This is a genomic window from Methylobacterium sp. B4, from assembly GCF_003201865.1.
In the GTDB taxonomy this organism is placed as follows: Bacteria; Pseudomonadota; Alphaproteobacteria; order Rhizobiales; family Beijerinckiaceae; genus Methylobacterium.
Map to the genome: position 1 here is coordinate 1 of NZ_QJJJ01000001.1, position 55,638 is coordinate 55,638.

Annotated in this window: 53 protein-coding genes (1 of these 53 only partly in view); 31 read left to right on the forward strand and 22 right to left on the reverse strand. The window is 70.3% G+C overall.

Annotated features, from left to right (window positions below; genetic code table 11):
• Positions 1-337, forward strand: a 337-nt coding sequence (locus BY998_RS00005; RefSeq protein WP_146221736.1) for an integrase core domain-containing protein, incomplete at its 5' end; no start/stop codon positions are given.
• Between the two features lie 4 nt (positions 338-341).
• On the opposite strand, the gene BY998_RS00010 is transcribed toward BY998_RS00005, so the two are convergent.
• The 4 genes from BY998_RS00010 to BY998_RS00025 form a co-directional block, all read right to left on the reverse strand.
• A complete protein-coding gene (locus BY998_RS00010) occupies positions 342-809 on the reverse strand; it encodes a DUF1178 family protein (protein ID WP_110349578.1) in 468 nt (155 codons plus the stop codon).
• A gap of 20 nt (positions 810-829) precedes the next feature.
• Positions 830-1,690: a carbon-nitrogen hydrolase family protein gene (locus BY998_RS00015; RefSeq protein WP_110349579.1), complete on the reverse strand. Its 861-nt coding sequence runs from the start codon at positions 1,688-1,690 to the stop codon at positions 830-832.
• Complete coding sequence (gene grxC / locus BY998_RS00020; protein ID WP_110349580.1) at positions 1,687-1,944, reverse strand: glutaredoxin 3; 258 nt, start codon at positions 1,942-1,944, stop codon at positions 1,687-1,689. Before grxC ends, BY998_RS00015 begins: the two co-directional genes overlap by 4 nt.
• Positions 1,945-2,065: 121 nt before the next feature.
• Positions 2,066-2,422 carry a response regulator gene (locus tag BY998_RS00025; RefSeq protein WP_003603128.1) on the reverse strand — a complete coding sequence of 119 codons (357 nt, stop codon included), beginning with the start codon at positions 2,420-2,422 and terminating at the stop codon, positions 2,066-2,068.
• 214 nt (positions 2,423-2,636) lie between these two features.
• On the opposite strand from BY998_RS00025, the gene BY998_RS00030 reads away from it, so the two are divergent.
• Positions 2,637-3,533, forward strand: coding sequence for an N-formylglutamate amidohydrolase (locus tag BY998_RS00030; RefSeq protein ID WP_110349581.1), 897 nt, complete (start codon positions 2,637-2,639; stop codon positions 3,531-3,533).
• A gap of 230 nt (positions 3,534-3,763) precedes the next feature.
• On the opposite strand, the gene galU is transcribed toward BY998_RS00030, so the two are convergent.
• Entirely contained in the window at positions 3,764-4,630 is an 867-nt protein-coding gene (gene galU / locus BY998_RS00035; protein ID WP_110349582.1) for a UTP--glucose-1-phosphate uridylyltransferase GalU, read from the reverse strand.
• 187 nt (positions 4,631-4,817) lie between these two features.
• Here galU and galE point away from each other — a divergent pair, with 187 nt between their 5' ends.
• The 3 genes from galE (at position 4,818) to BY998_RS00050 (ending at position 8,518) form a co-directional block, all read left to right on the forward strand.
• Complete coding sequence (gene galE, locus BY998_RS00040; RefSeq protein ID WP_110349583.1) at positions 4,818-5,810, forward strand: UDP-glucose 4-epimerase GalE; 993 nt, start codon at positions 4,818-4,820, stop codon at positions 5,808-5,810.
• Complete coding sequence (locus tag BY998_RS00045; RefSeq protein ID WP_110349584.1) at positions 5,807-7,000, forward strand: lytic murein transglycosylase; 1,194 nt, start codon at positions 5,807-5,809, stop codon at positions 6,998-7,000. The genes galE and BY998_RS00045 overlap by 4 nt, the downstream gene beginning before the upstream one ends.
• Before the next feature lie 84 nt (positions 7,001-7,084).
• Positions 7,085-8,518 carry an SGNH family hydrolase gene (locus BY998_RS00050; protein WP_110349585.1) on the forward strand — a complete coding sequence of 478 codons (1,434 nt, stop codon included), beginning with the start codon at positions 7,085-7,087 and terminating at the stop codon, positions 8,516-8,518.
• Positions 8,519-8,541: 23 nt separating this feature from the next.
• Here the strand turns inward: BY998_RS00050 and BY998_RS00055 are convergent, their stop codons facing one another.
• Complete coding sequence (locus BY998_RS00055) at positions 8,542-9,201, reverse strand: response regulator transcription factor (RefSeq protein WP_110349586.1); 660 nt, start codon at positions 9,199-9,201, stop codon at positions 8,542-8,544.
• An 8-nt stretch (positions 9,202-9,209) separates the two neighbouring features.
• A complete protein-coding gene (locus tag BY998_RS00060) occupies positions 9,210-10,562 on the reverse strand; it encodes a histidine kinase (RefSeq protein WP_110349587.1) in 1,353 nt (450 codons plus the stop codon).
• A gap of 177 nt (positions 10,563-10,739) precedes the next feature.
• On the opposite strand from BY998_RS00060, the gene BY998_RS00065 reads away from it, so the two are divergent.
• Positions 10,740-11,684 (forward strand): MBL fold metallo-hydrolase, encoded by a 945-nt coding sequence (locus BY998_RS00065; RefSeq protein ID WP_110349588.1) that lies wholly within the window; start codon positions 10,740-10,742, stop codon positions 11,682-11,684.
• A gap of 72 nt (positions 11,685-11,756) precedes the next feature.
• Here BY998_RS00065 and BY998_RS00070 read toward each other — a convergent pair whose 3' ends face one another.
• The 4 genes from BY998_RS00070 to gltB all read right to left on the reverse strand — a co-directional run bounded on the left by BY998_RS00070 (position 11,757) and on the right by gltB (position 18,623).
• On the reverse strand, positions 11,757-13,190 hold the full coding sequence (locus BY998_RS00070) for a glutamate synthase subunit beta (protein ID WP_110349589.1): 1,434 nt from the start codon (positions 13,188-13,190) through the stop codon (positions 11,757-11,759).
• Positions 13,191-13,258: 68 nt separating this feature from the next.
• Positions 13,259-13,660, reverse strand: a complete 402-nt coding sequence (locus BY998_RS00075) for a type II toxin-antitoxin system VapC family toxin (RefSeq protein ID WP_110349590.1) — start codon at positions 13,658-13,660, stop codon at positions 13,259-13,261.
• On the reverse strand, positions 13,661-13,897 hold the full coding sequence (locus BY998_RS00080) for an AbrB/MazE/SpoVT family DNA-binding domain-containing protein (RefSeq protein ID WP_110349591.1): 237 nt from the start codon (positions 13,895-13,897) through the stop codon (positions 13,661-13,663).
• Positions 13,898-13,904: 7 nt separating this feature from the next.
• Positions 13,905-18,623: a glutamate synthase large subunit gene (gene gltB, locus BY998_RS00085; protein WP_110349592.1), complete on the reverse strand. Its 4,719-nt coding sequence runs from the start codon at positions 18,621-18,623 to the stop codon at positions 13,905-13,907.
• 598 nt (positions 18,624-19,221) lie between these two features.
• On the opposite strand from gltB, the gene BY998_RS00090 reads away from it, so the two are divergent.
• Entirely contained in the window at positions 19,222-20,280 is a 1,059-nt protein-coding gene (locus BY998_RS00090) for a hypothetical protein (RefSeq protein ID WP_110349593.1), read from the forward strand.
• Positions 20,281-20,314: 34 nt separating this feature from the next.
• Here the strand turns inward: BY998_RS00090 and fdhD are convergent, their stop codons facing one another.
• Positions 20,315-21,148 carry a formate dehydrogenase accessory sulfurtransferase FdhD gene (gene fdhD, locus BY998_RS00095; protein ID WP_245421426.1) on the reverse strand — a complete coding sequence of 278 codons (834 nt, stop codon included), beginning with the start codon at positions 21,146-21,148 and terminating at the stop codon, positions 20,315-20,317.
• Between the two features lie 303 nt (positions 21,149-21,451).
• Here fdhD and coxB point away from each other — a divergent pair, with 303 nt between their 5' ends.
• The 12 genes from coxB (at position 21,452) to BY998_RS24180 (ending at position 31,859) form a co-directional block, all read left to right on the forward strand.
• Positions 21,452-22,291, forward strand: a complete 840-nt coding sequence (coxB, locus tag BY998_RS00100) for a cytochrome c oxidase subunit II (RefSeq protein ID WP_110349595.1) — start codon at positions 21,452-21,454, stop codon at positions 22,289-22,291.
• Between the two features lie 83 nt (positions 22,292-22,374).
• On the forward strand, positions 22,375-24,003 hold the full coding sequence (gene ctaD / locus BY998_RS00105; RefSeq protein ID WP_110349596.1) for a cytochrome c oxidase subunit I: 1,629 nt from the start codon (positions 22,375-22,377) through the stop codon (positions 24,001-24,003).
• 156 nt (positions 24,004-24,159) lie between these two features.
• Positions 24,160-25,113 carry a heme o synthase gene (locus BY998_RS00110; RefSeq protein ID WP_110349597.1) on the forward strand — a complete coding sequence of 318 codons (954 nt, stop codon included), beginning with the start codon at positions 24,160-24,162 and terminating at the stop codon, positions 25,111-25,113.
• 8 nt (positions 25,114-25,121) lie between these two features.
• Entirely contained in the window at positions 25,122-25,286 is a 165-nt protein-coding gene (locus BY998_RS24175; RefSeq protein ID WP_181425394.1) for a hypothetical protein, read from the forward strand.
• Positions 25,287-25,298: 12 nt separating this feature from the next.
• Complete coding sequence (locus BY998_RS00115; protein WP_110349598.1) at positions 25,299-25,907, forward strand: cytochrome c oxidase assembly protein; 609 nt, start codon at positions 25,299-25,301, stop codon at positions 25,905-25,907.
• A gap of 144 nt (positions 25,908-26,051) precedes the next feature.
• Entirely contained in the window at positions 26,052-26,909 is an 858-nt protein-coding gene (locus BY998_RS00120) for a cytochrome c oxidase subunit 3 (RefSeq protein WP_110349599.1), read from the forward strand.
• Between the two features lie 130 nt (positions 26,910-27,039).
• Positions 27,040-27,417: a DUF983 domain-containing protein gene (locus BY998_RS00125; protein ID WP_110349600.1), complete on the forward strand. Its 378-nt coding sequence runs from the start codon at positions 27,040-27,042 to the stop codon at positions 27,415-27,417.
• Entirely contained in the window at positions 27,417-28,181 is a 765-nt protein-coding gene (locus BY998_RS00130) for an SURF1 family protein (protein WP_110349601.1), read from the forward strand. The genes BY998_RS00125 and BY998_RS00130 overlap by 1 nt, the downstream gene beginning before the upstream one ends.
• Before the next feature lie 83 nt (positions 28,182-28,264).
• On the forward strand, positions 28,265-28,678 hold the full coding sequence (locus BY998_RS00135; protein WP_110349602.1) for a DUF4864 domain-containing protein: 414 nt from the start codon (positions 28,265-28,267) through the stop codon (positions 28,676-28,678).
• A gap of 85 nt (positions 28,679-28,763) precedes the next feature.
• Positions 28,764-30,176, forward strand: coding sequence for a threonine synthase (thrC, locus tag BY998_RS00140; RefSeq protein WP_110349603.1), 1,413 nt, complete (start codon positions 28,764-28,766; stop codon positions 30,174-30,176).
• Positions 30,177-30,333: 157 nt separating this feature from the next.
• Positions 30,334-31,629: a pitrilysin family protein gene (locus BY998_RS00145; protein WP_110349604.1), complete on the forward strand. Its 1,296-nt coding sequence runs from the start codon at positions 30,334-30,336 to the stop codon at positions 31,627-31,629.
• An 83-nt stretch (positions 31,630-31,712) separates the two neighbouring features.
• Positions 31,713-31,859 carry a hypothetical protein gene (locus BY998_RS24180; protein ID WP_181425395.1) on the forward strand — a complete coding sequence of 49 codons (147 nt, stop codon included), beginning with the start codon at positions 31,713-31,715 and terminating at the stop codon, positions 31,857-31,859.
• Positions 31,860-31,869: 10 nt separating this feature from the next.
• On the opposite strand, the gene BY998_RS00150 is transcribed toward BY998_RS24180, so the two are convergent.
• From BY998_RS00150 to BY998_RS00160, 3 genes are read right to left on the reverse strand one after another with little or no spacing between them, the layout of a single operon-like run.
• The gene (locus tag BY998_RS00150; RefSeq protein WP_110349605.1) at positions 31,870-33,183 is read right to left on the reverse strand and encodes a Gfo/Idh/MocA family oxidoreductase; all 1,314 of its coding nucleotides are present in this window, start codon (positions 33,181-33,183) and stop codon (positions 31,870-31,872) included.
• Positions 33,184-33,223: 40 nt separating this feature from the next.
• Positions 33,224-34,024, reverse strand: coding sequence for a phosphatase PAP2 family protein (locus BY998_RS00155; RefSeq protein WP_110349606.1), 801 nt, complete (start codon positions 34,022-34,024; stop codon positions 33,224-33,226).
• Complete coding sequence (locus tag BY998_RS00160; protein ID WP_110349607.1) at positions 34,021-34,539, reverse strand: 2'-5' RNA ligase family protein; 519 nt, start codon at positions 34,537-34,539, stop codon at positions 34,021-34,023. The genes BY998_RS00155 and BY998_RS00160 overlap by 4 nt, the downstream gene beginning before the upstream one ends.
• Positions 34,540-34,669: 130 nt before the next feature.
• On the opposite strand from BY998_RS00160, the gene BY998_RS00165 reads away from it, so the two are divergent.
• Positions 34,670-35,611 (forward strand): hypothetical protein, encoded by a 942-nt coding sequence (locus tag BY998_RS00165; RefSeq protein ID WP_110349608.1) that lies wholly within the window; start codon positions 34,670-34,672, stop codon positions 35,609-35,611.
• Between the two features lie 151 nt (positions 35,612-35,762).
• Here BY998_RS00165 and BY998_RS00170 read toward each other — a convergent pair whose 3' ends face one another.
• Both BY998_RS00170 and BY998_RS00175 read right to left on the reverse strand, forming a co-directional pair.
• Entirely contained in the window at positions 35,763-36,092 is a 330-nt protein-coding gene (locus BY998_RS00170) for a hypothetical protein (RefSeq protein ID WP_110349609.1), read from the reverse strand.
• Between the two features lie 340 nt (positions 36,093-36,432).
• Positions 36,433-39,798: a tetratricopeptide repeat protein gene (locus BY998_RS00175; protein ID WP_110349610.1), complete on the reverse strand. Its 3,366-nt coding sequence runs from the start codon at positions 39,796-39,798 to the stop codon at positions 36,433-36,435.
• A gap of 359 nt (positions 39,799-40,157) precedes the next feature.
• Between BY998_RS00175 and BY998_RS00180 the strand changes: the two genes are divergently transcribed.
• The 6 genes from BY998_RS00180 (at position 40,158) to BY998_RS00205 (ending at position 47,097) form a co-directional block, all read left to right on the forward strand.
• Positions 40,158-41,948, forward strand: a complete 1,791-nt coding sequence (locus tag BY998_RS00180; RefSeq protein ID WP_110349611.1) for an acyl-CoA dehydrogenase C-terminal domain-containing protein — start codon at positions 40,158-40,160, stop codon at positions 41,946-41,948.
• Between the two features lie 79 nt (positions 41,949-42,027).
• Positions 42,028-43,236 carry an acetyl-CoA C-acetyltransferase gene (locus BY998_RS00185; protein WP_110349612.1) on the forward strand — a complete coding sequence of 403 codons (1,209 nt, stop codon included), beginning with the start codon at positions 42,028-42,030 and terminating at the stop codon, positions 43,234-43,236.
• Positions 43,237-43,349: 113 nt separating this feature from the next.
• The gene (locus BY998_RS00190) at positions 43,350-43,847 is read left to right on the forward strand and encodes a hypothetical protein (RefSeq protein ID WP_110349613.1); all 498 of its coding nucleotides are present in this window, start codon (positions 43,350-43,352) and stop codon (positions 43,845-43,847) included.
• Positions 43,848-43,939: 92 nt separating this feature from the next.
• Positions 43,940-46,144, forward strand: coding sequence for an FAD-dependent oxidoreductase (locus BY998_RS00195; protein WP_110349614.1), 2,205 nt, complete (start codon positions 43,940-43,942; stop codon positions 46,142-46,144).
• A 108-nt stretch (positions 46,145-46,252) separates the two neighbouring features.
• Entirely contained in the window at positions 46,253-46,417 is a 165-nt protein-coding gene (locus BY998_RS00200; RefSeq protein WP_110349615.1) for a YqaE/Pmp3 family membrane protein, read from the forward strand.
• Positions 46,418-46,650: 233 nt separating this feature from the next.
• Positions 46,651-47,097 (forward strand): DMT family transporter, encoded by a 447-nt coding sequence (locus BY998_RS00205; RefSeq protein WP_110349616.1) that lies wholly within the window; start codon positions 46,651-46,653, stop codon positions 47,095-47,097.
• A gap of 7 nt (positions 47,098-47,104) precedes the next feature.
• Here BY998_RS00205 and BY998_RS00210 read toward each other — a convergent pair whose 3' ends face one another.
• Genes BY998_RS00210 through BY998_RS00220 form a run of 3 tightly spaced genes read right to left on the reverse strand, consistent with a single transcriptional unit; the run spans position 47,105 to position 50,525 of the window.
• Complete coding sequence (locus tag BY998_RS00210) at positions 47,105-47,587, reverse strand: secondary thiamine-phosphate synthase enzyme YjbQ (protein WP_110349617.1); 483 nt, start codon at positions 47,585-47,587, stop codon at positions 47,105-47,107.
• The gene (locus BY998_RS00215; protein ID WP_110349618.1) at positions 47,584-49,470 is read right to left on the reverse strand and encodes a cisplatin damage response ATP-dependent DNA ligase; all 1,887 of its coding nucleotides are present in this window, start codon (positions 49,468-49,470) and stop codon (positions 47,584-47,586) included. The genes BY998_RS00210 and BY998_RS00215 overlap by 4 nt, the downstream gene beginning before the upstream one ends.
• Positions 49,467-50,525, reverse strand: a complete 1,059-nt coding sequence (locus BY998_RS00220; protein WP_110349619.1) for a ligase-associated DNA damage response exonuclease — start codon at positions 50,523-50,525, stop codon at positions 49,467-49,469. The genes BY998_RS00215 and BY998_RS00220 overlap by 4 nt, the downstream gene beginning before the upstream one ends.
• A 58-nt stretch (positions 50,526-50,583) precedes the next feature.
• On the opposite strand from BY998_RS00220, the gene BY998_RS00225 reads away from it, so the two are divergent.
• Positions 50,584-51,534, forward strand: coding sequence for a methyltransferase domain-containing protein (locus BY998_RS00225; protein ID WP_110349620.1), 951 nt, complete (start codon positions 50,584-50,586; stop codon positions 51,532-51,534).
• 65 nt (positions 51,535-51,599) lie between these two features.
• Positions 51,600-52,361, forward strand: a complete 762-nt coding sequence (locus BY998_RS00230) for a YoaK family protein (RefSeq protein WP_110349621.1) — start codon at positions 51,600-51,602, stop codon at positions 52,359-52,361.
• 41 nt (positions 52,362-52,402) lie between these two features.
• Here BY998_RS00230 and arfB read toward each other — a convergent pair whose 3' ends face one another.
• Together arfB and BY998_RS00240 are read right to left on the reverse strand one after the other, a co-directional pair.
• The gene (gene arfB / locus BY998_RS00235; protein WP_110349622.1) at positions 52,403-52,828 is read right to left on the reverse strand and encodes an alternative ribosome rescue aminoacyl-tRNA hydrolase ArfB; all 426 of its coding nucleotides are present in this window, start codon (positions 52,826-52,828) and stop codon (positions 52,403-52,405) included.
• Positions 52,829-52,870: 42 nt separating this feature from the next.
• The gene (locus BY998_RS00240) at positions 52,871-53,149 is read right to left on the reverse strand and encodes a BolA family protein (RefSeq protein ID WP_110349623.1); all 279 of its coding nucleotides are present in this window, start codon (positions 53,147-53,149) and stop codon (positions 52,871-52,873) included.
• Positions 53,150-53,376: 227 nt separating this feature from the next.
• Here BY998_RS00240 and BY998_RS00245 point away from each other — a divergent pair, with 227 nt between their 5' ends.
• The 3 genes from BY998_RS00245 to cobT all read left to right on the forward strand — a co-directional run.
• The gene (locus BY998_RS00245; RefSeq protein WP_110349624.1) at positions 53,377-54,087 is read left to right on the forward strand and encodes a DnaJ domain-containing protein; all 711 of its coding nucleotides are present in this window, start codon (positions 53,377-53,379) and stop codon (positions 54,085-54,087) included.
• 345 nt (positions 54,088-54,432) lie between these two features.
• The gene (gene cobS, locus BY998_RS00250; protein WP_110349625.1) at positions 54,433-55,416 is read left to right on the forward strand and encodes a cobaltochelatase subunit CobS; all 984 of its coding nucleotides are present in this window, start codon (positions 54,433-54,435) and stop codon (positions 55,414-55,416) included.
• 112 nt (positions 55,417-55,528) lie between these two features.
• On the forward strand, positions 55,529-55,638 hold the 5' end (the start) of the coding sequence (gene cobT / locus BY998_RS00255; protein ID WP_110349626.1) for a cobaltochelatase subunit CobT. The gene runs 1,801 nt beyond the window's last position; the window shows 110 of its 1,911 coding nt (coding positions 1-110); it begins with the start codon at positions 55,529-55,531; its stop codon lies beyond the right edge, outside the window.

The following is a 55,638-nucleotide window of genomic DNA, read 5'->3' on the forward strand; positions in this document are numbered from 1 at the left end:
ACAGGACATCTACGACAGCCAGCACATCTTCGACCGCGTCTGCGACGAGCATGACATCGAGCATCGGCTGACCAAGGTGAACCATCCTTGGACCAACGGACAAGTCGAGCGGATGAACCGCACGATCAAGGACGCGACGGTCAAGCGCTACCACTACGACAGTCACGACCAGCTTCGAACGCATCTGCACCTGTTCGTCGATGCCTACAATCACGCTCGTAGGCTCAAGACCCTGCGGGGCCTGACACCCACCGAGTTCATCCTGAATGCCTGGACGAAAGAGCCCAATCGCTTCAGGATCAACCCGTCACACCTCATCCCGGGACCATACACCTAGGCCCTCAGTGCCGGTCGTCGGGGGCCGGCGGCAGGGGCATGACCTCGATGCCCTCTTCCACGAGCGCCCGCGCCTCCTGCGGGCTCGCCTCGCCATAGATCGGCCGGCCCTCGGCCTCGCCGTAATGGATCGCCCGCGCCTCGTCCGCGAAGCGCTCCCCGACATGCTCCGAGGTCGCGACGACCTGCTCGCGCACGGCCCGCAGCAGGGCCCGCAGGCGCCGCTCCGGCTCGGCGATCATCGGCACGGTCTCGGCCGGCGCCTCCGTGGCGGGGGCCGGCGGCGGACTTTTGGAATGGGCACGGTCGCTGCGCGCCACGGCCGGAGCCATCGGCGCCTTGGCGATCCGGCGCGAGTCGCAGATCGGGCAGGACACGAGGCCGCGAGCGGCTTGCTCGTCGTAGGCCGCGCCGGAGGGAAACCAACTCTCGAAGCTGTGGCCCGACTCGCAGGCGAGGGTGAAGCGGATCATGAGGCTGAGATGGGGAGCGTTCAGGCGCGGCGCACGCCGAAGCTGCGCGCGTGGGACAGGGTGGGGATGCGCGCCCGCGCCTCCGCGACCCGCGCGAGGTCGATCTCGGCGAGGATGACGCCCGGCGCATCGCCCGCGGCTTCGGCCAGGATGCGGCCCCAGGGATCGACGATGAGCGAGTGGCCGAAGGTTTCGCGCCCGTCCTCGTGCCGGCCCCCTTGCGCGGCCGAGATCATGAACGAGCCGGTCTCGATGGCCCGCGCCCGCTGCAGGATGTGCCAATGCGCCTCGCCGGTCTGCCGGGTGAAGCAGGCGGGCGCGGTCATCACCGTGGCCCCGGCCTCGGCCAGCGCCCGGTAGAGGGCGGGAAAGCGGATGTCGTAGCAGATCGTCAGCCCGAAATCGGCGAGCGGCGTCTGCGCGACCACGGCGCAATCGCCGCCCGAATAGGTCGCCGATTCCCGCCAGCTCTCGCCGTTGGGCAGATCGACGTCGTAGAGGTGCAGCTTGTCGTACGAGACCTGGATCTCGCCCTGCGCGTCGATCAGGAAGGCGCGGTTGGCGATCTTCTCGCCGTCGCGGATGGCGAGCGAGCCGATCTGCAGGACGATCTTTTCCGCCCGCGCGACCTCGCGGAGCGCAGCGAGCGTCGCGTCGCTCGTCTGCGGGCCGACCTTGCCGAACAAGGCGGCGCGGTCGCGCTCGATCAGCGAGGTCGTCTCCGGCGTCTGCACGTAGGCCGCACCCGCGGCCGCGGCCTCGCGCACCGCCTTGACGGCCGCCTCGCGGTTGGCGGCCGGGTCGCGCCTGCCGCGCATCTGCACGCAGGCGGCCAGGAACGGCTTGGCGTCGTTGGGCTTGGTGTCGGGGGTCGCCGTCATGCGGCGAGCAGCGGGTCGAGACCGCCGGCCCGCTCCAGGGCGTAGAGGTCGTCGCATCCGCCGACATGCTTGTCGCCGACGAAGATCTGCGGGACCGAGGTGCGTCCCCCCGCCCGCTGGACCATGGTCGCGCGCGCGCCCGCCGTCTTCTCGACGTCGATCTCGTTGAAGGACACACCCTTGTCGCGCAGCAGGCTCTTGGCCGCCGAGCAATAGGGGCACCAGGCCGTGGTGTAGATCGTGACCGGCTGCATGGGTCCGTCGCGCGCCCGTTCGGGAGAGAAGCGACGGGTATAGGCGCGCCGCGCAAATCTTCCTACTGCGGCGAGGACACAGGTTGACCGTTCCGTGAGCGCGCCCGGCGTCCGGTCGCCGTCAGGCGGCCAGCAGTTTCTCGACCTCGTTGACCAGATCGCGCAGGTGGAAGGGCTTGGAGAGCACCTTCGCGTCCTTCGGGGCCTTCGAATCCGGGTTGAGCGCCACCGCGGCGAAGCCCGTGATGAACATCACCTTGATGTCGGGATCGAGTTCCGTGGCGCGCCGCGCCAGCTCGATGCCGTCCATCTCCGGCATGACGATATCGGTCAGGAGAAGCTCGAATGGCTCCTCGCGCAGTCGGTTGTAGGCGGAGAGACCGTTGTCGAACGACAGCACGTCGTAGCCGGCGTTCTGCAACGCCTTGGCCAGGAACCGACGCATGTCGTTGTCGTCTTCCGCGAGCAGGATCTTCATCGAACGGCGTCCCGGTGCCCATGCGCCTTTGAGGTGTTCATTTCATAAAGCGGTCGCTTGGTAAACAGAGCGTTAAACCCGTCCGGTGCCGCGCCGCACCCGCGGGCGCAGGGGTCGCGGTCCCTCCTGTGCGGCGCATGGTGGACAGGGCGGTCCGGGCGCCGCAAAGTGGGGTGATGTCTCCCCCGCGCCACGCTTCGGCTTCCGTCACGCGATGAGCTTTCTTCCCCCCGACGATTCCGAAGCCTTCGATCCGCCCTTCGTCGTGGACGAGCCGGCGCAGCACGTCGTTCCCTTCGTGTTCAACACGCCCCATTCCGGGGCGCACTATCCCGAGGCCTTCCTCGCCGCCTCCCGGCTCGACGCCCTGACCCTGCGCCGCTCGGAGGATGCCCATGTCGACCGGCTGTTCGCCGCCGTGGTCGGCCTCGGCGCGCCGCTGATGCGGGCGAACTTCCCCCGCGCCTATCTCGACGTGAACCGCGAGCCCTACGAACTCGACCCGCGCATGTTCCAGGGGCGCCTGCCCTCCTACGCCAACACGCGCTCCATGCGGGTCGCCGGAGGTCTCGGCACGGTGCCGCGCATCGTCGCCGACGGGCAGGAGATCTACCGAGAGCGCCTGCCGGTCGAGGCGGCGGTCCGGCGCATCGAGACGCTCTACAAGCCCTATCACCGCACCCTGCGCGGCCTGATCCAGCGCACGGCGCGGACCTTCGGCCGGGCCTTCCTGATCGACTGTCACTCGATGCCCTCGTCGAGCCTCGGACGAGAGGAGAGCGCGCAGGCCGATTTCGTTCTCGGCGACCGCTTCGGCACCGCCTGCCTGCCGGCCCTCGTGGAGGGGGTCGAGGCCCGCCTGCGCGCGCTGGGCTACAAGGTGGTGCGCAACAAGCCCTATGCCGGCGGCTTCATCACCGAGCATTACGGCGAGCCCGGGCTCGGACGGCACGCGCTGCAGATCGAGATCAACCGGGCACTCTACATGAACGAGCAGTCGCTGGCCCTGACCGCGGGCTTTTCGGCTCTGGCCGACAACCTTGCCGCGGTGTTCGCCGAGATCGCCGCCGAGACCGGGGACGCCGTGCCGCACCGCATCGCCGCGGAATAGCGGCCGGGCGCGTCCGGAACCGCGGGCATGGGCCGGCCAAGAAAAAAGGCCGCCCCGAAGGACGGCCCGAAGTCTAGGGAGGAAACGCCCAAGAAGGGCTGCAGGACCGCGACGCCATCGCGATCTCGCAATGCACAAATCGCATCGCGGCGCACAATCCGCAAGGGCACAAGCCGCTTTCGCGCCTGCGGGCAGCGCATGGCTACGCTGCGCCGATGCATGGAACCGGATCAGCCCTCGCCGAGGAGGGCGCGGATCTCCGCTTTCAGGGCATCGGCCAGTTCCGGGCGCTGCAGCCCGTAGGCGATGTTGGCCGTCAGGAAGCCGATCTTGGAGCCGGTGTCGTAGGTGCGCCCGTCGAAGCGCATGCCGTAGAACTTCTGCTCCTCGGCGAGCCGGATCATCGCGTCGGTGAGCTGGATCTCGCCGCCGGCCCCCTTCTCGCCCCGCTCCAGGATCGAGAAGATTTCGGGCTGGAGGATGTAGCGGCCGGAAATGATGAAGTTCGACGGCGCGGTGCCCTGCTTGGGCTTTTCCACCATGCCGGTGATCTCGAAGGTCTGGCCGAAGGTCTCGCCGACCGCGACGATCCCGTACTGGTGGGTCTCCTCGGGCTTGACCTCCTCCACGGCGATGACGTTGCCGCCGTGCCGGTCGTAGGCCTCCAGCATCTGGCCCATGCAGCCACGGCTCAGCATGTCGGGCAGCAGCACGGCGAAGGGCTCGTCGCCGACGATCTCGCGGGCGCACCAGACGGCGTGGCCGAGGCCGAGCGGCGCCTGCTGCCGGGTGAAGCTGGTCTGGCCGGCCTGGGGCAGATCCTTCTTCAACTCTTCGTAGGCCGCCTGCTTGCCGCGCTCCTGCAGCATGTGGTCGAGTTCGAAGGCAATGTCGAAATGATCCTCGATCACCGCCTTGCCGCGGCCCGTCACGAAGATGAAGTGCTCGATGCCCGCCTCCCGGGCCTCGTCGACGACGTGCTGCACGACGGGACGGTCGACGACGGTGAGCATCTCCTTGGGCACGGCCTTCGTCGCCGGCAGGAAGCGCGTGCCGAGGCCGGCGACGGGAAGGACGGCCTTGCGAATTCGTTTCATGTGGCGGGACCCGTTGATGGTTCTGTGTCGGGGCGAGCCCTGATCGACGCAGTACAATAGCGCAAAGGCGCCGCGTAACAGCCCCGCTCGGGTATGATTGGACGTATTTCGTCATGTATGAACGTCTTGGCGGATCGGTGCGCGGCCTCCGCGCCCGGTCGGGCCGTGTAGGCAAAGGGAACGGACGATGGCAGTTCTGGTCACCGGCGGCGCGGGGTATATCGGCAGCCACATGGTGCTGGCCCTGATCGATGCCGGACACGAGGAGGTCGTCGTCCTCGACGACCTCTCGACCGGGTTCGATTGGGCCCTGCCGCCGGAGGTGCGCCTCGTCGTCGGCGACGTGGCCGACCAAGCGCTCGTCACCGAGACAATCCTGCGCCACCAGATCGACGCGGTCGCCCATTTCGCCGCGCGCATCGTCGTGCCGGACTCGGTCGCCGACCCGCTGGGCTACTACCTCGCCAATACGGTCAAGACCCGCGCACTGATCGAGACCGCGGCGCGCACGGGCGTCCGGCACTTCATCTTCTCCTCCACCGCCGCCGTCTACGGCGAGCCGGAGATCGTGCCGGTGCCCGAGACGCTGGCCACCAACCCGATCAACCCCTACGGCCGCTCCAAGCTGATGAGCGAGTGGATGCTGGCCGACGCGGCCGCGGCCCACGGCTTCAGCTACGGGGTGCTGCGTTACTTCAACGTGGCCGGGGCCGACCCGCTCGGGCGCTCGGGCCAATCGACGCCCAATGCCACCCATTTGATCAAGGTCGCGACCCAGGCCGCCCTCGGCCAGCGCACGCATCTGGAAGTGTTCGGCACCGACTACCCGACCCGCGACGGCTCCTGCCTGCGCGACTACATCCAGGTCTCGGATCTGGCGGACGCGCACATGGTCGTGCTCGACCACCTGCGCGGCGGGGGCGCGAGCCTGACGCTCAATTGCGGCTACGGCCGGGGCTACTCGGTTCTGGAGGTGATCGAAGTCGTCAAGCGCATCTCGGGCCGCGACTTCGAGGTGCGCCTGTCGCCGCGCCGCCCGGGTGATCCGGCCCAGATCATCGCGGGCGCCGACCGCATCCGCAACGAACTCGGCTGGCGCCCGCGCCAGGACGATCTCGACGCCATCGTCGCCCAGGCGCTGGCCTGGGAGGAGTCCCTGTCGAAGCGGAACCGCCGGTGAGGGCCGGCCTCGCAGGCCTGGTCCTCGCGCTCGCCGCCGCCTTCCCCGCGGCCCTCGGGCCGGCGAGGGCGCAGGACGCCGACTTCTCCGGCTTCGTCGACGGCCTGCGTTCCGACGCGAAGAGCCGCGGCATCTCGCAGGCGACCTTCGAGGCGGCCTTCGCCGGAATGGGCGGACCGGACCCGGAGGTGATCGCCCGCACCCGCCGCCAGGGCGAGTTCAGCCGGCCGGTCTGGGACTACCTCGTCGGCGCGGTCTCGAACGCGCGCATCGCGCGGGGGCAGGCGCAGGGCAAGCGGCTCGCGGCCACGCTGGCCGCCATTGAGGCAAAGACGGGCGTGCCGCGCGCAATCGTGCTGGCCTTCTGGGGCGTCGAGTCGGATTTCGGCGCCAGCGCCGGCTCCCTGCCGACGATCCGGTCTCTGGTGAGCCTGGCTTACGCCCGGCACCGGGGCACGCTGTTCCGCGACGAGCTTTGGGCCGCCCTGCAGATCCTGGAGAACGGCGACATCGAGCCGGCGCGCATGGTCGGCTCCTGGGCGGGCGCCATGGGGCAGGTGCAGTTCCTGCCCTCGGTCTACCTGCGCGAGGCGGTCGATTTCGACGGCGACGGGCGGCGGGACGTCTGGCGCTCGGAGGCGGATTCGCTGGCCTCCATCGCGCATTACCTGCGCTCGCTCGGCTGGAGGCCCGGTCTGTCCTGGGGCTACGAGGTCAGCCTTCCGAAGGATTTCGACCTGACCCGTTACCGCGGGCCGATTTCCGATTTCGCGGCCCGCGGCCTGCGCCGCACGGACGGCAAGCCCCTGCCGGCAAACGGCGAGGCGAGCCTGTTCCTGCCGGGCGGGCTCGGGAGCCCGGTCTTCCTCATCACCGACAATTTCGAAGTGATCCGCGGCTACAACACCAGCGATTCCTACGCCCTGGCGGTGGGACACCTCGCCGACCGGCTGGCGGGTGGCCCTGCCCTCGCCGCCCCCTGGCCGAGCGGCGCCGCCCGCCTCGACGGGCCGGGCCTCAAGCGCCTTCAGGCGGGGCTCGCGGCCAAGGGCCTCTATGCCGGCGAGCAGGACGGCCGGGCCGGGCCGAAGCTGCGTGAGGCGGTGCGGCAGTACCAGATCCGCGAGGGGCTACCCGCCGACGGCTATGCCCGGCCGGCGCTCTTGGAGAGGGTCGAGGGCCGCCCTTAGACGCGTCGGCCTCGTCGCGCTATCCTGCGGGGATGTGAGGCCGGGTCCGCCCGGCCGCTTCCCTTCGATCGAGGCTCTCCCCGCATGGAACGCCGCCCGACCGATCGCCTCGCGTTTCCGAACGCCGCCGCGATCCTCGGACTTCTCGTCCTCGCCGCCCTCTGGCTGACCGCCGCGCCGGTGCCGGCCGCCGCGCAATGGGGCGACAGCTACGACGCGCCCGCGGCCGATCCCTACGCCGCGCCGCCGCGCCGCCGGGCTCGGCAGGGCTATGCCGACGAGTACGGCTACGGCCGCGCGCCGGTCCGCCGCGCCCCGCCGCCCGTGCAGCAGGAGGCGCCGCGCCAGTTCTTCTGGCCCTGGGAGGATCAGCCCCGAGCCCAGCCCGCGCCTCAGCCGCAGGCGCCCTCGGGCTACAGCCGGCCGCAGCGTCCGCGCGCGCCGGCGGCCGCGAGCCGCTCGGACGAGGAGCGCGCCGCGCGCAGGCGCCGTCCGAGCCCGCCCCCCGCGGTCGCGCAGCAGCCCAAGGCGAAGGTGCCCAAGACGGCGCCGACGACCCAGGTCGCCGTGTTCGGCGATTCCCTGGCGAGCTACCTCGTGAAGGGCGTGGACGAAGCCTTCTCCGACAATGCCGAGATCGGCGTGCTCGACCGGTCCAAGGCCGAGAGCGGCCTCGTGCGCAAGGACGTGGTGGACTGGGCCAAGACCACCGAGGACTTCCTCAAGGCCACGCCCAACCTGTCCTACGCTCTGATGATGGTCGGCGTGAACGACCGGCAGACGATCCGCGAGGGGGACCAGAGCTACGAGGCCCTGTCCGACAAGTGGCGCGAACTCTACGCGGCCCGGGTCGATGCCGTCGTGAAGGTGTTCGAGGAGCACAAGGTGCCGCTGATCTGGGTCGGCCTGCCGCCGGTCCGCAGCGAATCCTTGAGCCGCGACTTCGCGGCGATCAACGACCTCGTGCGCGAGCGGGTACAGAAGGCCGGCCAGACCTATGTCGAGATCTGGCAGGGCTTCGTGGACGACCGCAATCGCTTCGCCGTCTCCGGGCCGGACGTGGACGGCCAGGAGGCGCGGCTGCGCACCTCCGACGGCATCCACTTCACGGGCGCGGGCTCCCGCAAGGTGGCCCACTTCGCCGACGTGGAACTCAAGCGCCTGATGGGCGCCAAGGGCGGCCTGCCCTCGGAGCAGCCCGTCGCCCCGATCGCGACCGCCCCCTCCGAGGGCGGCCCCGGGATCGGCGTCGAGGATACGGCGGCCATCGATCGCCGGATCACCGCGATGCTGCCGAGCCTGCCCGAACCGCCCGGCATCCCGAGCCTGCCGGTCAAGCCCGCGGCGGGGCCGGTGGTGCCGCTGGGACGTCCCGAAACCTCGCCCGGCGGCACGCTGATCAGCGGCCGGCCCCAGGAGGGCGACGCCACCGGCACCCGCGAGCGCAGCCTGCAGCGCGGCGCGGCCCCCCTGCCCCAGCCCGGCCGGGCCGACGATTTCCGCTGGCCGCCGGGCTAGGCTCCGCGTCGCGGCGGCCGCTGTCAGCCCTCCGCGGAGGAAGGTCCGGGCGGGGCGGGCACGATCCCGGCCCCGACGGCGATCCAAACCAGATGGGCGTCCGTGCGGGCGCCGAGCTTGCCCCGGATCAGCGAGAGATTGTTCTGGACCGTCTTGAGACTGAGGCACAGCGCCTCGGCGATGGCCGGCGCCGTCGCGCCCGCCGCCGTCAGACCGAGGATCTCGACCTCGCGCGGGCTGAGATCGTCGAGGGCGGTCCGTCCGCCGGCCACCTCGTCCCGCGCGATCGCGAGAGCGATGTCGGGGCTCATGGCGCGCTCGCCGCGCAGGACGCCCGCCACGGCCGTCAGCAACTCCCGCGGCGGGCTCGCCTTGCTGACATAGCCACCGGCGCCCGCGGCGAAGGCCTGGCGCGCGACCGCGGCACCGCTGCGCATGCTGAAGACGAGGATACGGGCCGCGCCGTCCCATTGCCGGATGTGCCGGATCGCCTCGATGCCGCTCGGGCCCGGCAGCGACAGGTCGAGGATGACGAGGTCCGGTGCCCGCGCCTTGTAGAGGCGGTAGGCCTCCGCCGCGGTCTCGGCCTCCGCCACGACGGTGAAGCCCGGCTGGCGTTCGAGCAGGCGGCGATAGCCCTCGCGCACCACGGGATGGTCGTCGACGAGGAGGATCGCCGGCATCGCGCGCCTCAGCCCGGGATCGGAACGGTGGCGCAGGCGCGGATGCCGCTGCCGTTCCCGGTGAGCGACAGCCGACCGCCGAGAGCGGCGAGGCGCGCCCGGATTCCGGCAAGGCCGCGGCCGCAGGCGTGACCGGAAGCCCCGCCCGTGCTTGCGACGTCGCCCCCGCCGTCGTCGTCCACGGTCAGGCTGACGGCCCGCCCCCCTGGTTCGGCTCCCTGCAGCCGCAGGAAGACCCGGCTCGGCCGCCCGTGCCGAAGGGCGTTGGTCAGGAGTTCCTGCGCGATCCGGTAGAGGCTCGCCGAAGCTTGCGCCGACAGGCCCGCGCAATCGCCCGCCACGTCGAGATGCAGGCTCGGCCCGGCGCGCAGGCGCGCCTGCCAATCCAGGACGAGCCCGCGGAGCCCTTCACTCAACCCGATCCCGGCCAGATCGGGCAGTTCGAGCCGGGCCAGTGCGCCGCGCAGGCTCTCGCGCATGGAGCCGAGGATCGCCTCGATGCCGACGGCGTCGGCGCGCAGATCCTCGCGATCCGCCGGGGCACCCGCCTCGATGGCGGCGGCAAGCGCGCCTGCCGCGGCGAGGCACTGGCCGAACGCGTCGTGCAGGTCGCGGGCGAGGCTCTGCCGCTCCTCCTCCTGCACCTGGACCAGCCGCTGCAGCAGTTCCGCGCGCTCGCCCTCGGTGCGGGCCAGGCGCTCCCCGAGGGCGTTGAAGGCGGTGGCGATCCGGTCGAATTCCACCGCTCCGAAGCGCGGCAGGGCCGGAGGGGAGCGACCGGCCTCGATTCCGTCGAGGCCCTGCACGATCCGTCCCGCCGGCGCGACGAGGCGGGCGGCGCAGAGCCAGCCGAGGATCGCCGTGGTTCCGGCCAGCGACAGGGCGAGACCGCTCGCGAACCGGACCTGCCGCCATGCGCGGCCCGCGGCGGCGACGGGATCGGGCCAAGCCGCGACCTGGCCGAGGGATCGACCACGATAGACGATCTCCCGGATCACCGGTGCCGTGCCTGCCTCCGCCGACAGGGCGCCCGCGAGCCAGGCGGGGGCCGAGCCGAGCCCGTCCCAATCCCCGCAGAGCCGGCGCGGGGCCTCGGCGCCGAGGCGGATCTCCGCGCAGATGCCCGGTAGGATCATCAGGACGGTCGGCTCGGCCTGCGGCTCGCTGATCGGCAGGGCGGCCGGACCGACGCTGCCGAGTCCCGGTTGCCGGGCCAGCTGCGCCGCGATCCGCCCGGCCGACACCGCGGCTTCCTCGCGCAGGCCCGTGCGCGCCTCCCACAGGGTCCAGGCGACGGCGCCCGCCAGACAGAGCAGCGTGACGATCGAAAGACGCAGGGCGAGATGCGCGGGCAGGCTCATCGGGGCAACCGGGCAAGGAAGGATCAGCGAGTGGGAACCGGCAGCCGGCCGGGGCGCAAGGGGCACGACGCCTCATCGGGAAAAATGCCCGATCGTCGGCGGGTGTCCTTCCCTGGGCGGCGGCGCACCGGCTCGCCAGGATCGGCCCTCTTTCCTCTCAAGCCGGACCCAGAGGCGATGCCCTTCCTGCCTTCCCGCCGAACCGTGCTCGCCGCGGGTGCCTGCCTGCCGCTCCTTCGCGCGGCCGACGCGAGGGCGGACGTGCCCGCCGCCTACCGCGTCGGCGCCTTTACCGTGACGCCACTGCACGACGGGCTCTTCCCGCTCCAGCCCAGCATGATTCCGGCCGCCGACGGCGAGGCCGGGCGCGCCCTGCTCGCGCGGGCCGGCCTGCCGCCGGGCGGTCCTTCGCCGGAGCCGGTCAACGCCTTCCTGATCCGGCGCGGCGATCGTCTCGGCCTGCTCGATGCGGGGTGCGGAACGGTGTTCGGACCGGGATTCGACGGGGTGAGCGCGGCGCTCGCGGCGCAGGGCGTGCGGCCGGATCGGATCGAGACGGTGTGGCTCACCCATCTCCACGCGGACCATGCGGGCGGCCTGCTCACGCCCGAGGGGCGCGCCCGCTTCCGTAACGCGGAGCTGGTGCTGCAGGAGCGCGAGGCCGCCTACTGGTCGGATGCGGCTGCCCGCGCCCGGGCGCCGGCCACGATGGCCCTGTTCTTCGACACGGCGCAGGCGGTGCTGGGGGCCTATGCCGGCCGGATACGCCGGGTCTCCGGGGAGGTCGGGCTCGCGCCCGGTCTCTCCTTCCTGCCGCTGCCGGGGCACACGCCCGGCCATGCCGGGGTGCTGGTCGAGGACGGGTCGGCGCGGCTGCTGATCTGGGGCGACATCGTCCATTCCCGCATCCTGCAGATGCCGCATCCGGACTGGACCGTGATCTGGGATGCCGACCCGGCGCAGGCGATCGCCACCCGCCGACGCATCCTCGACCGTGCCGCCAGCGAGGGGCTGGACGTCGCCGGGATGCATCTCGCGACCCGGGGCCGGATCGGACGCGACGGATCGGCCTACCTGTGGGAGGCCCGGGACGACGAGGGCTCCGGGGGCGTGCCCCGCTGAAGCCCCTTGGGGTCATCGAAAAGGGCCACTGCCTCACGGCAATGGCCCCTGTTTCGCTCGACCTGAAACGGCTTACCGCGGCAGGACGGTCGCGCCCATCAGCGCCTCGTCGATGGAGCGGGCGGCCTGACGGCCTTCACGGATCGCCCAGACCACCAGGGACTGGCCGCGGCGCATGTCGCCGGCGACGTAGATCTTCGGGTTCGAGGTCAGGTAGTCCTCATCGTTGGCCGCGACGTTGCCGCGCTTGTCGACCGCCACGCCCGATTCCTCGACCAGACCCTTCTGCACCGAGCCGGCGAAGCCGATCGCCATGAAGACGAGGTCGGCCGGCAGCACGAACTCGCTGCCCTCGATCGGCTGGCGCCGCTCATCCACCCGGGCGCAGACCACACCGGTGAGCTGGCCCTTGCGGTTGCCCTCCAGGCGCAGGGTCGCGGCCTGGAACTCGCGCTCGGCGCCCTCCGCCTGGCTCGACGAGGTGCGCATCTTGGTCGGCCAGTAGGGCCACACCGTCAGCTTGTCCTCGCGCTCCGGCGGACGCGGGCGGATATCGAGCTGGGTCACCGAGAGCGCGCCCTGGCGGAAGGCCGTGCCGACGCAGTCGGAAGCCGTGTCGCCGCCGCCGATGACGACGACGTTCTTGCCGGCGGCCAGGATCGGCAGCTCGCCGTTGCCCGGCATCGGCTCGGCGCCGACCCGGCGGTTCGACTGCACGAGGTAGGGCATGGCGTAGTGCACGCCGTCGAGCTCCTGGCCGGGCAGCTGCGGGTTGCGCGGGTCCTCGGCGCCGCCGCAGAACAGCACGGCGTCGAACTGCGAGGTCAGGTCTTCGAGGGGGACGTTGACGCCGATATTGGCCCGGTAGTGGAAGACGACGCCCTCGGCCTCCATCTGCTTCACGCGCCGGTCGATATGGCGCTTCTCCATCTTGAAGTCGGGGATGCCGTAGCGCAGCAGGCCGCCGGCCTTGGGCTCGCGCTCGTAGACATGCACGTCGTGGCCGACCCGGGCGAGCTGCTGGGCCGCGGCCATGCCGGCCGGGCCGGAGCCGATCACCGCCACACGCTTGCCGGTGCGGGTCGCCGAGGGCTCGGGCTTGACCCAACCGTTGTTCCAGGCGCGATCCGCGATCGCCTGCTCGATCGTCTTGATCGCGACCGGCTGGTTCTCGAGGTTCAGCGTGCAGGCCTCCTCGCAGGGCGCGGGGCAGACGCGGCCGGTGAATTCCGGGAAATTGTTAGTGGAGTGGAGGTTGCGCGAGGCCTCCTCCCAATCCGACTGGTAGACGAGGTCGTTCCAGTCCGGGATCTGGTTGTGGACCGGGCAGCCTGTCGGCCCGTGGCAGAACGGGATGCCGCAATCCATGCAGCGCGCGGCCTGCTTCGACAGGTCGTGCTCGTCGAGCGGCAGCGTGAACTCGCGGAAGTGCCGCACGCGGTCGGCGGCGAGCTGATACTTCTGCTCCTGCCGGTCGAATTCGAGGAAGCCCGTGACCTTGCCCATCGATCAGTCCAATCGCGCCGCTTTGCCTGTGGCGAGGAACATCCGGTTCACTCGGATGAATCGGTCGATCACGGCCGAAGCCAATTCTCGATCGTCAATCCGGTGATCCGTTCGAACTCCCTCGTGTTGTCCGTTACCAGAACGCTGCTATCGGCCAGCGCCTGGGCCCCGATGAGCAGGTCGTTTCCACCGATCGGCGTCCCGGCCCGCTCCAGCCCGAGACGCAATTCCGCGTAAGTCCAATCGGCGGGCTCGTTCCATCCGGCGATCCGGATCGATCCGAGCACGGCCTCGACCTGCCGCGACAGCCGATCCGACCCTTTCCGCGCCGCGCCGTAGCGAAGTTCCGCCGCGACGATGACGCTCGTATAAACCTGCGCCTCGCCAGCCTGTCGAATCCGCTCCGCGACCGGCCCCCGCGGGGCGCGCACCAGCGCCGAGAGGATGTTGGTATCGAGCAGATACGGCATTCAAAGCGAGACTTCGCCCGGCGCCGCGTCTTCGATCTCCGGCCAGTCCTCGTCGAGGTCGTCGAGACCGGAGAGGACGGACAAGAGCGAGGATCGGGTCACCGGCTCGACGACGAGTCGTCCGTCCTTCGCCGTCAGGATGGCCTCGTCCCCGCACAGCATGAAGCCGGGCGGGATGTCGAGCCTCTGTCCGTCCGGCGTCCGGACGAGGCGGACGCGCGCCGTCTGCTCGCCCATCGTGCCTCTACTCCGCCGCCACCGGCATGCGCGCCATTTCCATCTCGCGCAGGGCCCGGCGGTACTCGACCGGCATCACCTTGACGAACTTGGTGCGGAAACCCGCCCAGTCGTCGAGGATCTGCTTGGCACGCGGGCTGCCGGTGTACTTCAGGTGGTTGGTCAGAAGCTGCGACAGCCGCTCTTCGTCGTGGCCCGACATGTCCGCGAGGATGTCGACCCGGCCCTTGGTCTCCAGGTCGCCGTCCTGGTGGAAGCGGCGCATGATGTCGTCCTCCTCCTCCACGGGCTCCAGATCGACCATCGACAGGTTGCAGCGGTCGCGGAACGAGCCGTCCTCATCGAGCACGTAGGCGATGCCGCCGGACATGCCCGCCGCGAAGTTGCGGCCCGTCACGCCGATGGAGACCACCACGCCGCCGGTCATGTACTCGCAGCCGTGGTCGCCCATGCCCTCGACCACCGTGATGGCGCCCGAGTTGCGCACGGCGAAGCGCTCGCCCGCCGCACCGCGGATGTAGCACTCGCCCGCGATCGCGCCGTAGAGCACGGTGTTGCCGGCCATGATCGTGCGGGCGGGCGGCGCCTTCAGCGCGTCGCTCGGACGGATGATCAGCTTGCCGCCCGACAGGCCCTTGCCGACATAGTCGTTCCCGTGGCCGGTCAGGTCGAGGGTGACGCCCGCCGCGAGCCATGCGCCGAAGCTCTGCCCGGCGGTGCCGTTGAGCTTCACCACGATGCTGTCGTCGGGCAGGCCGTCATGGCCGTGCTTCTTGGCCACCGCACCCGAGAGCATGGCGCCCGCCGCGCGGTCCGAGTTGCGGATCACGTCGGTGAGGACGACCGCCTCGCCGGTCTCGATGGCTCTCTCGGCCCCCGCGATCAGGCGGCGGTCGAGCACCGTGTCGATCGGGTGGTGCTGCCTCTCGACATGCCGGATCGCCACCTCCGGACCGACGTCGGGCCGGTGGAACAGCTTCGAGAAGTCGAGGCCGCTGGCCTTCCAGTGCTCGATCGCCTCGCGCTTGTCGAGGAGGTCGGAGCGGCCGATCAGGTCCTCCAACTTGGTGAAGCCCATCGCCGCCATCAGCTCCCGCAGCTCCTCGGCCACGAAGAAGAAGTAGTTGATGACGTGCTCAGGGGTCCCCTTGAAGCGCTTGCGCAGCACCGGGTCCTGGGTCGCGACGCCCACCGGGCAGGTGTTGAGGTGGCACTTGCGCATCATGATGCAGCCGGCCGCGATCAGCGGCGCGGTCGAGAAGCCGATCTGGTCGGCGCCCAGCAGCACCGCGATCATCGCGTCCTTGCCGGTGCGGATGCCGCCGTCGGCCTGGAGCGCGACGCGGCCGCGCAGTCCGTTCATCACGAGCGTCTGCTGCGTCTCGGCCAGACCCGTTTCCCAGGGGCCGCCCGCATGCTTGATCGAGGTGAGCGGCGCCGCGCCCGTGCCGCCGTCGAAGCCCGAGATCGTGATGTGGTCCGCGCGCGCCTTGGCGACGCCCGCCGCGACGGTGCCGACGCCGACCTCGGAGACGAGCTTGACCGAGATGTCGGCCGCCGGGTTCACGTTCTTCAGGTCGAAGATGAGCTGGGCCAGATCCTCGATCGAGTAGATGTCGTGGTGGGGCGGCGGCGAGATCAGGCCGACGCCGGGGGTGGCGTAGCGGACCTTGGCGATCTTGGCGTCCACCTTGTGGCCGGGGAGCTGACCCCCTTCTCCGGGTTTCGCTCCCTGCGCCACCTTGATCTGGATCATGTCGCCGTTGACGAGATACTCGGTCGTGACGCCGAAGCGGCCCGAGGCCACCTGCTTGATGGCGGAACGGCGCGAGCGCCCGTCGGGGCCGGGAATGAACCGGCGCGGCTCCTCGCCGCCCTCGCCCGAGTTCGAGCGGCCGCCGAACGAGTTCATGGCGATGGCCAGCGTCTCGTGCGCCTCCTTCGAGATCGACCCGTAGGACATGGCGCCGGTGGCGAAGCGCCTGACGATCTCGGAGGCCGGCTCGACCGCCGAGAGCTCCACCGGTTCGCGACCGAGATCGGCGGCGGTCTTGATCCGGAACAGACCGCGCAGGGTCTTGAGGTGGTTCTCCTGCTCGTTCACCAGGCGTGCGTATTCGCGGTAGCGCTCGGGCACGCCGAGGCGCACCGCGTGCTGCAGCGTCGCCACGCTGTCGGGCGTCCAGGTATGGGTCTCGCCGCGCAGGCGGTAGGCGTACTCGCCGCCGACATCGAGCGCGTTGCGGTAGATCGGGGCGTCGCCGAAGGCGTCCTGATGGCGCAGGGCCGTCTCCTGGGCGACCTCGGCCATGCCGATGCCCTCGACCGTCGTGGCCGTCCCGAAGAAGTCCTTCGCCACGAAGTCGGAGTTCAGGCCGATCGCGTCGAAGATCTGCGCGCCGCAATAGGACTGGTAGGTCGAGATGCCCATCTTGGACATGACCTTGAGCAGGCCCTTATCGATCGACTTGATGTAGCGGTAGATGATCTCGTTGTCGGTCAGGTCCGGCGGGAACTCGTCCTTCATCGCGATCAGCGTCTCGAAGGCGAGATAGGGGTTCACGGCCTCCGCGCCGTAGCCGGCCAGGCAGGCGAAGTGATGCACCTCACGCGGCTCGCCCGACTCGACCACGAGCCCGACCGACGTGCGAAGCCCCTTGCGGATCAGGTAGTTGTGCACGGCCGCGGTCGCGAGCAGCGCCGGGATCGGGATCCGGTCCGGCCCCACCATGCGGTCGGACAGGATGATGATGTTGTAGCCGCCGCGCACCGCGACCTCGGCCCGGTCGCACAGGCGGTCGAGCGCCCCCTCCATCGCCGCCGCGCCGGATTCCGCCGCGTAGGTGATGTCGAGCGTGCGGGTGTCGAAGCGGTCCTCGAAGTGGGAGATCGAGCGGATCTTCTCCAGGTCGCCGTTCGTCAGGATCGGCTGGCGGACTTCGAGCCTCTTCCGCCGGGACGCGCCTTCCATGTCCAAAAGATTCGGCCGCGGGCCGATGAACGAGACGAGGCTCATCACGGCCTCCTCGCGGATCGGGTCGATCGGCGGGTTGGTGACCTGCGCGAAGTTCTGCTTGAAGTAGGTGTAGAGCAGCTTGGGCTTGTCGGAGAGCGCCGAGAGCGGCGTGTCCGAGCCCATCGAGCCGACTGCCTCCTGGCCGGTCACGGCCATGGGCTGCATCAGCAGCTTGAGGTCTTCCTGGGTGTAGCCGAAGGCCTGCTGGCGATCGAGCAGCGACACGTCCGTGCGCGAGGCGCGCGGGCTGATCGGGTGCAGATCCTCCAGCACGATCTGGGTGTTCTTGACCCACTCGGCATAGGGATGCGCGCCGGCCAGTTCGCCCTTGATCTCCTCGTCGGAGACGATGCGGCCCTTCTCCAGATCGATCAGCAGCATCCGGCCCGGCTGCAGGCGCCAGGACTGGACGATCTTCTCGTCCGGGATCGGCAGCACGCCCATCTCGGAGGCGAGCACGACGAGGCCGTCGTCGGTGACGATATAGCGGGCCGGGCGCAGGCCGTTGCGGTCGAGGGTCGCGCCGATCTGGCGCCCGTCGGTGAAGGCGACGGCGGCCGGGCCGTCCCACGGCTCCATCAGGGCGGCGTGATACTCGTAGAAGGCGCGCCGCTCCTCGCTCATCAGCGGGTTGCCGGCCCAGGCCTCCGGGATCAGCATCATCATCGCGTGGGCGAGCGAGTAGCCGCCCTGCACGAGGAATTCGAGGGCGTTGTCGAAGCAGGCGGTGTCGGACTGACCCTCGTAGGAGATCGGCCAGAGCTTCGAGATGTCGTTGCCGAACAGCTCGGAATCGACGCTGGCCTGGCGCGCGGCCATCCAGTTCACGTTGCCGCGCAGCGTGTTGATCTCGCCGTTATGCGCGACCATCCGGTAGGGGTGCGACAGGCGCCAGGTCGGGAAGGTGTTAGTGGCGAAGCGCTGGTGGACGAGCGCGAGCGCCGAGACGAAGCGCGGGTCCTTCAGGTCGAGATAGTAGTGGCCGAGCTGGTGCACGAGCACCATGCCCTTGTAGACGATGGTCCGGCTCGACACGGAGACGGGGTAGAACGCCTTCACCCGCGCGTCGTCCAGGCCGTAGACCTTGTTCGAGATCACCTTGCGGGCGATGAAGACGCGCCGCTCGAAGGCGTCCTGATCGGTGACGCTCGCGGGGCAGCCGATGAAGACCTGCCGGTGATGCGGCTCGGTCTCCTTCACGGCCTTGCCGAGATCGGTCGAGTCGACCGGCACGTCGCGCCAGCCGAGCAGCGGCAGGCCCTCGTCGGCCAGCGTCTTCTCGACGATCTCCTCAATGGCGGCGCGGGCATCCTCCGCCTTCGGCAGGAAGAACTGGCCGATCGCGTACTGTCCGGCGGGCGGCAGCTCGAAGCCGAGGCGCGAGCATTCCTCCGAGAAAAAGCCGTGCGGGATCTGGGTGAGGATGCCGCAGCCGTCGCCCATGGTCGGGTCGGCGCCGACCGCGCCGCGGTGGTCGATGTTCTCCAGGATCTTGAGACCCTGCTGGACGATGCTGTGGCTGCGGCGGTCGTGCATGTCGGCGACGAAGCCGACGCCGCAGGCATCGCGCTCGTGGGCCGGATCGTAGGCGCCCTGCGCCCGCGGCAGCCCCGGGTCGCGCAGGATCATCGGCGCGGTCCCGGCACGCGGGGGCGCGGCGGTCTCGCCGTTCACGACCGGCACCGACAGTTCAGACGGGATCTCACGCATCGTCCGCACATCTCCGACCCTGCCCGCATGCGAGCATGTTTCGTGCCCGTGCACCATCGGTGCCCGGGCCGCCGCCTTCATTATACCGAGTCGGGTCTCGTCGGGGTCTTCCTGCCGGAATTGCCCGCAAACCCGCGGGCTGAAACCCCGGCCTGCTCAGCCGGCGCTCGCCCGGATCACCTTGACGGTCACCGGTTTGTCAGCTCGTTTGGACGTCACGTCGACCACGTGATGGATCCCCAAAGCTGGCCCGATGGCCAAGCGCGACAAATGGGACAGTCTTACTGTCCTATAGGGCGACGTTGCCAGATTTCATTCATTCCAGCAAGAGGCCGGCTAGCCCCGGCTCCGGCCTTTTGAGCATGGCTGAAATCCGCTCGGCGCGCGACCTGCCTGGATCCGGGATCGTGGCCCCGCCCGCCATCAGCCGCGTCGGCCGGACCGGGGATTCGTATTGTCGCCCCAATCACCCGTTTAGAAACTCTTGCCGACACGGGGGAATGCGGGGAACGCTCCGACCGTGACGCCGGGGGACCTCGCGGTCAACAGCGGGCCCCCGGAGCCCATTTTTGCCAAGCACTTGCTGCGAGAGGTCCGTATGGCTTCGAGCCGTCATGCCCTGGGTCGGATCGCGCGCGCGTCGCTGCGTCGCGGCCTCGGTCTCGGCCTTTCGGTCGCGCTCCTGATCGGCGCCGGCCCACAGGGCGCTGCCGCGCAAGGGTTCTATCGCGAGGTCTACGGCCCGCCCCGCGGCGCCTATCTCAACGATGACGACGGCCTCCTCCCGCCGCGGGAGATCGTTGAGGGGCTGCACGAGCGCGGCTTCTCCGAGGTGGGCCGCCCCCGCTTCGACGGCCGCGCCTACCGCGTCGAGGCGACGAGCCCGCGCGGCATGCGGGTGCGGCTCGTGGTCGATGCCCGCGAGGGGGACGTGCTCGGGCGCGAACCGCTCGGCGTCTACTACCCGTCCGACCGGGTGCGGCCGGCGGCGCCGGGCTACGGCTGGACCGAGGAGGACATGCGCCCCCGCCGCCAGCGCGAAGCCGAGCGCATCGTGCCTCCCGCCGACATTCCCTCCGTTCCGGGGCTTCGCAACGCGCCGCTCGGCCCCGAGCGCGAGGCGCCCCGCCCCCTGCGGGCCGAGCGCGTTGCACCGGCCGTGCGGCCCGAGGCCAATCCCCTCGGCGTCAATCCCGACGCGGCGACCGCCCGTCCCGAGGCGCCGCGCCGCGCCGCCCGCTCCGCGCCGGCCGCCTTGCCCGCCTCCGAGAAGGCGAAGCCGGCCCAGGCACGCATCACCCCGCCGGCTCCCGAGCCGACCCTGCGTTCGGGGCAGGCGGCGCCGCCCGAGATCATGCCGGCCGCCCGCCACGAGCCTGCGAAGGAGGCGAAGGCGGCCGAGCCGCCGGCAGACCCGTCCAAGCTCGACGCCGCCCCGGCGCCTGTCAGGGAGTCGCCTAAGCTTCCTTCCAGGGAGTCCGGCAAGGAGCCCGCCAAGGAACCGGTCAAGGAGCCCGCGAAGACGGCCGACTCGGCCCCTGCGCCGGCCAAGCCCGGCTGGCAGGACCCGCCCGCCGACGGTTCCCGCAAGAACGTGCGGGTGATCGGCGGGGCGACGGTGGTGCCCGGCGGCAGCGGCGAGGCCGCCGGCAACTGACAGCGGGCTCGTCCCTCGTCGCCCGCCTCTTCGTTCACCCCTCGCCCGCCAGCAGCAGCCGTTCGCGCCCGGAAAAGACCGTGAGCGTGTCGGAGCGGGCGATGGCGCAGAGCGTGAGGTCGTGGCAGCGCGCCCGCTCGATGGCGAGCGAGGTCGGGGCGGAAATCGCCACCAGCACCGAGGCGCCGAGGGTGGCGGCCTTCTCCGCCATCTCGAAGGAGCAGCGGCTGGTGATGACGAGGAAACCCTCGTCCGGCCGCACGCCCTCCCGCAGCAGCGCGCCGATGCATTTGTCGAGCGCGTTGTGGCGGCCGACATCCTCGCGCACGGCCGTCAGCGTCCCGTCGAGCCGCGCCCAGGCGGCCGCGTGCACCGCGCGGGTCTCGCGGTTGAGCCGCTGGCGATCGGACAGGGCGGTCAGCGCCGCCTGGATCGCCGCCAGCCTGACCTGCGGGCCTCTTCGCGGCGCGTCGCCCGCGCGGGTCTTGGCGGTCGGCAGTGCGGCGAGGTCGTCGATGCCGCAGACCCCGCATCCCGTGCGTCCGCTGATCGCGCGCTTGCGGGCGAGATGCTCGCGCAGCCGCCCCGGCGCGAGATCGACCAGCAGCCGCAGGCCTCCCTCGCCGGGCTCGACCGAGACGCCGCGGATCTCGTCGGGCGTCTCGATCACCCCCTCGGTCAGGCTGAAGCCGTAGGCGAAATCCTCGAGGTCGGCCGGCGTGGTCATCATCACCGCGTAGGGCACGCTGCCGTAGACGACGTTGACCGGCATCTCGACGGCCAGCGCGCGGGAATCGGGTTGCGCCTCGCTCGCCTCGTAGGCGACGACGAGGGTGCCGACCCGGATCGAAGTGGCGGGTTCGCTCATGCCAAGCTCATCCTTAGGTCTAAGCTCTGGTTCCGCCATCCACATCTCCCGACAGTGCTCGGCCCGTGGGAAAGCTCGACCGCATAGCGCCTATGCCGCGTCCAAGCGACGCTTGGCGGCGCTGTTGCGGTTGCGGTTTTACGATCAGTATGGTTCTACGTCGCGACCGCCCATCCGGCAGCGACACGGTCGAGCCGGGGCCGGCAAGGCCCGCGCGAAGGTCGGGCCGCCCAGGATTTGCGCCGCATGCCGGCGAATTCAAGGGCAAACAAACCATAGGCACCAGGGGAGCCAAGCGGGGACATGCGGACGACGCAGGCGCAACATCGGTCATCGTGGGGGATCGCCGCGCTCGGCGCTCTCTTCGGCTCGTCCTCTTCCGCTCTCGCGGCCGGCATCGGTCAGCCCGAGCCGTGGCAGATGAGCCGCCAGGTCCCGGTCACGGCCGAGGCCGCCGACCTTCTCAGCTTCGAGCACGGGCTGCACTGGCTGGCGTTCGCCATCTCGGTCTTCGTTCTCGGCCTGATCCTCTACTGCATCTTCAAGTTCAGCGAGAAGGCGAACCCCACGCCGTCGCGCACCACGCACAACACGATGATCGAGGTGGCCTGGACCATCATCCCGGTCCTGATCCTCGTGGCGGTGGCGATCCCCTCGTTCCGCACCCTGCGCACCCAGCTGTCCGACCCGAAGGCCGACGTCATGGTCAAGGTGACGGGCCATGCCTGGTACTGGTCCTACGATTACCCGGCCGAGGGCGATAAGGGCGGCTTCACCTTCGACGCCAACGTCGACGAGGAGCAGCAGCCGAAGCTGCTCGCCACCGACAACGACATGGTCGTGCCGGTCGGCAAGATCGTGAAGGTGCAGGTCACCTCCGCCGACGTGATCCATTCCTGGGCGATCCCGTCCTTCGGCGGCAAGATCGACGCCATCCCCGGCCGCCTGAATCAGTGGTGGTTCAAGGCCGACCGCGAGGGCGTCTATTACGGCCAGTGCTCGGAGCTGTGCGGCGCCCGTCACGCCTACATGCCCATCACCGTGCGCGTGGTCAGCGAGCAGGCCTATGCCGAGTGGCTGACCGAGGCCAAGACCAAGTACGCCGCCATCGACAACGGCGCGCGCCTCGCGGACGCCCGCTGAGATCTCATCGGGCCGGGGCGTCGTTGTCCCGGCCGGTCCTTCATTCGCCAGAGGCGACAGACATCTGATTAAGGCAAGGATCGATGGCCACCGCCACAGCACATGCCGGGCATGACGCCCACCACGACCACAAACCCTCCTTCTTCGCCCGCTGGTTCCTCTCGACGAACCACAAGGACATCGGCTCGCTCTACCTGATCTTCGCCTTCATGGCGGGCATCGTCGGCGCGTTCCTCTCCTTCGGCATCCGCATGGAGATGGAGGAGCCCGGGCTCCAGTACTTCTCCAACCCGGCGACCTACAACGTGTTCGTCACCGGCCACGGCCTCATCATGGTGTTCTTCATGGTGATGCCCGCCCTCATCGGCGGTTTCGGCAACTGGTTCGTCCCGCTGATGATCGGCGCGCCGGACATGGCCTTCCCGCGGATGAACAACATCTCGTTCTGGCTGACGGTCTCCGGCTTCTGCTGCCTCGTCTGCTCGCTGTTCGTCGAGGGCTCTCCCGGCGCCAACGGCGCGGGCACCGGCTGGACCGTCTACCCGCCGCTCTCCTCCGCTGCCGGCCATCCGGGTCCCGCGGTCGACTTCGCCATCTTCGCGCTGCACCTCGCCGGTGCCGGCTCGATCCTGGGCGCGATCAACTTCATCACCACCATCCTCAACATGCGCGCCCCCGGCATGACGCTGCACAAGATGCCGCTTTTCGCCTGGGCGGAGCTGGTGACGGCGTTCCTTCTGCTGCTGTCGCTCCCGGTTCTGGCCGGCGCGATCACGATGCTGCTCACCGACCGTAACTTCGGCACCACCTTCTTCGATCCGGCCGGCGGCGGTGACCCGATCCTGTACCAGCACCTGTTCTGGTTCTTCGGTCACCCCGAGGTGTACGTGATGATCCTGCCGGCCTTCGGCATCGTCTCGCACATCATCGCCACCTTCTCGCGCAAGCCCGTCTTCGGCTATCTCGCCATGGCCTACGCCATGGTCGCCATCGGCGTCGTCGGCTTCGTCGTGTGGGCCCACCACATGTACACTGTCGGCCTGTCGCTCCAGACGCAGTCCTACTTCGTCTTCGCGACCATGGTGATCGCGGTGCCGACCGGTGTGAAGATCTTCTCCTGGATCGCGACGATGTGGGGCGGTTCGATCCGCTTCACCGCGGCGATGCACTGGGCGGTGGGCTTCATCTTCCTGTTCACGGTCGGCGGCGTCACCGGCGTCGTGCTCGCGAACTCCTCGGTCGATAAGTACCTGCACGACACCTACTACGTCGTGGCGCACTTCCACTACGTGCTCTCGCTGGGCGCCGTGTTCATCATCTTCGCCGGTGTCTACTACTGGTTCCCGAAGATGACCGGCCACATCATCCCGGAATGGGCGGGCAAGCTGCACTTCTGGCTGGCCTTCATCGGTGCGAACGTCCTGTTCTTCCCGATGCACTTCCTGGGTCTGGCCGGCATGCCGCGCCGCTACGCCGACTACCCGGAGGCCTTCGCCGGCTGGCACAAGGTCGCGACCATGGGCGGTCACGTCTTCGCCCTCAGCATGGTCGTGTTCCTGATCGGCATCGTGCTGGCCTTCCGCTCCAAGACCCGCGCCGCGGACAATCCGTGGGGCGAGGGTGCCACCACCCTGGAGTGGACCCTGTCCTCGCCTCCGCCCTTCCACCAGTTCGAGACGCTTCCCAAGATCGTCGACGAGCCGGCCCACTAAGGGGCGGGAACGAAAACAAGGATCGCGAGGACCGCCGAGGCGGTCCTCGCTCTTTCCCGGAGGCCCTGCCGCAGCGGCGGGACCTCCCGCAAAGGGCGGCGCCACGAGAACGGCGCGATCTTCCCAAGCCAGCACACGCAGTCAGATCAGGTCACCATGACGAGCCTGTCGAACAGCCTCAGCGCCGAGTCCGGCCCCGCGCCGTTCGCCCCCGCGGTGGGCGGCGAGGTCTCGGACTTTTTCGCGCTCCTGAAGCCGCGGGTGATGGTGCTCGTCATCTTCACCGCGCTCGTCGGCATGGTGGTCTCGAACGCCACCGTGAACCCGGTGATCGCCGCGATCTCGCTCCTGATGATCGCCGTCGGCGCGGGCGCCTCGGGCTGCCTCAACATGTGGTGGGACGCGGACATCGACGCGCTGATGACCCGCACCGCCAAGCGGCCGATCCCCGACGGGCGCATCCGCCCCGACGAGGCGCTGGCCTTCGGCATCGTGCTGTCGGTCGGCTCGGTGCTGATCCTCGGGCTGGCCTCGAACTGGCTCGCCGCGGGCCTCCTCGCCTTCACGATCGTCTTCTACGCCGTGATCTACTCGATGTGGCTGAAGCGGGCGACCGCGCAGAACATCGTCATCGGCGGCGCGGCCGGGGCGCTGCCCCCGGTGGTGGGGCAGGCCGCCGTGACCGGCCATGTCGGCATCGAGTCGCTGGTTCTGTTCGCGATCATCTTCATCTGGACGCCGCCCCATTTCTGGGCGCTGGCGCTGGTCAAGAGCGGCGAGTACGCCCGCGCCGGCATCCCGATGATGCCCAACGTCGCCGGTCCCGCCTCCACCCGCCGCCAGATCGTCGCCTACACCCTGCTGCTCGCCCCCCTCGGCCTCGTGCCGGTGGCGCTCGGCTTCGGCGGCTGGCTCTACGCCGTGGTCGGCGTGGTCGGCGGGCTCGGCATGCTGGCGGGCGCGGTACAGGTCTACCGGCTGCGCGAGGGCGAGTCCGAGCGCAAGGCGGCCATGGGCCTGTTCGCCTTCTCGATCCTCTACCTGTTCCTGCTCTTCGCCGCTTTGCTCGCCGAGCAGGGGCTCGGCCTGTTCCGCGCTGTTCTGGCGTGAGGCCCCCGATGTCCGATCTCCCGGAAGGGGTGCGCCCGCTGACGCCGGACGAGGCCAAGGCCCGCCGCAAGCGCTCGATCGCCATCGCCCTGACGCTGGGGGCGCTGGTGCTGCTGTTCTTCGTGCTGACGATCGCCAAGCTCGGGCCGCAGGTCCTGCAGCGACCGCTCTGAAGGCGTGAACCGATGACGGATCCGGGTGAGAGGCAGAAGCAGGCGGCGCGCGGGGCGCGCTGGACGGTGCTCGCCTGCGCGGGCGTCGTGCTCGGCATGGGCGGCCTCGCGCTCGCCTCGGCGCCTCTCTACGACATGTTCTGCAAGGCGACCGGCTACGGCGGGACGCCCCAGATCGGCGCCGCGCCGGGCGCTTCCACCGGCGAAGCGCTCGCCCCGGTGACGGTCCGCTTCGACACCAACGTCGCCAAAAGCCTGTCCTGGCGCTTCAAGCCCGAGCAGTCCCGCGTCGAGGCGGTGCCGGGCCAGACCGCGACGGTGTTCTTCAAGGTCACCAATACCGGCCCGGCACCTGCGACCGGCATCGCCGTGTTCAACGTGCAGCCGGACCTGATGGGGAGCTACTTCGTCAAGGTGCAGTGCTTCTGCTTCGACGAGCACACGCTGCAGCCGGGCGAGTCGGCCGAGTTCCCGCTGGTGTTCTACGTCGATCCGCGCCTGCGCCAGGATCCCGACATCGGCAGCCTCTCGGAGATGACGCTGTCCTACACCTACTACCCCTCGAAGAACGGCTCGCCGGTGGCGGAGGTCGCCAAGCCCCGCGCCGCGAGCAATTTTTGAGGGTTGCAGCGGTGGGGCCAAGCGTGACAACGGCTTGGCCGCCGCAGTAGAGGTTTCGAACCGGGGCGCGGCCTTACGCCGAGCCCCCAAGGCAACAGGGCCCGGCCGTCAGGCGACGGGCAAGGGCTAGGGAGAACAGTTGCGATGGCCGGGGCGCACGCCAAGAACCACGACTACCACATCATCAACCCGAGTCCGTGGCCGCTGCTCGGCGCGTTCTCCGGGTTCCTGATGGCCTTCGGCGCCGTCTTCTGGATGAAGGGTCTCTCCGCGGGCGGCCTCGCCATCGGCCCCTACGTGTTCGGCGCCGGCACGCTCGGCGTGCTCTACACGATGCTGTCGTGGTGGCGGGACGTCACCCACGAGGCCAATTCCGGCGACCACACCCGCGTCGTCCAGCTCCATCACCGCTACGGCATGATCATGTTCATCGCCTCCGAGGTGATGTTCTTCGTGGCGTGGTTCTGGGCCTATTTCGAGGCCGCGCTCTACACCGCCGACCCGATCCAGGCGACCCGCCTCGAATTCACCGGCGGCGTCTGGCCGCCCAAGGGCATCGAGGCCTTCGACCCCTGGCACCTGCCTCTCCTGAACACGCTGATCTTGCTCACCTCGGGCACGACGGTGACCTGGGCCCACCACGCCCTGCTGCACGGCGACCGCAAGGGCCTAAAGTACGGCCTGTGGCTCACCATCATCCTCGGCGTGCTGTTCACCGCCTGCCAGGCCTACGAGTACGCCCACGCCCATTTCGGCTTCTCGGGCTCGATCTACTCGGCGACCTTCTTCATGGCGACGGGCTTCCACGGCGCCCACGTCATCATCGGCACGATCTTCCTCGCGGTCTGCCTGCTGCGCACCTACCAAGGTGACTTCACGCCCAAGCAGCATCTCGGTTTCGAGTTCGCCGCCTGGTACTGGCACTTCGTCGACGTGGTGTGGCTGTTCCTGTTCGCCGCCATCTACGTCTGGGGCGCGGGCGCCGGCGGCGCGGCTCACTGAGGCCGAGGGCCGACCGCATACGTCGCCCCACGCGGGCGGCAATCCTGGAAGGGCGGCGCGAGCCGCCCTTTTTCACGTGCAGGGCCTCGCCGGGTTTCCCCTACCGGCGGAGCGAACGAGCGAGCCACCCGTGACCCGAGCGACGCCGACCAGCCCGCCCCCCTCCCCGCTTCCGACCGGTCTGCGCGGGCGCTGCCCCGCCTGCGGCGAGGGCCGCCTGTTCAAGGGATTTCTGGCCGTCGCACCGGCCTGTGAGGCCTGCGGTCAGGACTTTTCCGCCTTCGACTCGGCGGACGGGCCCGCCTTCTTCGTGATGTCGATCACCGGCTTCGTCGTGGTCGGCGCCGCGCTCTGGCTCGAATTCCGCTACGAGCCGCCGGTCTGGGTCCACGCGGTCGTCGCCGGCACGCTCGCGATCGGCCTGAGCCTGCTTCTGGTGCGCCCCCTCAAGGGGCTGCTGGCCGCGATCCAGTTCGCCAACAAGGCCGAGCAGGGGCGCTTCCGCTGATGGACACCGTCCCGGAACGCACGACCCGCCTGCACGGCTTGGTGGCGCCGAGCCTCGCCACGCTCGTCTGCCTCGCGATCCTGCTCGGCCTCGGCTTCTGGCAGCTCGCGCGCAAGGGCGAGAAGGAGGCGCTGATCGCCCGCATCGTCGAGCGCTCGCATGTCGAGCCGCCGGCTGCCCCTCCTCCCTTCGACGCCTGGAATGCGAGGGCCGACGAGTTCGGCCGGGTGCGGGTGACCGGCACCTTCCTGCACGACCGGGAGACGCTGGTGCACGGGCTGGCGCCGGGTGAGCCCGGCCGGGCGCTTCAGGGCTTCTACGTCCTGACCCCGCTCCGGCGCGACGACGGGACGACGATCCTGATCAACCGCGGCTTCGTGCCGACCGAGCTGAAGGACCCGAAGAACCGCGCCGCGGGTCAGGTCGCGGGTGAGGCCACGGTCACCGGCATGCTGCGGGCGAGCGAGACCCGCGGCCTGTTCGTGCCGGAATCCGATCCGAAGCGCGACGCGTGGTTCACCCGGGACGTCCCGGGAATCGCGGCGGCGCGGGGGCTCACCGAGGTCGCCCCCTATTTGATCGAGGCGGACGCCACCCCGAACCCCGGCGGCTGGCCCCGCGGCGGCCAGCTCCGGGTCGATCTGCCCAACAACCACCTGCAATACGCCTTCACGTGGTTCGGTATCGCCGCCTGCCTGATCGGCGTGTTTTCCGTTTTCGCGTGGCGGCGGTTCCATGATCCGGTGGAGCCGAAAGCCGGCTGAGGACGTTGTATCGCTTGGTGCCCTGTGAGTGGCATCGCGCGTGGGAAAAACCTCCCGCGGCCGCACCCGCGGAGTGCCCCGAGATGCGCACCGTTGCCAGCCTCCTCCTCCTGATCCTGATGGGGGCCTCGGCCCGGGCCGACGACGCGGCCCGCACCGCCGCCCGCGCCACCATCGAGCGGCAGATCGACGCCTTCCGCCGCAACGACTCGGCCGCGGCCTATGCCGAGGCGGCGCCGCAGGTGCGAAGCCTGTTCTCCTCGGCCGAGACCTTCATCGCCATGGTAGAGAAGGGCTACGCTCCGGTGCTCCGCCCGCGCAGCTACCGTTTCGAGACGGCACGCGAGACCGCAGAGGACGAGATCGCCCAGGGACTGAGCCTTCAGGACGAGGCCGGCCTCGATTGGGTCGCGCTCTACACGCTCCAGCGGCAGGTCGACGGCCAGTGGCGCATCACCGGGTGTCACCTGAAGAAGGCGCCGGGCGAGAAGGTTTGATCCTGTCGATGTGAGAAACCGGTCCGGCTCCGCTTCGACACGGCCGAATCGATCGTGTAGAGGGGGCGCCTTCCCGGAGGCATCCTTGCTGCACGTCTCGACCCGCGGCGCCGCCGCGCCCTTGAGCTTTTCCGATGCGCTGCTCGCCGGCCTCGCCCGCGACGGCGGGCTCTACGTGCCCGAGAGCTGGCCGCAGATCAGCCGCGAAGAGATCGCCGGCTTTGCCGGCCTGCGCTACGCCGAGGTCGCCAAGCGCGTGCTGCGCCCGCTGATCGACGGCGAGATCCCGGACGACGCCCTCGATGCCATGATCGAGACCGCCTACGCGAGCTTCCGCCATCCGGCGATCTGCCCGCTCACCCAGATCGACGACAACCTGTTCCTGATGGAGCTGTTTCACGGGCCGACGCTCGCGTTCAAGGACGTGGCGATGCAGCTGCTCGGGCGGCTGATGGATCACGTGCTGCGGGCGAAGGGCACGCGGGCCACCATCGTCGGCGCCACCTCGGGCGATACCGGGAGTGCGGCGGTCGAGGCCTTCAAGGGGCTCGATCAGGTCGACGTGTTCATCCTCTTCCCGCATGGGCGGGTGTCGGAGGTGCAGCGCCGGCAGATGACGACGGTGAACGCGCCCAACGTCCACGCGCTCGCGATCGACGGCAATTTCGACGACTGCCAGAACATCGTGAAGGCGATGTTCCAGCACGGCGACTTCGCCGACAGGGTGAAGCTCTCGGGCGTCAACTCGATCAACTGGGCGCGCGTGGCGGCGCAGACCGTCTACTACTTCACGAGCGCGGTGGCGTTGGGCGCCCCGCATCGAACGGTGTCGTTCGCGGTGCCGACCGGCAATTTCGGCGATATCCTCGCGGGCTGGGTCGCCAAGCGGATGGGCCTGCCGATCGAGCGCCTGATGATCGGCACCAACGCCAACGACATCCTGGCGCGCACCCTGGAGCACGGTGCCTACGAGCCCCGCGGCGTGCAGCCGACCACCTCGCCCTCCATGGACATCCAGATCTCCTCGAACTTCGAGCGGCTGCTGTTCGAGGCGCTCCATCGCGACGCCTCGGCGCTCGGCCGCCTGATGGCGGGCCTGAAGCAGTCCGGTGGCTTCACGCTCAGCCCCGAGGTTCTGGCGAGCGTGCGCGGGGAATTCGACGCCGCTGCCGTGCGCGAGCCCGACGTGGTGGACGAGATCGCCGGCACCTATCGCAGGACCGGCCTCGTGCTCGACCCTCACAGCGCCATCGGCGTGCGCGCCGGCCGCAAGCTCCTGGAGAAGGACCCGGCCACCCCGGTCGTGGCGCTCGCCACCGCCCACCCGGCCAAGTTCCCGGACGCGGTTTCGCAGGCGACCGGCGGCGGACGCCCGGTGCTGCCGCCCCACCTCGCCGACCTGATGACCCGGCCCGAGACCGTGGCGAACCTAGCCAACGATCAGGGCACCATCGAGCGCTACATCACGGAGCATGCCCGCATCACCCGGGGCGACTGACGGACCGACAGCGTGACATCCAATCCAACCCTCTCATCCTGAGGCTCCGTTTCACGACGCACCTCAGGATGTGGATCAGGGTGGGAGACCGGATCGACCGTCCGTTCGTCCGCCTTCGAAAACGCGGTGAGCCGGACCGAACAGGCACTGAGATCGAATGAACCAGCACTTCTCGACCTTCGGCGCCTCGCCGGGCCTCAGCGTCACCCGGCTCGACAACGGCCTCACCGTCGCCACCGAGACCATTCCCGGCGTCGCCACCGCGACGCTCGGCGTCTGGGTCGGCGCGGGCTCGCGGCACGAGCGGGCGGACGAGCACGGGCTCAGCCACCTGATCGAGCATATGGCGTTCAAGGGAACGGCCAGCCGCTCTGCACGGAAAATCGCCGAGGACATCGAGAATGTCGGCGGCGAGATCAACGCGGCCACCAGCACCGAGAGCACGAGCTACACCGCGCGGGTACTCGGCGAGGATGCGGGTGTCGCCCTCGACGTGCTCGGCGACATCCTCACCCGCTCGATCTTCGAAGAGGGCGAACTCGCCCGCGAGAAGGGCGTGATCCTCCAGGAATACGCCGCCGTCGAGGACACCCCCGACGACGTGGTCTACGACGCCTTCATCGAGACGGCCTTCCCCGACCAGCCGATCGGCCGGCCGATCCTGGGCCGCCCCGAGACGATCCAGAGCTTCGACCGGGCGGCGATCGAAGCCTACATCGCCCGCGAATACGTGCCCGAGCGCATGGTGGTCGCCGCCGCCGGCGCGGTGGAGCACGCCGCCATCGTCGAGGCGGCGCAGCGCCATTTCGGGGATCTGAAGCCGGTCGAGGCGCCCCCGGTCGTGGCCGGTGTCTATGGCGGCGGCGAGCGCCGGATGCAGAAGCGGCTCGAACAGGCCAACCTCGTGCTCGGCCTGCCCGGCCTCTCCTTCCGGGACGAGGGCTACTACGCCCTGCACCTGTTCAGCCAAGTGCTCGGCGGCGGGCTGACCTCGCGGCTCTGGCACGAGGTGCGCGAGACCCGCGGACTCGCCTACGACATCCAGGCCTTCCACTGGCCCTTCGCGGATTGCGGCCTGTTCGGCATCGGCGCCGGCACTTCGGGCGCCGATCTGGCGCAACTCGTCGAGGTCACCATCGCCACGACCCGGGAGGCCGCCGAGCGGCTCGATGCGGCGGAACTCGCCCGGGCCAAGGCGCAGCTGAAGGTCTCGCTGCTCACCGCGCTCGAGACGCCCGGCGGGCGCATCGAGCGCAACGCCCGCCAGCTCCTGGCCTGGGGCCGGGTGATCCCGCCGCAGGAACTCATCGCCAAGGTCGACGCGGTCGAGGTCGAGCACGTCCGCGCCGCCGGCCGGACCCTGCTGCAGGGCGCGCCGACCCTGGCCGCGATCGGCCCGGTGAAGGGCCTGCCGCCGCTGGCCCGCATCGGCGCGGCTCTTCAGGCTTCGTGAAGGCGCCCTAGTTCACGGCGCGAAACCACCCGGCATCCGACGCGGATTCCGGAAGCCCAACCCCGTCGAGCCCGCCGCCAGCCATGAATCCTGTCGCCGTCGCGACCATGCTCGGGATCGCCCTCGGCTTCTTCGGTCTGCTCGCCTACGCGCTGACGGCGGGCGAGTCCTGGCTGCTCGCCGTGCTCGCCATCGTCGCCATCGGCGTGTTCGTGCGCTGGGGAGAGTGAGGGCGCGCCCTCACTTGCCCTCTTCGAGGGCCGGCCCGCGGGTGGCGTCGATCCCGTCCGGCAGGTTCGCCAGCAGCCCCACCTTCACCGGGTTGCCGGTGCGGGCCGCCTCGTAGATCGCCTGCATCAGGATCAGATCCTGCAGACCCTCCTCTCCGGGCGTGCGGGGCTTGCGGTCCTTCAGCACGCATTCGGCCATGTGGTCGAGTTCCAGCGCGAACTGGTTCTTGGGGGTCAGCACCGGCTCGTCGCGCTGGACGTGGCCGCCCTCGCGGTGGGAGACGGCGAGGCGCTGGCCGCGATAGGCGAAGGCGTTCTGCAGATCGAACGAGCCGCCGGTGGTGTGGACCCGCAGGGAGCGGCTCTCGTGGACGCCGTAGCTGGTGCCGCACTGCGCGATCACGCCCGAGGGAAAGCGCAGGGTGAAGGCGACGCTCTCCTCGACCTCCTTGAAGCGGGGGTCGCCCTCCGGCGTGGCGATCTGCGCCTGGATCGACAGCGGCTCCTCGCCGAGCAGCGCCCGCACCCCGTTCAGGCAGTAGATGCCGATGTCGGGCAGCGCGCCGCCGCCCGCGAGCGCCTTGCGCAGGCGCCACTGTTCCGGGAGCGCGGTGGTCTGGCCGTTGAAGGCCTCGATCATCTTCACCCGCCCGAACTCGCCGGAGCGGGCGAGCCGCACGACCTCGCGGTTGAAGGGCTCGTACTGGCAGCGATAGGCGATCATCAGCTTGACGTTGGCCTGCGCGCAGGCGGCGATCATCTCGCGCGCCTCGTCCGGCGTGTTCGCCATCGGCTTCTCGCACAGCACGTGCTTGCCGGCGGAGGCGGCCGCCAGGACGTTGTCGCGATGCACCCCGTTGGGGGTGACGATGTAGACGGCCTTCACCGCCGGGTTGGCCTTGAGCCGGTCCCACTGGTCGTAGCCGTAGACCGCTTCCGCCGGGACGCCGTACTGCGCGGCCGTCAGCTTGGCCTTCTCGGGCGAGCCCGACATCAGCGCCACGACCCGCGCCTTCTTCGCCTCGCCGAAGGCCGGAAGGATCTCCTCCAGGCTCAGCCGCCCGAGCCCGACGATGGCGAAGCCGACCCGCTCGGAGGGCGGCATCGGCGCGGGCGGCGGCGGGGGCGGCGCGTCGCCGGCATCGCGCCAGTTCGGGAAGACGACCCGATCGCCCTGGATCGCGCCGGTATCGGCCGGCACGGAAGGGGCCGGCGGACCGGAGGCGGCCCGCGCCGCCCCGCCGAAGCCCAAAGCCGCGCCGGTCAACCCGGCCCCTCCTGCCGCGAGCAGGATGCGCCGGGACAGTCGAATGTCGTCGCTCATGTTCAGCCTTTGGCCCCACCCGAGATGAGGCCGGAACGCGTCAGCCCGCCGGACGGGTTCCTTTGTGCTGGCCCGGTCCGGTCGAGGCAGGCGTCGGATCGGGGTCCTCGACCTCGCCCCGGCGCTGGAGCTGCAGGGCGACGAACCAGCACAGCGCCGCCCAGGCGGCCCCGACGCACCAGCCGGCCAGGACATCGCTCGGCCAGTGCACGCCGAGATAGACGCGGCTGATCCCGACCAGGACGGTCATGCTGATGCCGAGCGCGAGCAGCAGCGCCTTGACGCTGCGCCGCCGTTCGACCCGGGCGAGCAGGGTGGCCAGCGTGAGATAGGCGATGGCCGACATCATGGCGTGGCCCGAGGGAAAGCTCGCCGTGAACACCTCCATGCCGTGGGGCACGAGGTCGGGCCGGGGGCGGTGATAGAACAGCTTCAGCACGGTCGAGACCGCCTCCCCGCCCCCGACGGCGGCAAGCACAAAGACCGCCACGCGCTGGCGGCCGGCCAGGGCGAGGTAGATTACCGCCGCTGCCGTGAGAAAGACGATGGTCACCACGCTGCCCCAGCCGGTGATGTCGCGCATCGCCTCCTCCAGCCAAGCGGGGCCGAGGGGATCGGAGAGGTCTGCGGGGTTGCGCAGGCTCAGCAGGATCTTGCGGTCGAGCGCGGCGGTGGAGCCCTCGCCGACCTCGCGGGCCAGGGCGAAGAAGCCGTAGCCGAGCGTGCTGACGGCGAGCAGCGAGACCAGCGGACCGACCTCGTTGAGGTGGAGCCGCAGCCAGAACGCCGACGAGCCGCGCCAGAGGGCGCCGCCGGAGCGGGTGAGACCGTTGAGAATCATGCCGTGCCTCCGAAGGCGATGGTGGCGACGCGCTCCCAGGGCCCGCCGAGATAACGCCACAGCAGAACCCCCGGCGCCCGGAAATGTGCGGGCGAAAAGTCCTGGGCGAGCGCGGCGTGGAGCGCGCGGGCGGTCTCCGGCGCCACCTTGTTCTGCACCGTGACGTGCGGACGCCAGCCCTGCCGGTCCTGCGGGGTGAGATCGTCGCGGAACGCCGCCGCCACGCGGGCGCGAAAGGCCGACAGCGCCTCCGAGTCGAGGGCGTAGGCGACACCCCGGCCCGTGAAGCGCACGCCCGTCACCGCAACCTCCGGCGGCGCCTGCGTCCGGGCCAGCGCCGTGATGGTCTCGGTGGCCCCGGCCACGTCGCCGCCGGGCAGGTGGTGGAACAGCGTCGCGTGGGCGGGGATGCGGTTCAACGCCGCCGGGAAGTGCCGCCGCCGCAGGTCCTCGAAGCGGGAGGACGTCGCCTCGTCCATCTGCAGGGTCAGGATCAACGGATCGGGTTCGGGCAACGCGCAGGAGCTTTCGTGATCGGGGCCGGCAAGGTTCGGGAAAGATGGCGCGGCGAGGCTGCGCTTCCAGACGCTCGGCTGTGGCGCGCCCGCGCTGTTCAGCGAAGGGCGCCGCGTCTAGGACGGTGCCATGCGCAGGAACCGAGAGATCATCCACCGGGGGCGCGACGGGTGGTTGTTCCTGATCGGGGGCACCAACGGCGTGCTCGGCCAGTACCGGCGCTCGCTCGCGGGCTGGTGGCACCTGCGCCGCTGGGCCAGATTGATCGAGGCGCGGGCCGCCCGAGCCCGTGGCCTCGGTATCCGCTACGTCCACGCGATCGTGCCGGAGAAACTTTCGGTCTACGACGACCGCACGCTCGACCTCGGCTACGATCCCCGGCTCTCGCCGGCCCGGCGGCTGGCCCGCCGTCTCGATCGGATGAGCGGCTTCGTGGATCTCGTCGCGCCGCTCCGCGCCGCCCGCGACGGCGCCGAGCCGCTCTATCGCCGCACCGACTCGCACTGGACCTATGACGGCTGCCTGATCGGCTACCGCGCCCTGCTGCGGGCCTGCGGCGCGGTGCCGCCGCCCGACATCGCCGAGCGACCGCGCTTCGAGACGGAGGGGGTGTGGGATCTCGGCGACAAGCTGCCGGAGCCGGTGCGGGAGACGGTGGTGAACTGGGCCGTGCAGCGCGACGCCGCCCGCTCCTACGCGAGCCCGCTGGTCGAATCCTACGAGGCGGCGGGCCGGGCGGGCGACCTGCATGTCGGCGCCCACGTCGTCTACCGTAACCCCTCCCCCCACGCCGATCCGCGCACCCTGGTGCTGTTCGGCGATTCCTACGCGCATTTCGCGCCGATCATGCTGACCGGCCTCCTCGCGGAATCCTTTCGCGAGATGCACTTCGTCTGGTCATCCAGCCTGGACTGGGCCTATGTCGAGCGGGTGCGCCCCGACGTCCTGATGTTCGAGATGGCCGAGCGCTTCCTCGTCCGGCTGCCCGGCGACGATTTCGACGTCGCGGCCTACGAGAAGCCGGAGATGGCCAAACCCGCGCGCCAGGCGGAGATGGCGCCGCTGGTGTGACGCGGTACGGCACCCGGTCCATGGGGCGCCGTACCATGCCTCCCGATCGAGGCTTCGAAGCCTCCTCCCGGAGATGAGGTCGGGGGGATGCGCTCCGCGCGCGTTCCCGCATCGTCATCGGGCGGAAGCCAGGGCCTTCCGGAGCGACGCTCTATCGGGAGCAGACCCGCTGGCGGGCCGGGCCGCCGCCGCCGGCCTGATAGCTCTTCGCGTGGCCGATCGAGCCCGTCATGTCCTGGGTCGGATTTCCGCCGCCCCGCTTCACCACGATGTCGCAGTAGCGCGAGGAGCCGGCGGCGGCGAGCGGAAACGGCCCGAAGCCGCCGTTGTCGACGCGGGTCGGCGGAGCCGGCAGCTGGCCCTGCGCCGGCAGCGCCGTCCAGGTTCCCTTCTTCGCACGGGTCGGCTGAGCGGCGACGGGGGTCGCCGCGACCGCGAACGCGAACAGAAGGGCCGATGCCAGTGATGCAGTGCGCAGCATGTTGTGCTCCTCTCGTAATCATTGTCGCCCAATGACGAGGCATCAGCACAAGTAACACGCAGTTTATGGGTGAAAAGTGCGTTTAAACACAGATTTGCGATATAATTTAATCCGCAAAAATAACTTATATATTTGAGGATTATAATGCTTATTCGAACGTATATAGTATTGATCGAGCGCGTTCGCCGCGGTGTGCGCGGGCGCGGCGTGGAGATGCCGGCAGGTCCGTGTGCCGCCACGAGCGGCTGCCGACGCAGCGCGCAAGACGAAACCGGCCGCGCTCCCACAGGGAGGCGGCCGGTTTCTTGTTCTGCGAGGCTGCGGGCGGGCGTAAGCCGGCTTACGCCCCCGCGCGCTTCGGGATCGAAGACAGGTTCGGCAGCCCCGGCGAGGGCGCGCCCATCAGCGACATCGGGGCCGGGCCCGCATCCTTGGCGGAGGGCACCTCGTTGGCGGCGGGATCGACGCTCTTCGCCTTGAAGGAAGCGGTGACCGCCTTGGCCTCCGTCAGATCCTTGGGCGAGAGCTTGGTCGCCACCTCGTCCCGCTTGCGGCCCGCCTCCTCGTCCCCCTGCGCGGCGGCGGCCGAGAACCAAAGATACGACTGGACCAGATCCTGGCCGACGCCGAGGCCGCGGGCATAGAGAACCGCGAGGTTGTACTGGCTGTCGCGCACGCCGTGCTCGGCCGCCCGGCGGAACGCGCTCGCCGCAGCGGCGAAATCCGGCTTGCCGTTGGCCGCCGGATTCTCGGCATGCAGCACGGCGAGATTGTGCATCGCGCGGACGTTGCCCTGGTCGGCGGCGCGGCCGTACCAGAGCCGGGCCTGGGCGATGTCGCGCACCACGCCGTTGCCCTTCTCGTAGGCGTTGCCGGTCTTGACCTGGGCCGGCGCGAAGCCGGCGGCCGCGAGGCGCTCGTAGAGCTTGGCGGCGAGCCCGAGATCGCGGGGCACGCCGCGCCCCTCCGCCTCGCGGCTCGCGAGGTCCCAGATCGCGGCGGCGTCGCCCGCGAGCGCGTCCTGCTTGAGCTTGGACAGGGCGGGCGGCAATCCGGCGAGGTCCGGGGAGAGCGAAGCCATGCCGGCGACCTGGGGCAGCGCGCGCTTGCCCGCCGCGGGCGCCTTGTCGGACGCCTTGGCGGCGATGGATTGCGTCGTCGTCGGATCCTGCGGAGCCGCCTGCGATGCGGCCGGCGCCGAGGCTGAAGCCTGGGTCTGGACGGGCGCCGTCTCCGGCTTGCTCTCCGCCGTCCGGCTTACCGATGCGTCGGCGGCGGGCGGGGTTTCGGCTGGCCGGGCGTCCGTCGCGGCGACGTCGCCCGACGGGTCCGGCTTGCCGGCCAGGAAGGCTTGGTAGGCGCCGAGCGCCAGCACCACGGCGGCGAGGCCGAGTAGAAGCGTGCGGCGGCGGCTCTCGAACATGCCGCGGACCCGCGAGAGCGGTCCCGACTCGCCGGTGGCGGCGGCGGGAGACGCGCTCGAACCGCCCGCCATGCGCCCGGCCGAGCCCATCTTGTCGCGCAGGCGCGCCGTCAGCGGCGGCTCCGCCGCCTCGGCCTGGGCCGCCTGTGCCGCGCGGCGGGCGGCGGCGATGAAGCTCGTCTTGATGTCGGCCCCGCCGGGTGCGGGGTTCGCTTCCCCCGCGGCCGGCCGGCCGCTGCCGGGCCGACCGGCGCCGGGCTCCAGCAATTCCTCTGGCGCGCGGCCCGCCTCCGAAAGAACGAGCGGCTCCGCCGGCACGGGCGGACGCGGCCGTCCGAGCGCCGGGGCTCCCGCCCGGGCCGGCGCCTGCGGGGCGGCGGGACGCTCGTGCGAGACGCGCTCGCCGGCACTGCGCTCCTGCGGCGCGGGCGCCTGGGACGGGGCACCGGCGGCCAGCGCCGCGGCGGAGGTCATGGTGCGGTCGAGCTGCTCGCTCAGCCGAGCCAACACGCCCTGCACGCCCTCCAGAGTGGCGTGAAGGCGCTGATCCGCGTTCTTCTGGTTCGCGCGCAGATCGGCGAGGTCGGCCCGCAGCAGGCCGAACTCACCGCTCGCCGCCTTGAGCGGCGCGGCGGCGCCGGCCGCAGCCTCGCGGGCGGCGCGTTCGATGGCGGCATCCAGATGCGCCCCGTCGCGCAGGGCCGAGACCTGCGCGAGCAGGTCGCCCATGGAGCGCTCGAGGCGGACCAGGGCCGGATCGCTGCCGCGCGGCGCATCGAGCCGGTCGGCCAGGGCGAGGACGTGCCGTTCCAGGGCGTCGAGGCCGCCGCCGCCGGCGCTGACGCGATCCACCTTCGCGGCCAGGGTTTCGAGCCGTCCGACCAATTCGCCGACCGGACCGGTCTCGGCCCGGTCGATCCGCTCGGCCAGCGCCTCGAAGCGGTCGAGCAACGCGCGGGTCTCGTCGGGCGCCTTCAGCTCGCCGCGGATTTCTTCCAGGAGCGGGCGCAGCACGGCCACGCCCGCCTCTTCGCCCCGCTGGAGTTCGGCGATCTGAGTGCTGATGGCCTGGACGCCCTGGGCGAGGCCCAGGATCCGCTCCGGCGCCGCCAGCGCGCCCACGAGCTGGCGGATCTCATCGAGTTCGCGGAAGGCCCGTTCGAGGGCGCCCTGGTCGGCGGGGCCCGAGGGGGCCGCGGCGAGCACGCCCTCGACCTTGGCGGCGAGGCGCTCCACGTCGCCCACGATGCGGGCATGGACGTTGTCGGTGACGTCCGCCGCGAGCCGGTCCACCTGGACGCGCATCAGCTCGACGGGGGCGGCGATCGAGGCGATCTCCCCGGGATCGCGCGCCCGCTGCAGGTCGCTGGTGACGGCGCGCATGGTCTGTTCCAGCTCGCCCACGTCGCGGCTGGTGGCGAGGCCGCTCAGCGACTCGCGCAGACGGCCGGTCTCGCGCTGCAACTCGGCGATGGCCGGGGACGGCTCGTTCCTGCCCTGCTCGCGGTCGCTCGCCGGCAGGTCGTCGTGTCGATCGTTCTGCTGATCGGTCTCCAGCCGGTCGTGATGACCTTCGTCCCGATGCTCGACGGGCCAGCCGACGGGCGCCTCCACCGGCGCAGCGACCGCGCCGGCGGCGTTCCACCCGGCAATCCCCTCCTCCAGCTCGCGCTGCCGGCGGCGCACCTCGGCCACCGCCTCGCGTACCTCGCTGGCGATCGGCCGCCCGCGCCGGCCCAGCGGCCTGGGCGCGCCGAGCTGCCCGGCGATCTCCCCGACCTTGCGCTCGATATCCGCGAAGCGCTCGGTCATCACCTCCGCGATTTCCTCGGCGGCGGCCGGCTTCTGCGTGGCCGAGAACCGCGCCTCGATCTCGCCGATCATCCGCGCGGCCTCGGCCTTGGAGGCCTCTCGCTCCGCGCTGATCGTCCGGTCGAGGGCATCGAGGCGCCGCATCATGGCGTCGAGGGAGACTTCGAGCGGCGTGCCGCGCATCACCACCGCCTTCTCGCGCGGCGGCGCGCCGTCGCGGCGCCTCGTCCGGGGCGGCTCCTGCGCCGGGGAGGACTCGGAGGCTGCGACCTCGTCCGTCTCGCGCGGGGCAGCTTGTCCCGTCTGCGGCGCGACATCGGTGCGCCGGCGGCGCGGCGCCGGCTTGTCGGGCTTGGCGACCGACTCGATCCAGGATTCCAAGGGAACCCCCGCTCGCCGGGCGACCTCGCGGGCAGCCGCGAGCACCTCCGGGTCGAAGCTGTCGAGGCTGATCGGGGCGGTCTGTTTCATCTCGCGGAGATCCGAAGTCGGCGGCTTCCGGCGTCCGCCCGGCCGCCGACCCGCGCGGCAGGCGTGGAGCGGTGGAACGCGGATCGGACGCAACGACCTTTTCCAATCTTGGTAAATGCCCCGTTAAGAATGCCGGCTACGGCGCCGTTTCGCGCTGACACGGCGCCGAAGCGTCACGAATGCCGCGCATTTTGCGCCGTTCCACCCCCGAACGAGGCCGGACCGCCGACGATTGTCGCGGGTTGAAAGCGGATGCGCCTTGCGGCGCGAGGGCGAGATGGTTTACATGTAAACTATCTCGGATCGGAGCCGTCGAAACGGATCGGCCGGTCCTGAAAAAATTGCGGGAGGCTGACGCGATGCCGAGCTACCAGGCCCCGGTCGAGGACACGCTGTTCCTCCTCAACGACGTTCTCGGTCTCCATCGCTACGCCAACTTGCCGGGCTTTTCCGAGGCATCGCCCGACGTGGTCGAGGCGGTGCTGAGCGAGGGCGGCCGGCTCGCGGACGAAGTGCTCGCGCCGCTCAACCTGTCCGGCGACCGGGAGGGCTGTATCCGCCGCGAGGATGGCAGCGTCGCCACGCCGAAGGGCTTCAAGGCGGCCTACGAGGCCTACGCGGCCGGCGGCTGGATGGGCCTGTCGGTGCCGGAGGAGTTCGGCGGCCAGGGCCTGCCGCACGTGATCAACACGGCGATCCAGGAATTCGGCTGCGGCGCCAACCTCGCCCTCAGCATGTATCCCGGCCTGACCCAGGGGGCGATCGCCGCGCTCCTCGTCCACGGCTCGGAGGCCCAGAAGCAGACCTATCTGCCCCGGATGGTCGAGGGCGCCTGGACCGGCACCATGAACCTCACCGAGCCGCATTGCGGCACGGATCTCGGGCTCCTCAAGACCAAGGCGGTCCCCAACGGCGACGGCTCCTACAGCCTCACCGGCACCAAGATCTTCATCTCGGCGGGCGAGCACGACCTGTCGGAGAACATCGTCCATCTCGTCATCGCCCGCATCGAGGGCGCGCCGTCGGGCACCAAGGGCATCTCGCTCTTCGTCGTACCGAAGTTCCTGGTGAACGAGGACGGCTCGGTGGGCGATCGCAACGCGGTCAGCTGCGGCTCCATCGAGCACAAGATGGGCATCCACGGCAATTCGACCTGCGTGATGAACTACGACGAGGCCAAGGGCTGGCTCGTGGGTCAGGAGAACCGCGGCCTCAACGCCATGTTCGTGATGATGAACGAGGCGCGGCTCGCCGTCGGCGTGCAGGGGCTCGGCCAGTCCGAGGTCGCCTATCAGAACGCCGTGGCCTATGCCCGGGAACGGCTCCAGGGCCGGGCGCTGACGGGCGCGCAGGCGCCGGACAAGGCCGCCGACCCGATCATCGTCCACCCGGACGTGCGCCGCACGCTGATGCAGATCCGCGCCTTCAACGAGGCGGCCCGGGCGCTCGTCCTCTGGACGGCCCTGCAATCCGACATTTCTCACCGCTCGCAGGACGCGGCGGAGCGGCAGGCGGCCGAGGACCTGCTCGGCCTGATGACGCCCGTGGTGAAGGGCGTGCTGACCGACCGGGGCTTTGCCAACGCGGTCGAGGCCCAGCAGATGTTCGGCGGGCACGGCTACATCGAGGAATGGGGCATGTCGCAGTTCGTGCGCGATGCCCGCATCGCCATGATCTACGAGGGCGCCAACGGCATTCAGGCCATGGACCTGATCGGCCGCAAGCTGCCCAAGGACGGCGGCCGGGCGATGATGGCCTTCCTCACCGAGGTGCAGACCTTCATCAAGGACCATGCCGAGGACGAGGGGATGAAGCCCTTCGTCGCCCCCCTCCAGCCGGCGCTGAACGATTTGCAGGCCGCGGTGATGTGGCTGATGCAGAACGCCTTCTCCAAGCCCGACAATGCGGGCGCCGGGGCCACCGACCTGATGCATCTGCTCGGCCAGGTGGTGCTGGGCTACATGTGGGGGAAGATCGCCAAGGCGGCGCTCGCCAAGAAGGCGGACGGGGCGGATGCGGGGCGGATGGACGCCAAGCTGGTGCTCGGACGATTCTTCATGGAACGGACGCTGCCCGAGACGGCCCTGCGGCTGGCGCGGATCAAGGCCGGCGCCGAGACGACCATGGCGCTGCCGGCCGACGCGTTCTAAGCACACGCGATACGAGCCCTCCCCTCCTCGGGGAGGGTTGCCATGCGGCGCTGGCGACCGGGAACACGAGGAAGCGCATATGCCCGAGGCCTACATCTACGATCACGTCCGCACCCCCCGCGGCCGCGGCAAGCCGGACGGCGCGCTGCACGAGGTGACGGCGCTCCGCCTCGCGGAGACGGCCCTGCGCGCCCTCAAGGACCGCAACGGCCTCGACACGCGGCAGGTCGACGACGTGGTACTCGGCTGCGTCGATCCCGTCGGCGAGGCCGGCGGCGACATCGCCCGCGCCGCGGCGCTGGTGGCCGATTACGGCACCCACGTGCCCGGCGTGCAGATCAACCGCTTCTGCGCCTCCGGCCTCGACGCCATCAACTTCGCCGCGGCGCAGGTCATGGCCGGCCAGCACGACCTCACGGTGGGCGGCGGCGTCGAATCGATGAGCCGCGTGGGCCTCGGCGCCTCGGGCGGCGCCTGGCCCGTCGATCCGGCCATCGCGGTCAAATCCTACTTCATGCCCCAGGGCGTCTCGGCCGACCTCATTGCCACCAAGTACGGCTTCACCCGCGACGAATGCGACGCCTACGCCGTCGAGTCGCAGCGGCGCTCGGCCAAGTCCTGGGACGAGGGCCTGTTCCGGAACGCGGTCGTGCCGGTGCGGGACATCAACGGCATCACCCTGCTCGACCGCGACGAGCACATGCGGCCCTCGACCGACATGCAGTCGCTGGCCGCCCTCAAGCCCTCCTTCGTACAGATGGGCCAGATGGGCGGGTTCGACGCGGTGGCGGTCGATGCCCATCCCGATGTCGAGGCGGTGGAGCACGTCCACCATGCCGGCAACTCGTCGGGCATCGTCGACGGTGCGGCGGCCGTCCTGCTCGGCTCGGCCGAAGCGGGCGAGCGCGCCGGGCTCCGGCCACGCGCCCGCATCCGCGCGTTCGCCAATATCGGGTCCGATCCGGCGCTGATGCTGACCGGTCCAGTCGACGTGACGCGGAAGGTGCTGGCACGGGCCGGGATGAGCCTGTCGGACATCGACCTGTTCGAGATCAACGAGGCCTTCGCCTCGGTGGTGCTGCGCTTCCAGCAGGCCTTCGACCTCGACCCGGCCAAGGTGAACGTCAATGGCGGAGCCATCGCCATGGGCCATCCGCTGGGTGCCACCGGGGCGATGATCCTCGGCACCGTGCTCGACGAGCTGGAGCGCACCGGCAAGGAGCGCGCGCTGGTCACGCTCTGCATCGGCGCCGGCATGGGCACCGCGACGATCATCGAGCGGGTGTGATCGGGGCGGGCTCCGTCGCCCTGCCCTCGGCACGCAAACGCTGCTAAGGGCCTCCCACGCCGCGCCCTTTTCAAAGCGGGCGCGGTCCGAACTCGACCGGGAGAAACGCCACGATGAAGACGAGAAAAGCCGCCCTGTGCCTCGCCGCAATGCTGGCCCTGCCGCTCGCCGCGCGGGCCGACGAGGCCGCGGACAAGCTCGCCGTCGCCACGAAGCTGACCGAGAAGACGGTGCTCAAGAACCTCGACACCGGGTTCGGGGGGGCGCTGGAGAAGACCGTCTCGACCATGCCCGAGGACAAGGCCGAGACCGTCCGCAAGGAGGCCCGGGCCGAGTTCGACAAGCAGCGCAAGGAGCTGCTCGACGGTCTCTCGAAGCAGTACGCCGACAAGTTCTCCCTCGACGAGCTGAAGCAGCTCGACACGATCTACGAGGACAAGACCTACCAGAAGTTCCAGGCCGTCAACGCCGACCCGAAGTCGGAGGTGAACCTGCTCTCCCAGTCGGTGGTGACGCGGCTCCTGAACATGCTGACGCTCGCCGCCGCCAGCGATCAGAAGGGCGGCGCGCCCGGCGGTCTGCCCGGCGGCATGCCGACGCCGCAGAAGTGATCCGCGGGGCGCCGGCCTGACGGCGCTCCAAGCCGAAGCACCGGCGGCACCACGCGCCGCCGGTCTTCTCAGACGAGGCCCGAGGAAGAGCGATGACCGAAGCCCCGAAGAACTTCCGCTTCGAGACCGATGCCGACGGCATCGCGCTCGCGACCTGGGACATGCCCGGCCGCTCGATGAACGTCATCACCATGGAGGTGATGGACGAGCTCGAAGCCATCGTCGACGCGGTCGTCGCCGATGCCGGCATCAAGGGCTGCGTCGTCGCCTCGGGCAAGAACAACTTCTCGGGCGGCGCCGACCTGACCATGCTCCAGGGGCTCGGCGCTGAGTACGAGCGGGTGAAGGCGGCCGAGGGCGAGGAGGTCGCCATGCGCCGCTTCTTCGACGGCTCCGCGCGCCTCAGCCTCGTGTTCCGCAAGCTCGAGACCTGCGGCAAGCCCTTCGCGGCGGCGGTGCACGGCCTGTGCCTCGGCGGCGCCTTCGAGCTGGCTCTGGCCTGCCATCACCGGGTGCTCGCCGACGACGACAAGACCCGCGTCGGCCTGCCGGAGATCAAGGTCGGACTCTTCCCCGGCGGCGGCGGCACGCAGCGCGTGGCGCGGCTGATGCAGACGGGCGACGCCCTGCAGATGCTGTTCAAGGGCGAGCAGATCCGCGCCCTCATGGCCAAGAACATGGGCCTCGCCCACGCGGTGGCCCCGGCCGCCGAGATCGTCGAGCGGGCCAAAGCCTGGATCCGGGAGGGCGGCTCCGCGGTGGCGCCCTGGGACGTGCCGAAGTTCAAGGCGCCGTCCGGCAAGGTCTACTCGCCCGCCGGCATGATGATCTGGCCGCCGGCCAACGCGATCTACCGCCGCGAGACCCACGACAACTACCCCGCCGCCAAGGCGATCCTGGCCTCGGTCTACGAGGGCCTGCAGCTGCCGATGGATCTCGGCCTGCGGGTCGAGAGCCGCTACTTCGCCCACATCCTGCGCACCAAGGAGGCGCAGGCGATGATCCGTACCCTGTTCATCTCCATGGGCGAGATCAACAAGGGCGCCCGCCGCCCCAAGGACGTGGAGCCCACCAAGGTCGCCAAGGTCGGCGTGATCGGCGCGGGCTTCATGGGCGCGGGCATCGCCTATGTCAGCGCGCAGGCCGGCATGGAGGTCGTGCTGATCGACCGCGACCAGGAGGCGGCCGACGCCGGCAAGGCGCATTGCCACAAGCTCATCACCGGGCAGATCAACCGCGGCAAGGCCAAGACCGCCGACCGCGACGCGCTCCTGGCCCGCATCACCGCCACGCCCGACTACGCCGCCCTCTCCGGCTGCGACCTCGTCATCGAGGCAGTGTTCGAGGACCCGAAGGTTAAGGCCGAGGTGATCGCCCGCGTCGAGGCCGTGCTGCCCGAGCACGCGATCTTCGCTTCCAACACCTCGACCCTGCCGATCTCGGATCTGGCCAAGGGCTCGAAGCGCCCCGATCGGTTCGTGGGCATCCACTTCTTCTCGCCCGTGGAGAAGATGCTGCTCGTGGAGATCATCCGCGGCACGCAGACCGGCGACCGCGCCGTCGCGACCGCGCTCGACTACGTGCGGGCCATCAAGAAGACCGGCATCGTCGTCAACGATGCTCGCGGCTTCTTCGCCAACCGCTGCGTCCTGGCCTACGTGAAGGAGGGCCACAAGATGCTGGCGGAGGGCGTGCCCCCGGCCATGATCGAGAACGTGGCCCGGATGGCCGGCATGCCGGTCGGTCCGCTCTCCCTCAACGACGAGGTCGCGCTCGATCTCGGCCTCAAGATCCTGAAGGCCACCGAGGCGCAGCTCGGCGAAGCCGCGATCGATGGCGACCAGAAGCGTCTCCTCGTCGAGATGGTGGAGAATCGCGGCCGGCTCGGGCGCAAGAACAAGCGCGGCTTCTACGACTATCCCGAGGGCGGCCAGAAGAAGCTCTGGCCGGGCCTGTCCGAGATCCAGCCGAACCGGCTCGACCCGGACACGATCGACGTGGCGGAGCTGAAGCACCGCTTCCTCGTGGTGCAGGCCCTTGAGGCGGCCCGCACGGTGCAGGAAGGCGTGGTGACCGATCCCCGCGAGGCGGATGTCGGCTCGATCCTCGGCTTCGGCTTCGCCCCCTTCACCGGCGGCGCGCTCTCCTACATCGACTTCATGGGCGCCCGCGCCTTCGTCGAACTGGCGCGCGGCCTCGAAGCGAAGCACGGCCCCCGCTTCACCCCGCCGGAGAACGTCGTGGCCATGGCCGAGACCGGCGGCCGCTTCTACGACGCCCTGAACCGGGCGGCGTAGCGCGATCGGTGCCCTCCCCCACGCGCGGGGAGGGCCGCCCCGCGCGGAACCGAACCGCTCCGCTTTCGTTCACCGCCCGACCCGCAGCGAGCGAACCGGAGCCCCCCTTTGTCGAGCATCATCAAGATCCTGATCGCGTTCTTCCTGCCGCCGATCTCGGTGCTGATGACGAACGGAATCGGCATCCAGTTCCTCTTTAACATCCTGCTCTGCCTGCTGTTCTACCTGCCGGGCTCGATCCACGCGCTCTACCTGCTGCTGCGCGACCGCTGAGCAGCTGCGGCTTACGTCGGCCCGCCTGATCCTGCTGCCGTTTCATCTCGCCGGATCGTCATGGCGAGGCGGAGCCGAAGCCATCCAGAACTCCGCACGATCCGGAAGGGGTCGCGCTGCTGGATCGCTTCGCCGAAGCGCGCGATGACGGCGTGCGGCTGAGGCCGGGGCGTTCGAACGGAAAAGGTATGACTCGAGCGGGATGATCGGACGCTCGTGAAAGGCCGAAGCCCATGCTCGCCATCCTGATCCCGTCCGCCCTCGCCGTCGCGGCCGGCGTCAGCATCGTCATCCAGCAGGTGTTGAACGCGAACCTGCGCACGGCACTGAACTCGGCGGCGTGGTCCGGCTTTGCGAGCTACGCCGTCGGCCTCGCCTGCATGGCCCTGTTGGCCCTGGCGCTGCGCGATCCCCTGCCCTCGATGGCCACGGCAGCGCGTATCCCGTGGTGGGGCTGGGCCGGCGGCCTGTTCGGTGCCCTGTTCATCGGGCTCGCCATCGTGCTGGTGCCGCAGCTTGGCGCCGCGACCTTCATCGCGCTCCTCGTCGCCGGCCAGATGCTGGCCTCGGTGACGTTCGACCATTTCGGTTGGATGGGCCTCGCCCAGCGCCCTCTCGACGGCCCGCGCCTGATCGGCGTCGCCCTGCTGGTCGGCGGCGTGATCCTGATCCGGCGTTGACCGAGCTTCAGGCCCCGACGGCGTGCAGGACGATTTCCCGCCGGTGTCCCCGGTCGCGGTGCTCGATCAGGTAGATCCCCTGCCACGTGCCGAGCGCGAGGCGCCCATCCCGGATCGGCACCGTCAGGCCGGAATCGGTCAGCATCGTGCGGATATGGGCGGGCATGTCGTCCGGCCCCTCCATGCCGTGAACGTACTGCCCGTGCCGGGGCGCGAACCCGTCGAGCGCGGTCATCAAATCGACCCGTACATCCGGGTCGGCGTTCTCCTGGATCGTCAGGGAGGCCGAGGTGTGCCGGCAGAACACGCTGACGAGGCCGGTGCGGATCTCGCTCCGCGCCACGAACTCCGCCACCGCCTCGGTGATATCCGAAAAGCCTTGGCCGGGTGTCGCGACCGTCAGCTGAGCGCTCGCCTGCCGGCTCGCCGGCCCGGCCGAAAACCCGTCGAGCGGTCCGATCTTGCCCGCATTCCTGCCCGCCTGCCTCATTCCGATGCCTCCATCGCCGCACCCGGCGCCACCTCGCTCTCGCCCCGGGAGAGAATCCGCTCCAGCACATCGACCCGGTCGGCCTCCGCCGGCGGCTTGTCCCAGCGGATGCGGCTGACCCGGGGAAAGCGCATCGCCACGCCGGATTTGTGCCGGGTCGAGCGCTGCACGCCCTCGAAGGCGATCTCCAAGACGAGTCCCGCGTCGCGGCCGTAGGCGACCTCGCGCACGGGGCCGAAGCGCTTGGTGGTGTTGTTGCGGACGTAGCGGTCGAGCTTGGCCAGCTCGGCATCGGTGAAGCCGTGATAGGCCTTGCCCACGGGCACCAGCTCCTCGCCCTCCGGACCCTCGCGCCAGCAGCCGAAGGTGTAGTCCGAGTAGAAGGACGAGCGCTTTCCGTGGCCGCGCTGGGCGTACATCATCACCGCATCGACCACGTAGGGCTCGCGCTTCCACTTCCACCAGGGGCCCTTCGGCCGGCCCGGCAGGTAGGCGCTGTTGCGGCGCTTGAGCATCACGCCCTCGACCGCGTCGGCATCCGCCCCCGCGCCGGCCGAGGCCGGGTCGGCGCGGGCGGCGGCGACCTCCTCCCAGCTTGCGAAGGGGACGAGCGGCGAGAGATCGATGCGGGCGTGGTCGAGTTCGCGCACCAGGGCTTCGAGCCGGGGGCGCCGCTCGGCGAAGGGCAGCGGGCGCAGATCCTCGCCTCCGGCCGACAATACGTCGTAGGCGCGCACATGGGCCGGGAACTCGTCCAGCAGCTTGGCCGTCACCGCCTTTCGGTTGAGGCGCTGCTGCAGCACGTTGAAGCTCTGCACCCGGCCCTCGCGCAGGATCAGCAACTCGCCGTCGATCGCGCCCTCGAAGGTGATCGCCTCGGCAAGATCGGGGAAGGCGCCGGAGATATCCTCGCCGGTGCGCGAGTAGATTTTCTGGACTTGGCGTCCCTGGCCGTCGCGCCCGCCCGCGAGCTGGACGCGGATGCCGTCCCACTTCCACTCGGCGGAGAACGCCTCCGGCTCGAGCTTGTCGAGATCCTCGAACTCCTCGACCGGGTGCGAGAGCATCGGCGGGCGGAACGGCGCCGGGTTGCGGCTCTCGGGCCGCTCGCCTCGTCCCTCGACCCAGGCGAACAGCCCGGCATAGGGCGGCTTCAAGCCGTGCCAGACCTCCTCCACCGCGTCCGCCTCGTGCCCGCCGAGGGCGCCCACCGCGGTTTTGGCGAGCCGGGCCGAGACGCCGACGCGCAGGTTGCCGGTCACGAGCTTGAGGAGTGCCCAGCGCCCGGTCTCGTCGAGAGCGTCGAGCCAGTGCGCGAGATGGCGCGGCAGCTCGCGCTTCGGGGTGCTGGTCAGCGTCTCCACGACCTCCGCGAGGGTAGGGACGGAGGGGGGCGGGTTGTTGTGGCCGGGCCCGGGAGCATCCGCTTGCCCCGCGGGCAGGGTGAGAGCGTCGTCGGTCGAGCGGGGCGGTCGGCGGCCGCGAGGGGGCTTGCCCGAAGGCGCCTCGTCCTGCGCCAACACTTCGCTGGCACTCGTCGCGCCGACCACAAGATCGTCCCGCCTCTCATCCCGCGTGGCGGGAGAGAGGGAGGCGTCCAGTGTTTCCCCCGGCCCCGGCCAGATCAGCGCCGTGGTCTCGGCCAGATCGCCGACGTAGTTGTGCGAGAGCGCGAACAGGACCGGATCGACCCGCTCCTCCACGAGGCCCCGGATCAGCGCCGGTTTGGCCTCGCGGAAGGTGAGCCCGCCGGTCATGGCGGCGAGCGCCCAGCCGCGCTCGGGATCGGGCGTGCCGGCAAAAAAGTCCTGGAGCAGGCGCAGCTTGGCGTTGCGGCGCGGCTCGTAAGCGAGGCGGTCGAGGAGGTGGGCGAAGTCGTTCACGCCGAGGCCTCCTCCATCTTCGGATCGTGACCCGGATCGGGCTCGGCCTCTCCGTCGTCGCCGTAGCCCAGCAGGTGCAGCGGCTTGGCGCGGATGCCTTGCGTCCCACACCAGTGCACCAGCGCGTCCTCCTGCCCGTGGGTGACCCAGACCTCGCCGGCTCCCGTGTTGCGGATCGTCCGGCACAAGTCGGGCCAGTCGGAATGGTCGGAGATGACCAGCGGCAGCTCGACGCCCTTCTGCCGGGCGCGGGCGCGCACGCGCATCCAGCCCGAGGCGAAGGCGGTGACGGGATCGGGAAACTTTCGCGACCACAGGTCCTGGATCGAGGAGGGCGGGCAGAGCACGATCGCCCCGTGCAGGTCCTTGCGCTCGGCGGCCACCACCTTCGGCGTCTCGCCGAGCGCGATGCCCTCCCCCTTGTAGAGGGCCGTCAGCTTCTCCATCGCCCCGTGCAGGTGGATCGGCCGATCCCAGCCTTCCTCCCGCAGCAGCGCCATCACCCGCTGCGCCTTGCCGAGCGCGTAGGCGCCGACGATGTGAGCCCGCTCCGGGAACAGCGTCACCGACTCGATCAGCTTTCGCACCTCGACCCGCGTGTCGGGATGGCGGAAGACCGGCAGGCCGAAGGTGGCCTCGGTGATGAACACGTCGCAGGGTATCACCTCGAAGGGCAGGCAGGTCGGGTCAGGGGCACGCTTGTAGTCGCCCGAGACGACGATGCGCTGGCCCCCCCGCTCGATGGCGATCTGCGCCGAGCCCAGTACGTGGCCGGCGGGGGCGAAGAACACGCTCACGTCGCCGATCCGCATCCGCTCGCCGAGCCGGGCGTCCTGGCGGGTGGTGCAGAAATCCGCGCCGTAGCGCACCGCCATGATCCGCAGGGTCTCGGGGGTGGCGAGCACCGTGCCGTGGCCGGCCCGGGCATGGTCGGCATGGCCGTGCGTGATCAGCGCCCGCTCCACGGGGCGGGTCGGATCGACATGGAAGCGCCCGAGCGGACAGTAGAGTCCCTCGCGGGTGAGGGTGAGAAGATCGGAGGCGCGCTGCGACATCGGCCGGGATATAGGGCGTCCCTTCCGATCCGCCCTCGTTCGGCTCTTTCTGCACGCCATGTCCCGCCAGCGCTCCTCCGGCGACCTGCTCGCCGACCGCCGTTACGCCTACGCCGAGGCCTGCCTCGCCGAGGGCGATCCTGCGGGCGCCGCGGAGATGGCCGAACAGGTTCTGGAGATCGCGCCCGCCTACGCTCCGGCGTGGTTCCTGCTCGGACGCGCCCGCGAGACCGCCTTCGGCACGGGCGGCGACGAAGCCGACCGGCGGGCGGCCTTGTCCGCCTTCGCGCGCGTGCTCGCCCTCGACCCGGAGGACGCCCTCGGCAGTCGGCTGCGCGCGGCGGCGCTCGGGGGCGGAGACGTGCTCGCGGCGATGTCGCCGGCCTATGTCCGCAGCCTGTTCGACGGCTACGCCCCGCGCTTCGAGCGGCACTTGGTGGGCGAACTCGGCTATTGCGGACCGGAGCGGATGATCGCCGCGCTCGACGCGCTGCCGGGTGCGGCGCAGCACTTCGCGAACGCACTCGATCTCGGCTGCGGCACCGGCCTGATGGGGCGGGCGCTGGAGGGCCGGACCGGGCGCCTCGCCGGCTGCGACCTTTCCCCCGCCATGCTGGCGCTCGCCCGCCGCACCGGCCTCTACGCGCGCCTGGAGGAGGCCGACCTCGTCGCCTTTCTCGCCGGGGAGCCCGAGGGGACCGCGGATCTGATCGTGGCGGCGGACGTGTTCATCTATCTCGGGAGTCTCGACCCTGCGCTCTCCGGCATCGCCCGCGCGCTGCGCCCCGGCGGCCTTGCGGCCTTCACCGTACAATCGCCCGAGGATGAGGCCGGCGGCGTCGTGCTCGGCCCGGATGGGCGCTATGCCCATGCCGACGGCTACCTGCGCGGGGCGGTGGCCCGGTCCGGCCTCGCGCTCGCCGCGATGGACCCGGCGGCCATTCGAAGGCAGCGGAGTGCCGACGTCCCCGGCCGGATTATTGTCCTACACCAATACGTGAATCGATAGGATGCGCTGGAGGCAACCCCTCGCTCGTAATACCGTTATGCTGCGTGGCAACATCAGGGAAAGCGATGGCTGACGAGTCGAACAAGGCGTTTCCAGCAAGCCCGGTGACGAGAGTCCCCTTTGCCCTGGTGCTGTCGGGCATCGCCGGCGCGGCGGACGCGATCGGCTTCCTCGAATTCTCGCAGCTCTTCATGTCGTTCATGAGCGGCAACACGACGCGCTTCGGCGCCGCCGTGTCCGGGTACGACTGGGACGGCACCGCCCGGTTCGCCAGCGTCATCGCCGTGTTCTGCTTCGGCGCCTGCATCGGCACGCTCATCGCCGCCTGGTCCGGCCGCTTCCGCCTCTCGGTCCTGCTCAGCATCCAGGCGGTCCTGTTCGCCATCGGCCTGTTCGTGCCCCTCGGAACCGCCGCCTTCCCGCTCCACGCCTATCCGATCGTGCTGGCGCTCGGCATCCAGAACGCGACGCTGCAGGACGAGGCGGGGCGCAGCCTCGCACTGACCTACGTCACGGGCACGGTGGTCCGCTTCGGTGCGGGCGTGGCCAACCTGATCCTGCACAAGCCGGCCCCGTCCTTCTGGCTTCAGGCGCCGCTCTGGGGCGCGCTCAGCACCGGCGCGGTGGTCGGCGGCTTCCTGCACGGCTGGTTCGGCGAGCGGGCTTTCCTGTTCCCCGCGGGCGCCGCAGCCGTCCTGGCGCTGATCTCGCTGGTGCTGACGATCGCCCTCAAGGACACGCCCTACGTCTCCGGCGTGGCCGCACCGCAGCCCGATGCGCACCCGGAGGCCAAGCCCACCGCCACCGCGCCCGCCGCTGCCGGCTGATCGTCCGCCTTCGTCCCGTCCGGGGCGGAGCCGATCGAGAACTAACCGTCATCGCCCGGGCCGCCGCGCAGCCGTTTCACGCTGCTGCGGCGGCCCTTCTCGTCCAGGCGTCGCTTCTTCGAGGCCAGCGTCGGCCGGGTGGCGCGCCGGGGCGTGGGCGGCACCGCGGCCTCGGCCACAAGCGCGGCGAGGCGTTCGCGGGCATCCGCCCGGTTGCGCTCCTGTGTGCGGAAGCGTTGCGCGGTGAGGACGAGGACCCCCTCCCCCGTCAGGCGGCGCCCGGCGAGCCGCATCAGCCGCACCGCCACCGCATCGGGCAGGCTGCGCGAGCAGCGCACGTCGAAGCGCAACTGCACGGCGGTGGAGAGCTTGTTGACGTTCTGGCCGCCCGGACCCGAGGCGCGCACGAAGCTCTCCTCGATCTCGGCCTCGTCGATCTCGATCTGCGGCGTGCAGCGGAGCGCCACGGCCGATGCTCCCTCTTCCTGGCGGCAGCTGCCGGCGGCGCGTCAGCCGCCCTCGCCCGGGGTGCGGGCGCGCACCGCCAGGGCGTGGAGCCCGCGCTTAAAAGCATCGTCGAGAAGCCCGTTGACGAGCCTGTGACGCTCGACCCGGCTCTTGCCCTCGAACGCCGCCGAGACGACATCGAGCCGGAAATGGGTCTCGCCCTCCGGCCGTGCGCCGGAATGGCCGGCATGCAGGTGCGATTCGTCGATCACCTCCAGCGCGGTCGGCGCCAGTTCGGCGCCGAGCCGCCCGGCGATCCAGTCCTTCAGGGTCCCGGTCATCCTGTCCTCGTAAGCTCGACGCAGCGTCTGAATCGGTGGGAGCCGCGGCCGCCTCCGTCCGGCCGGCGGCCGAACGGCGGGAGACGCTCCGCTCTGGGAACGATCGCCCGGAACGCCGCGTCACCGGCACTTTTTTGCCCCCAGAGCGTCAACCCCGGATCGGTGCATGCGTCATCAGGCCCGACGGCCTTTTCGTCGGCGCGCCCACCCCTCATAATCGGCCCGTCATGGATCTCAACTCGCCGCTGTTCGACCGCATCCGCATCAAGCCGACCTGCGACGATCCCAAGTCGGGAGCGAAGACGGGCGCTCGGGCGAATGCGCGCTCGAGCGCGAGCGCGGGGGCGGCGACTGCCGAGACGGGTTGCGAGGCGACCGGCTGCACCCATCCCGGCCTCTACCGCGCTCCGAAGGGACGCAAGCAGGAGGGCCAGTACTGGCGCTTCTGCATCGACCACGTGCGCGCCTACAACGCCACCTACAATTACTTCGACGGCATGAACGACGCCGCGGTCGAGGCCTACCAGAAGGACGCGATCATCGGTCATCGGCCGACCTGGTCGATGGGCGTGAACGCGGCCGCCGGCAGCGGCGACAAGGCGCATCGTGCCAAGCCCGGCGTCAAGCCCGAGGCCGAGCGGGACTGGGCCTATGCCGATCCCCTCGGCGTGCTGCGCGCCAACGGTCTGGGCGGCGGCGCCTCGCGGCGTCAGGCGGCGCCCGAGCCGCAGCGTCCCCGCCACTCGGCCGCCGTGCGCAAGGCACTCGACGTCATGGGCCTCGACGAGAACGCCGATTCCGCGGCGATCAAGGCGCAGTACAAGACGCTGGTGAAGCGCTTCCACCCGGACGCCAATGGCGGCGACCGCTCCTTCGAGGAGCGCCTGCGCGACATCATCCGCGCCCACGACGTGCTGCGCGCCGCCGGGCTGTCTTGAGGCAGCGTCCGGCACAGGGGCGTCGGCACGAGGGATGCACGGCCACGGAGGCGGCCGCCCGCGCTGGAATGCGCCCGACGTCGGTCCCCCCGACACGCGGCGGGGCAGCAATCGCGCGCGGACGACCTATATCATGCAAGATCGCGCAACCGGCTTCGAGGCCGATCCGGGTGCGCGCGTCTTTCCAAGTCCCTCGCTATGCCCCTTGGCGATGCCTGCGGCCGGCGATTAAGGAAGAGATCAGCCCGCTTCCCGGCAGGCCGACCGGCAGGTGAATTGACGTTCGAAGCGCGGATGCGCGGGACCCGGCGAGGTCCGGCCGCGACCGCCCCCATGAGGTTCCGTATGCTGTCTGACGATACGCCCGCTTCCCTGCCCGACCGCCAGGTCTCCGTCCGCGAGGTGTTCGGCATCGACCTCGATCTCAAGGTGCCGGCCTATTCCGAACCCGAGGAGCACGTGCCGGATCTCGATCCGGACTACATCTTCGACCGGGAGACCACGCTCTCGATCCTGGCCGGCTTTGCCCGGAACCGCCGCGTGATGGTCACCGGCTACCACGGCACCGGCAAGTCGACGCATATCGAGCAGGTGGCGGCGCGCCTGAACTGGCCCTGCATCCGGATCAACCTCGACAGCCACGTCTCGCGCATCGACCTCGTCGGCAAGGACGCCATCGTCCTCAAGGACGGCAAGCAGGTCACCGCCTTCCAGGACGGGATCCTGCCCTGGGCGCTGCAGAACAACGTCGCCCTCGTCTTCGACGAGTACGATGCCGGGCGCCCCGACGTGATGTTCGTGATCCAGCGGGTGCTGGAAGTCTCGGGCCGCCTGACGCTGCTCGACCAGAAGCGCGTCATCCGCCCGCATCCGGGCTTCCGGCTGTTCGCCACCGCCAACACGGTGGGCCTGGGTGACACCTCGGGCCTCTATCACGGCACGCAGCAGATCAACCAGGGCCAGATGGACCGCTGGTCGATCGTCACCACCCTGAACTACCTGCCGCACGACCGCGAGGTCGACATCGTGCTCTCCAAGGCGACGCACTACCAGAGCGAGAGCGGGCGCGACACGGTGAACCGGATGGTGCGCGTGGCGGATCTGACCCGCAACGCCTTCATGAACGGCGACCTCTCCACCGTGATGAGCCCGCGCACGGTCATCACCTGGGCGGAGAATGCCGACATCTTCCGCGACATCGGCTTCGCCTTCCGGGTGACGTTCCTCAACAAGTGCGACGAGCTGGAGCGGCCCCTGGTCGCCGAGTTCTACCAGCGCGCCTTCGGCAAGGAACTGCCCGAGAGCGCGCTCAACGTCGCCCTGAGCTGACGGAGCAGCCGTCCCCGCGTTGAGGCGCGACGGGGACGGCGCTCATTCCCCCGGTATCGCGGCGCTGCCCCGGCCGGGCCTTCGAACTCGATCCGGTGGCTTCCGCGAAGACATGGCTCTGACCAACCGCCCCAAGACCGGTGATCGCAAGGAACCCGGTGCCGAGCCGCTGAAGCGGTCCGTGGCCGGCTGCCTGCGCGCCATCGCCAAGCGGCCCGACAT

Excerpts from the sequence above, each read along its gene's own strand:
- BY998_RS00010 (WP_110349578.1), bottom strand. The coding sequence starts at position 809 with ATGATCCGCTTCACCCTCGCCTGCGAGTCGGGCCACAGCTTCGAGAGT.
- BY998_RS00015 (WP_110349579.1), bottom strand. The coding sequence starts at position 1,690 with ATGACGGCGACCCCCGACACCAAGCCCAACGACGCCAAGCCGTTCCTG.
- grxC (WP_110349580.1), bottom strand. The coding sequence starts at position 1,944 with ATGCAGCCGGTCACGATCTACACCACGGCCTGGTGCCCCTATTGCTCG.
- BY998_RS00025 (WP_003603128.1), bottom strand. The coding sequence starts at position 2,422 with ATGAAGATCCTGCTCGCGGAAGACGACAACGACATGCGTCGGTTCCTG.
- BY998_RS00030 (WP_110349581.1), top strand. The coding sequence starts at position 2,637 with ATGAGCTTTCTTCCCCCCGACGATTCCGAAGCCTTCGATCCGCCCTTC.
- galU (WP_110349582.1), bottom strand. The coding sequence starts at position 4,630 with ATGAAACGAATTCGCAAGGCCGTCCTTCCCGTCGCCGGCCTCGGCACG.
- galE (WP_110349583.1), top strand. The coding sequence starts at position 4,818 with ATGGCAGTTCTGGTCACCGGCGGCGCGGGGTATATCGGCAGCCACATG.
- BY998_RS00050 (WP_110349585.1), top strand. The coding sequence starts at position 7,085 with ATGGAACGCCGCCCGACCGATCGCCTCGCGTTTCCGAACGCCGCCGCG.
- BY998_RS00055 (WP_110349586.1), bottom strand. The coding sequence starts at position 9,201 with ATGCCGGCGATCCTCCTCGTCGACGACCATCCCGTGGTGCGCGAGGGC.
- BY998_RS00060 (WP_110349587.1), bottom strand. The coding sequence starts at position 10,562 with ATGAGCCTGCCCGCGCATCTCGCCCTGCGTCTTTCGATCGTCACGCTG.
- BY998_RS00065 (WP_110349588.1), top strand. The coding sequence starts at position 10,740 with ATGCCCTTCCTGCCTTCCCGCCGAACCGTGCTCGCCGCGGGTGCCTGC.
- BY998_RS00070 (WP_110349589.1), bottom strand. The coding sequence starts at position 13,190 with ATGGGCAAGGTCACGGGCTTCCTCGAATTCGACCGGCAGGAGCAGAAG.
- BY998_RS00075 (WP_110349590.1), bottom strand. The coding sequence starts at position 13,660 with ATGCCGTATCTGCTCGATACCAACATCCTCTCGGCGCTGGTGCGCGCC.
- BY998_RS00080 (WP_110349591.1), bottom strand. The coding sequence starts at position 13,897 with ATGGGCGAGCAGACGGCGCGCGTCCGCCTCGTCCGGACGCCGGACGGA.
- gltB (WP_110349592.1), bottom strand. The coding sequence starts at position 18,623 with ATGCGTGAGATCCCGTCTGAACTGTCGGTGCCGGTCGTGAACGGCGAG.
- BY998_RS00090 (WP_110349593.1), top strand. The coding sequence starts at position 19,222 with ATGGCTTCGAGCCGTCATGCCCTGGGTCGGATCGCGCGCGCGTCGCTG.
- fdhD (WP_245421426.1), bottom strand. The coding sequence starts at position 21,148 with ATGAGCGAACCCGCCACTTCGATCCGGGTCGGCACCCTCGTCGTCGCC.
- coxB (WP_110349595.1), top strand. The coding sequence starts at position 21,452 with ATGCGGACGACGCAGGCGCAACATCGGTCATCGTGGGGGATCGCCGCG.
- ctaD (WP_110349596.1), top strand. The coding sequence starts at position 22,375 with ATGGCCACCGCCACAGCACATGCCGGGCATGACGCCCACCACGACCAC.
- BY998_RS00110 (WP_110349597.1), top strand. The coding sequence starts at position 24,160 with ATGACGAGCCTGTCGAACAGCCTCAGCGCCGAGTCCGGCCCCGCGCCG.
- BY998_RS24175 (WP_181425394.1), top strand. The coding sequence starts at position 25,122 with ATGTCCGATCTCCCGGAAGGGGTGCGCCCGCTGACGCCGGACGAGGCC.
- BY998_RS00115 (WP_110349598.1), top strand. The coding sequence starts at position 25,299 with ATGACGGATCCGGGTGAGAGGCAGAAGCAGGCGGCGCGCGGGGCGCGC.
- BY998_RS00120 (WP_110349599.1), top strand. The coding sequence starts at position 26,052 with ATGGCCGGGGCGCACGCCAAGAACCACGACTACCACATCATCAACCCG.
- BY998_RS00130 (WP_110349601.1), top strand. The coding sequence starts at position 27,417 with ATGGACACCGTCCCGGAACGCACGACCCGCCTGCACGGCTTGGTGGCG.
- BY998_RS00135 (WP_110349602.1), top strand. The coding sequence starts at position 28,265 with ATGCGCACCGTTGCCAGCCTCCTCCTCCTGATCCTGATGGGGGCCTCG.
- BY998_RS00145 (WP_110349604.1), top strand. The coding sequence starts at position 30,334 with ATGAACCAGCACTTCTCGACCTTCGGCGCCTCGCCGGGCCTCAGCGTC.
- BY998_RS24180 (WP_181425395.1), top strand. The coding sequence starts at position 31,713 with ATGAATCCTGTCGCCGTCGCGACCATGCTCGGGATCGCCCTCGGCTTC.
- BY998_RS00150 (WP_110349605.1), bottom strand. The coding sequence starts at position 33,183 with ATGAGCGACGACATTCGACTGTCCCGGCGCATCCTGCTCGCGGCAGGA.
- BY998_RS00155 (WP_110349606.1), bottom strand. The coding sequence starts at position 34,024 with ATGATTCTCAACGGTCTCACCCGCTCCGGCGGCGCCCTCTGGCGCGGC.
- BY998_RS00165 (WP_110349608.1), top strand. The coding sequence starts at position 34,670 with ATGCGCAGGAACCGAGAGATCATCCACCGGGGGCGCGACGGGTGGTTG.
- BY998_RS00170 (WP_110349609.1), bottom strand. The coding sequence starts at position 36,092 with ATGCTGCGCACTGCATCACTGGCATCGGCCCTTCTGTTCGCGTTCGCG.
- BY998_RS00175 (WP_110349610.1), bottom strand. The coding sequence starts at position 39,798 with ATGAAACAGACCGCCCCGATCAGCCTCGACAGCTTCGACCCGGAGGTG.
- BY998_RS00180 (WP_110349611.1), top strand. The coding sequence starts at position 40,158 with ATGCCGAGCTACCAGGCCCCGGTCGAGGACACGCTGTTCCTCCTCAAC.
- BY998_RS00185 (WP_110349612.1), top strand. The coding sequence starts at position 42,028 with ATGCCCGAGGCCTACATCTACGATCACGTCCGCACCCCCCGCGGCCGC.
- BY998_RS00190 (WP_110349613.1), top strand. The coding sequence starts at position 43,350 with ATGAAGACGAGAAAAGCCGCCCTGTGCCTCGCCGCAATGCTGGCCCTG.
- BY998_RS00195 (WP_110349614.1), top strand. The coding sequence starts at position 43,940 with ATGACCGAAGCCCCGAAGAACTTCCGCTTCGAGACCGATGCCGACGGC.
- BY998_RS00205 (WP_110349616.1), top strand. The coding sequence starts at position 46,651 with ATGCTCGCCATCCTGATCCCGTCCGCCCTCGCCGTCGCGGCCGGCGTC.
- BY998_RS00210 (WP_110349617.1), bottom strand. The coding sequence starts at position 47,587 with ATGAGGCAGGCGGGCAGGAATGCGGGCAAGATCGGACCGCTCGACGGG.
- BY998_RS00220 (WP_110349619.1), bottom strand. The coding sequence starts at position 50,525 with ATGTCGCAGCGCGCCTCCGATCTTCTCACCCTCACCCGCGAGGGACTC.
- BY998_RS00225 (WP_110349620.1), top strand. The coding sequence starts at position 50,584 with ATGTCCCGCCAGCGCTCCTCCGGCGACCTGCTCGCCGACCGCCGTTAC.
- BY998_RS00230 (WP_110349621.1), top strand. The coding sequence starts at position 51,600 with ATGGCTGACGAGTCGAACAAGGCGTTTCCAGCAAGCCCGGTGACGAGA.
- BY998_RS00240 (WP_110349623.1), bottom strand. The coding sequence starts at position 53,149 with ATGACCGGGACCCTGAAGGACTGGATCGCCGGGCGGCTCGGCGCCGAA.
- BY998_RS00245 (WP_110349624.1), top strand. The coding sequence starts at position 53,377 with ATGGATCTCAACTCGCCGCTGTTCGACCGCATCCGCATCAAGCCGACC.
- cobS (WP_110349625.1), top strand. The coding sequence starts at position 54,433 with ATGCTGTCTGACGATACGCCCGCTTCCCTGCCCGACCGCCAGGTCTCC.